The sequence below is a fragment of the Actinomycetospora sp. CA-053990 genome (assembly GCF_050948445.1).
Taxonomy (GTDB): domain Bacteria; phylum Actinomycetota; class Actinomycetes; order Mycobacteriales; family Pseudonocardiaceae; genus Actinomycetospora; species Actinomycetospora callitridis.
In genome coordinates, this window is the sequence record NZ_CP192043.1 from 1,844,139 (window position 1) to 1,901,036 (window position 56,898).

The 56,898-nt window shown below is 73.8% G+C and carries 52 protein-coding genes and 3 pseudogenes (2 of these 55 running past the window's edge); 45 read left to right on the forward strand and 10 right to left on the reverse strand.

From position 1 onward, the window contains the following. The 21 genes and pseudogenes from rho to ACQPYN_RS09560 form a co-directional block, all read left to right on the forward strand. Positions 1-52, forward strand: partial view of a transcription termination factor Rho gene (rho, locus tag ACQPYN_RS09460; protein ID WP_433036217.1) — the end only. It extends 2,270 nt beyond the left edge of the window; the window shows 52 of its 2,322 coding nt (coding positions 2,271-2,322); the start codon falls outside the window, past its left edge; its stop codon occupies positions 50-52. A gap of 102 nt (positions 53-154) precedes the next feature. Further along, positions 155-595 (forward strand): SRPBCC family protein, encoded by a 441-nt coding sequence (locus tag ACQPYN_RS09465; RefSeq protein WP_433036219.1) that lies wholly within the window; start codon positions 155-157, stop codon positions 593-595. A gap of 44 nt (positions 596-639) precedes the next feature. After that, positions 640-1,719, forward strand: coding sequence for a hypothetical protein (locus ACQPYN_RS09470; RefSeq protein WP_433036221.1), 1,080 nt, complete (start codon positions 640-642; stop codon positions 1,717-1,719). Further along, positions 1,716-3,245, forward strand: a complete 1,530-nt coding sequence (locus ACQPYN_RS09475) for a phenylacetate--CoA ligase family protein (protein WP_433036223.1) — start codon at positions 1,716-1,718, stop codon at positions 3,243-3,245. The genes ACQPYN_RS09470 and ACQPYN_RS09475 overlap by 4 nt, the downstream gene beginning before the upstream one ends. Before the next feature lie 137 nt (positions 3,246-3,382). Continuing rightward, the gene (gene rpmE / locus ACQPYN_RS09480) at positions 3,383-3,604 is read left to right on the forward strand and encodes a 50S ribosomal protein L31 (RefSeq protein WP_274189378.1); all 222 of its coding nucleotides are present in this window, start codon (positions 3,383-3,385) and stop codon (positions 3,602-3,604) included. 93 nt (positions 3,605-3,697) lie between these two features. Further along, positions 3,698-4,822 carry a peptide chain release factor 1 gene (prfA, locus tag ACQPYN_RS09485; protein WP_433036225.1) on the forward strand — a complete coding sequence of 375 codons (1,125 nt, stop codon included), beginning with the start codon at positions 3,698-3,700 and terminating at the stop codon, positions 4,820-4,822. Between the two features lie 14 nt (positions 4,823-4,836). Then, positions 4,837-5,627: pseudogene (gene prmC, locus ACQPYN_RS09490) on the forward strand (peptide chain release factor N(5)-glutamine methyltransferase); the annotation flags it as partial. A gap of 49 nt (positions 5,628-5,676) precedes the next feature. Then, complete coding sequence (locus tag ACQPYN_RS09495) at positions 5,677-6,321, forward strand: L-threonylcarbamoyladenylate synthase (protein WP_433036227.1); 645 nt, start codon at positions 5,677-5,679, stop codon at positions 6,319-6,321. A gap of 99 nt (positions 6,322-6,420) precedes the next feature. Continuing rightward, positions 6,421-7,707 (forward strand): serine hydroxymethyltransferase, encoded by a 1,287-nt coding sequence (gene glyA, locus ACQPYN_RS09500; protein WP_433036229.1) that lies wholly within the window; start codon positions 6,421-6,423, stop codon positions 7,705-7,707. Between the two features lie 54 nt (positions 7,708-7,761). Continuing rightward, the gene (locus tag ACQPYN_RS09505; protein ID WP_433036231.1) at positions 7,762-8,895 is read left to right on the forward strand and encodes a glycosyltransferase family 4 protein; all 1,134 of its coding nucleotides are present in this window, start codon (positions 7,762-7,764) and stop codon (positions 8,893-8,895) included. A gap of 39 nt (positions 8,896-8,934) precedes the next feature. Further along, positions 8,935-9,450 carry a hypothetical protein gene (locus ACQPYN_RS09510; RefSeq protein ID WP_433036233.1) on the forward strand — a complete coding sequence of 172 codons (516 nt, stop codon included), beginning with the start codon at positions 8,935-8,937 and terminating at the stop codon, positions 9,448-9,450. A 90-nt stretch (positions 9,451-9,540) separates the two neighbouring features. Further along, entirely contained in the window at positions 9,541-9,846 is a 306-nt protein-coding gene (locus ACQPYN_RS09515) for an AtpZ/AtpI family protein (protein ID WP_433036235.1), read from the forward strand. A 44-nt stretch (positions 9,847-9,890) separates the two neighbouring features. Then, positions 9,891-10,670, forward strand: a complete 780-nt coding sequence (gene atpB / locus ACQPYN_RS09520; RefSeq protein WP_433036237.1) for a F0F1 ATP synthase subunit A — start codon at positions 9,891-9,893, stop codon at positions 10,668-10,670. Between the two features lie 84 nt (positions 10,671-10,754). Then, entirely contained in the window at positions 10,755-10,961 is a 207-nt protein-coding gene (gene atpE / locus ACQPYN_RS09525; protein WP_116706531.1) for an ATP synthase F0 subunit C, read from the forward strand. Between the two features lie 40 nt (positions 10,962-11,001). Continuing rightward, positions 11,002-11,604, forward strand: a complete 603-nt coding sequence (gene atpF / locus ACQPYN_RS09530) for a F0F1 ATP synthase subunit B (protein WP_433036239.1) — start codon at positions 11,002-11,004, stop codon at positions 11,602-11,604. After that, positions 11,601-12,449 (forward strand): F0F1 ATP synthase subunit delta, encoded by an 849-nt coding sequence (locus ACQPYN_RS09535; RefSeq protein ID WP_433036241.1) that lies wholly within the window; start codon positions 11,601-11,603, stop codon positions 12,447-12,449. The genes atpF and ACQPYN_RS09535 overlap by 4 nt, the downstream gene beginning before the upstream one ends. Positions 12,450-12,510: 61 nt before the next feature. After that, positions 12,511-14,121, forward strand: a pseudogene (gene atpA / locus ACQPYN_RS09540) (F0F1 ATP synthase subunit alpha); the annotation flags it as partial. Between the two features lie 149 nt (positions 14,122-14,270). After that, on the forward strand, positions 14,271-15,326 hold the full coding sequence (locus ACQPYN_RS09545; RefSeq protein ID WP_433036243.1) for a F0F1 ATP synthase subunit gamma: 1,056 nt from the start codon (positions 14,271-14,273) through the stop codon (positions 15,324-15,326). 5 nt (positions 15,327-15,331) lie between these two features. Further along, on the forward strand, positions 15,332-16,792 hold the full coding sequence (atpD, locus tag ACQPYN_RS09550; protein ID WP_433038806.1) for a F0F1 ATP synthase subunit beta: 1,461 nt from the start codon (positions 15,332-15,334) through the stop codon (positions 16,790-16,792). After that, the gene (locus tag ACQPYN_RS09555) at positions 16,792-17,190 is read left to right on the forward strand and encodes a F0F1 ATP synthase subunit epsilon (protein ID WP_433036245.1); all 399 of its coding nucleotides are present in this window, start codon (positions 16,792-16,794) and stop codon (positions 17,188-17,190) included. The genes atpD and ACQPYN_RS09555 overlap by 1 nt, the downstream gene beginning before the upstream one ends. 19 nt (positions 17,191-17,209) lie before the next feature. Continuing rightward, positions 17,210-17,653, forward strand: coding sequence for a DUF2550 domain-containing protein (locus tag ACQPYN_RS09560; RefSeq protein WP_433036247.1), 444 nt, complete (start codon positions 17,210-17,212; stop codon positions 17,651-17,653). Positions 17,654-17,657: 4 nt separating this feature from the next. On the opposite strand, the gene ACQPYN_RS09565 is transcribed toward ACQPYN_RS09560, so the two are convergent. After that, positions 17,658-18,425, reverse strand: coding sequence for a FadR/GntR family transcriptional regulator (locus tag ACQPYN_RS09565; protein ID WP_433036249.1), 768 nt, complete (start codon positions 18,423-18,425; stop codon positions 17,658-17,660). 64 nt (positions 18,426-18,489) lie between these two features. Between ACQPYN_RS09565 and ACQPYN_RS09570 the strand changes: the two genes are divergently transcribed. From ACQPYN_RS09570 to rutA, 8 genes and pseudogenes are all read left to right on the forward strand, one after another. Next, a complete protein-coding gene (locus ACQPYN_RS09570; RefSeq protein ID WP_433036251.1) occupies positions 18,490-19,032 on the forward strand; it encodes a MaoC family dehydratase in 543 nt (180 codons plus the stop codon). Continuing rightward, complete coding sequence (locus ACQPYN_RS09575; RefSeq protein WP_433036253.1) at positions 19,029-20,258, forward strand: CaiB/BaiF CoA transferase family protein; 1,230 nt, start codon at positions 19,029-19,031, stop codon at positions 20,256-20,258. Before ACQPYN_RS09570 ends, ACQPYN_RS09575 begins: the two co-directional genes overlap by 4 nt. Further along, positions 20,258-21,421, forward strand: a complete 1,164-nt coding sequence (locus ACQPYN_RS09580; protein WP_433036255.1) for an acyl-CoA dehydrogenase family protein — start codon at positions 20,258-20,260, stop codon at positions 21,419-21,421. Before ACQPYN_RS09575 ends, ACQPYN_RS09580 begins: the two co-directional genes overlap by 1 nt. After that, positions 21,418-21,609 (forward strand): hypothetical protein, encoded by a 192-nt coding sequence (locus tag ACQPYN_RS09585; protein WP_433036257.1) that lies wholly within the window; start codon positions 21,418-21,420, stop codon positions 21,607-21,609. Before ACQPYN_RS09580 ends, ACQPYN_RS09585 begins: the two co-directional genes overlap by 4 nt. 107 nt (positions 21,610-21,716) lie before the next feature. Further along, positions 21,717-22,996: pseudogene (locus ACQPYN_RS09590) on the forward strand (amidase). Positions 22,997-23,050: 54 nt separating this feature from the next. After that, complete coding sequence (locus tag ACQPYN_RS09595) at positions 23,051-24,442, forward strand: MmgE/PrpD family protein (RefSeq protein WP_433036259.1); 1,392 nt, start codon at positions 23,051-23,053, stop codon at positions 24,440-24,442. Next, on the forward strand, positions 24,435-25,505 hold the full coding sequence (locus ACQPYN_RS09600) for an LLM class flavin-dependent oxidoreductase (protein ID WP_433036261.1): 1,071 nt from the start codon (positions 24,435-24,437) through the stop codon (positions 25,503-25,505). Before ACQPYN_RS09595 ends, ACQPYN_RS09600 begins: the two co-directional genes overlap by 8 nt. 25 nt (positions 25,506-25,530) lie before the next feature. Beyond that, positions 25,531-26,583, forward strand: coding sequence for a pyrimidine utilization protein A (gene rutA, locus ACQPYN_RS09605; RefSeq protein ID WP_433036263.1), 1,053 nt, complete (start codon positions 25,531-25,533; stop codon positions 26,581-26,583). Between the two features lie 54 nt (positions 26,584-26,637). Here rutA and ACQPYN_RS09610 read toward each other — a convergent pair whose 3' ends face one another. Then, a complete protein-coding gene (locus ACQPYN_RS09610; RefSeq protein WP_433036265.1) occupies positions 26,638-27,150 on the reverse strand; it encodes a hypothetical protein in 513 nt (170 codons plus the stop codon). Positions 27,151-27,293: 143 nt separating this feature from the next. Between ACQPYN_RS09610 and serA the strand changes: the two genes are divergently transcribed. Beyond that, the gene (gene serA, locus ACQPYN_RS09615) at positions 27,294-28,493 is read left to right on the forward strand and encodes a phosphoglycerate dehydrogenase (protein WP_433036267.1); all 1,200 of its coding nucleotides are present in this window, start codon (positions 27,294-27,296) and stop codon (positions 28,491-28,493) included. 60 nt (positions 28,494-28,553) lie between these two features. On the opposite strand, the gene ACQPYN_RS09620 is transcribed toward serA, so the two are convergent. Next, the gene (locus ACQPYN_RS09620) at positions 28,554-30,245 is read right to left on the reverse strand and encodes a heparan-alpha-glucosaminide N-acetyltransferase domain-containing protein (protein WP_433036269.1); all 1,692 of its coding nucleotides are present in this window, start codon (positions 30,243-30,245) and stop codon (positions 28,554-28,556) included. 301 nt (positions 30,246-30,546) lie between these two features. Here ACQPYN_RS09620 and ACQPYN_RS09625 point away from each other — a divergent pair, with 301 nt between their 5' ends. From ACQPYN_RS09625 to sbnB, 4 genes are all read left to right on the forward strand, one after another. Continuing rightward, positions 30,547-32,256 carry an AMP-binding protein gene (locus tag ACQPYN_RS09625; RefSeq protein ID WP_433036271.1) on the forward strand — a complete coding sequence of 570 codons (1,710 nt, stop codon included), beginning with the start codon at positions 30,547-30,549 and terminating at the stop codon, positions 32,254-32,256. A gap of 175 nt (positions 32,257-32,431) precedes the next feature. Further along, positions 32,432-35,362, forward strand: coding sequence for a Pls/PosA family non-ribosomal peptide synthetase (locus ACQPYN_RS09630; RefSeq protein WP_433036273.1), 2,931 nt, complete (start codon positions 32,432-32,434; stop codon positions 35,360-35,362). A 26-nt stretch (positions 35,363-35,388) separates the two neighbouring features. Beyond that, the gene (locus ACQPYN_RS09635) at positions 35,389-37,998 is read left to right on the forward strand and encodes a non-ribosomal peptide synthetase (RefSeq protein WP_433036275.1); all 2,610 of its coding nucleotides are present in this window, start codon (positions 35,389-35,391) and stop codon (positions 37,996-37,998) included. A 43-nt stretch (positions 37,999-38,041) separates the two neighbouring features. Beyond that, on the forward strand, positions 38,042-39,070 hold the full coding sequence (gene sbnB / locus ACQPYN_RS09640) for a 2,3-diaminopropionate biosynthesis protein SbnB (protein ID WP_433036277.1): 1,029 nt from the start codon (positions 38,042-38,044) through the stop codon (positions 39,068-39,070). On the opposite strand, the gene ACQPYN_RS09645 is transcribed toward sbnB, so the two are convergent. Continuing rightward, positions 39,067-39,672: an FHA domain-containing protein gene (locus ACQPYN_RS09645; RefSeq protein WP_433036279.1), complete on the reverse strand. Its 606-nt coding sequence runs from the start codon at positions 39,670-39,672 to the stop codon at positions 39,067-39,069. The genes sbnB and ACQPYN_RS09645 overlap by 4 nt on opposite strands. Before the next feature lie 158 nt (positions 39,673-39,830). On the opposite strand from ACQPYN_RS09645, the gene ACQPYN_RS09650 reads away from it, so the two are divergent. From ACQPYN_RS09650 to ACQPYN_RS09660, 3 genes are all read left to right on the forward strand, one after another. After that, a complete protein-coding gene (locus ACQPYN_RS09650) occupies positions 39,831-41,294 on the forward strand; it encodes a protein kinase domain-containing protein (protein WP_433036281.1) in 1,464 nt (487 codons plus the stop codon). 175 nt (positions 41,295-41,469) lie between these two features. After that, positions 41,470-42,480, forward strand: a complete 1,011-nt coding sequence (gene sbnA, locus ACQPYN_RS09655) for a 2,3-diaminopropionate biosynthesis protein SbnA (protein WP_433036283.1) — start codon at positions 41,470-41,472, stop codon at positions 42,478-42,480. A gap of 56 nt (positions 42,481-42,536) precedes the next feature. Continuing rightward, a complete protein-coding gene (locus ACQPYN_RS09660) occupies positions 42,537-43,511 on the forward strand; it encodes a TauD/TfdA family dioxygenase (RefSeq protein ID WP_433036285.1) in 975 nt (324 codons plus the stop codon). Here ACQPYN_RS09660 and ACQPYN_RS09665 read toward each other — a convergent pair. Further along, positions 43,454-44,842, reverse strand: a complete 1,389-nt coding sequence (locus ACQPYN_RS09665; RefSeq protein WP_433036287.1) for a D-arabinono-1,4-lactone oxidase — start codon at positions 44,840-44,842, stop codon at positions 43,454-43,456. The genes ACQPYN_RS09660 and ACQPYN_RS09665 overlap by 58 nt on opposite strands. Before the next feature lie 23 nt (positions 44,843-44,865). On the opposite strand from ACQPYN_RS09665, the gene ACQPYN_RS09670 reads away from it, so the two are divergent. Then, positions 44,866-46,035, forward strand: a complete 1,170-nt coding sequence (locus ACQPYN_RS09670) for an amino acid deaminase/aldolase (protein WP_433036289.1) — start codon at positions 44,866-44,868, stop codon at positions 46,033-46,035. 9 nt (positions 46,036-46,044) lie between these two features. Here ACQPYN_RS09670 and ACQPYN_RS09675 read toward each other — a convergent pair whose 3' ends face one another. Genes ACQPYN_RS09675 through ACQPYN_RS09685 form a run of 3 tightly spaced genes read right to left on the reverse strand, consistent with a single transcriptional unit; the run spans position 46,045 to position 49,013 of the window. After that, positions 46,045-46,626 (reverse strand): cob(I)yrinic acid a,c-diamide adenosyltransferase, encoded by a 582-nt coding sequence (locus ACQPYN_RS09675; protein WP_433036291.1) that lies wholly within the window; start codon positions 46,624-46,626, stop codon positions 46,045-46,047. Positions 46,627-46,630: 4 nt separating this feature from the next. Next, positions 46,631-47,995, reverse strand: a complete 1,365-nt coding sequence (locus ACQPYN_RS09680; protein WP_433036293.1) for a M14 family zinc carboxypeptidase — start codon at positions 47,993-47,995, stop codon at positions 46,631-46,633. A 19-nt stretch (positions 47,996-48,014) separates the two neighbouring features. After that, the gene (locus ACQPYN_RS09685) at positions 48,015-49,013 is read right to left on the reverse strand and encodes an iron-siderophore ABC transporter substrate-binding protein (protein ID WP_433036295.1); all 999 of its coding nucleotides are present in this window, start codon (positions 49,011-49,013) and stop codon (positions 48,015-48,017) included. Positions 49,014-49,138: 125 nt separating this feature from the next. Here ACQPYN_RS09685 and ACQPYN_RS09690 point away from each other — a divergent pair, with 125 nt between their 5' ends. From ACQPYN_RS09690 to murA, 4 genes are all read left to right on the forward strand, one after another. Further along, positions 49,139-50,185: a FecCD family ABC transporter permease gene (locus tag ACQPYN_RS09690; protein ID WP_433036297.1), complete on the forward strand. Its 1,047-nt coding sequence runs from the start codon at positions 49,139-49,141 to the stop codon at positions 50,183-50,185. Between the two features lie 79 nt (positions 50,186-50,264). Next, on the forward strand, positions 50,265-51,254 hold the full coding sequence (locus ACQPYN_RS09695; RefSeq protein WP_433036299.1) for a FecCD family ABC transporter permease: 990 nt from the start codon (positions 50,265-50,267) through the stop codon (positions 51,252-51,254). Positions 51,255-51,273: 19 nt separating this feature from the next. Continuing rightward, positions 51,274-52,125, forward strand: coding sequence for an ABC transporter ATP-binding protein (locus tag ACQPYN_RS09700; RefSeq protein WP_433036301.1), 852 nt, complete (start codon positions 51,274-51,276; stop codon positions 52,123-52,125). A gap of 12 nt (positions 52,126-52,137) precedes the next feature. Continuing rightward, positions 52,138-53,406, forward strand: a complete 1,269-nt coding sequence (gene murA, locus ACQPYN_RS09705) for a UDP-N-acetylglucosamine 1-carboxyvinyltransferase (protein WP_433036303.1) — start codon at positions 52,138-52,140, stop codon at positions 53,404-53,406. 5 nt (positions 53,407-53,411) lie between these two features. On the opposite strand, the gene ACQPYN_RS09710 is transcribed toward murA, so the two are convergent. Next, on the reverse strand, positions 53,412-53,708 hold the full coding sequence (locus tag ACQPYN_RS09710) for a hypothetical protein (protein WP_433036305.1): 297 nt from the start codon (positions 53,706-53,708) through the stop codon (positions 53,412-53,414). 132 nt (positions 53,709-53,840) lie between these two features. On the opposite strand from ACQPYN_RS09710, the gene ACQPYN_RS09715 reads away from it, so the two are divergent. Further along, the gene (locus tag ACQPYN_RS09715; RefSeq protein WP_433036307.1) at positions 53,841-55,856 is read left to right on the forward strand and encodes a protein meaA; all 2,016 of its coding nucleotides are present in this window, start codon (positions 53,841-53,843) and stop codon (positions 55,854-55,856) included. A 22-nt stretch (positions 55,857-55,878) separates the two neighbouring features. Here ACQPYN_RS09715 and ACQPYN_RS09720 read toward each other — a convergent pair whose 3' ends face one another. Beyond that, positions 55,879-56,241 carry a nuclear transport factor 2 family protein gene (locus ACQPYN_RS09720; RefSeq protein WP_433036309.1) on the reverse strand — a complete coding sequence of 121 codons (363 nt, stop codon included), beginning with the start codon at positions 56,239-56,241 and terminating at the stop codon, positions 55,879-55,881. 117 nt (positions 56,242-56,358) lie between these two features. On the opposite strand from ACQPYN_RS09720, the gene ACQPYN_RS09725 reads away from it, so the two are divergent. After that, positions 56,359-56,757, forward strand: a complete 399-nt coding sequence (locus ACQPYN_RS09725) for a PaaI family thioesterase (RefSeq protein ID WP_433036311.1) — start codon at positions 56,359-56,361, stop codon at positions 56,755-56,757. Positions 56,758-56,851: 94 nt separating this feature from the next. Beyond that, positions 56,852-56,898: the 5' portion of an alpha/beta hydrolase gene (locus tag ACQPYN_RS09730; RefSeq protein WP_433036313.1), read on the forward strand. It continues 634 nt past the right edge of the window; the window shows 47 of its 681 coding nt (coding positions 1-47); its start codon is at positions 56,852-56,854; its stop codon lies off the right edge, out of view.

The window sequence follows — 56,898 nt, forward strand, 5'->3', positions numbered from 1 at the left end:
CGAGTTCCTCATGCAGGTCGCCAAGACGACGCCCGGCAAGGACGACGAGTAGCGGGTCGACCCCGCTCGTGGAGCGAACGGCACGTCCACTTCGTCGCGTGAAGCGACAGTGCCGTTCGCTCCGTCCGGGCCCCGCCGCGCGATGATGGCCGCCATGGACACCGACCAGGTGGTGAGCGCCCGCCGCGAGATCGACGCCGGGGCCGATGTGATCTTCGAGTTCATCGCCGACCCGGCACGTCAGCCCGAGTGGGACGGCAACGACAACCTCGCCGAGGCCGCACCGGGGCAGCGCGTGCGCGCCGTCGGCGACGTCTTCACCATGCGGCTGACCAACGGTGGCCTCCGCGACAACCACGTGGTGGAGTTCGAGGAGGGCCGGGTCCTGGCGTGGCAGCCGTCGGACCAGGGATCGCCGCCGGCGGGTCACCGGTGGCGGTGGGAGCTCGAGCCCCTCGGTCCGGGCCGCACCGCGGTGACCCACACGTACGACTGGACGCACCTCACCGACGAGGGCCGCTTCGCCCGGGCGCGCGCGACGACGTCCGACCGGCTGGCAGCGTCGCTCGAACGGCTCGCGACGAGGGTTGAGTAGTTCCACCGGAGACCCGGGGTGGGGTCAGCGGCGAGGCTCCAGGCATGACAGAGCAGCCCGGCGCCGGCCTCCCCGCCCTCCCCGGTCCCTGGACGGCGATCCTCGAGGAGGCGCGCCGCTACCCCTCGCCACACAACTCCCAGCCGATCACCGTGCGGGTGCACGACGATCGCCGGGCGGAGTTCTTCTACGACCTCGACCGCGGCCTGCCCGCCGAGAACTTCGGCATCCCGTTCGCGCACGTCTGCGCCGGGGTGTTCCTCGAGTCCCTCGCGACGGTCGCGGCGGCGCACGGCTGGGCGGTCCGCGAGACCCTGCGCCTCGCCGAGATGGACTTCTCGTCCCCGCAGCGCCAGCACCTGCTCGGCGGCCTCGAGCTCACGCCCGTCCCCGTCACCGACGCGGCCTGCGAGCAGATGGCCGCGTTCCGCCGGCGCCGCACCTCGCGCCGTCCGTACGACCGCCGCCTCGTCGACCGGGCCGTTCTCGAGGAGGTCGCGGCGATCGCCGGCGACATGGGCCAGCGGTTCGGGTGCACCGACGAGCAGCGCCTGGTGGACGACCTCATCCGGATCAACCAGGAGACGCTCTTCGACGACCTGCGCGACGACGCGGTCCACGAGGAGATCCTCACCTGGATCCGCACGTCGAAGCGGCAGGCGGCCGCCACCCGTGACGGGCTCTCCGCCGAGACCATGCTGATGCCCGGCCCCCTGCTCCGGATCGCGATGCGCCACCGGTGGCTCTGGGACCTGCCCCTGGTCGGCGACCTCTTCCGCCGGGTCTACCTGTCGACGATGCGCGGGGTCCGCGAGCTGGGCTGGCTGACCGGCCCCTTCGAGACCCCGGGCGACCACGTCGAGGCCGGCCGCTGCTTCCTGCGCCTGTGGCTCGCCTTCACCCGTCACGGCGTCGACCTGCACCCCTTCGGCACCGTCATCACCAACCCGCGCTCGCACGCCGCGTTCGTCGAGCGCACCGGGATCGACGAGTCCGGCGGCCGGATGGCCTGGATGCTCTTCCGCTACGGCACCGGGAAGCCGCCGCCCCGGGCCTGGCGACGCACGCTCGACGCGATGCTGATCAACGGTGAGGACCACGTCCCGTCGGGAGCGACGTCATGAGGCTGTTCTGGTGGTGCCAGGAGATGCTCGTCGACCTCCTCGGACGGTTCCCCACGACCCACGCCCTGCTGCTCGCCCCCGGGTTCGAGCGTCTGCGCTGGTGGCTCGGACGCCGCCGCGCGGCGCGGACGGCCGCTCGCACCGCCCGCCGCGTCCCGGCGTACGGCCGGTTCCTGGCCGAGCGGGGCGTGTCGGGGCGGCCCTTCGAGGGTCTCCCGGAGATGGACAAGAGCAGCTACATCACCCGCTACCCCATCCTCGAGCGGTGCGTGGGCGGGCGGCTCCCGCGCCGCGGGGTCGTCGTCGACGAGTCCTCGGGCTCGACCGGCACCCCGACCAGCTGGGTGCGGGGCCCGGTGGAGCGGCGGGCGTCGCGCGAGGTCCTGCGCGTCGGCTTCCTGCGCCACGCCGGCAAGGACCGCCCGGTGTTCGTCATCAACGCCTTCTCCCTCGGGGCGTGGGCCACGGGGATGAACGTGACCGCCGCGCTGACCCGGGTCTCGACGATCAAGTCGTGCGGGCCGGACCGCGACAAGATCATCAACACGATGCGGGAGTTCGGCACGGGCTACACGTACGTGATCACGAGCTACCCGCCGTTCCTCAAGGGTCTGCTCGAGGACGACCGGCTCGACTGGTCGGCCTACGACGTGGTCTGCGCCTTCGGGGGCGAGGGGATCAGCGAGGGCATGCGCGACCACATCCTGCGCCGCGCGCGGAAGGTCGTCGGCGCCTACGGGGCCAGCGACCTCGAGATCAGCATCGCCGTCGAGACCGAGTTCACGATCGCGCTGCGCCGGGCCATCGCCGCCGACCCCGCGCTCGCCACGGCCCTGACCAGGCAGGACGAGTACGGCGTGCTCCCGAACATCTTCCAGTTCAACCCGTACGCCTACCTGGTCGAGGAGAACGACGAGGGCGAGCTGGTCGTCACCATCACCCGCCCCCAGAACGTCGACCCCCGGATCCGCTACAACATCCACGACCGCGGGCACGTGCTGCGGATGCGCGACGTGCTGCCGGTACTGCGCCGCTTCGGGCTCACCGACGTGCTCGACGAGCGGGTGCTCGACCTGCCCCTGCTGCTGCAGTACGGGCGCAGCGACCACTCGGTGGACTACAACGGGGCGGTCGTGCCGCCCGACGGGGTCCGCGACGCCGTGGCCGGCGACGCCGAGCTGGTGGAGGCCGTCGAGAACCACCGGGTCGTCTCGTTCGAGGACCGCGCCGGCGACCGGCGCCTGCACCTGGCCCTCCAGCTCGCCGACGGTCGCACGCTGGCCGACCCCACGGCGGCCGGGCACCGGCTGCTCGCGGCGATGCGGCGCGCCAACCGCGACCTCGACAACGCGATCCGCACGAGCTCGCCGGGCACCGAGCCCACGGTCGGCGTCTACCCCTTCCGGACCGGCGTCTTCGCGGGCGACGGGGGCCGGCTCAAGAACGAGTACGTGTGGATCCTCGACGCCCCGGGGGCCGAGGCGGCGGGCCTCGACGAGCAGGTCGTCGCCGCCCGCAGCGGATGACGCGCCGGGAACAACGCGACCCCCCAGGTGGTTGTGCAGCTCAGCGGGCGGTCCTGCGAGAATGGCCCGCACATCAGGTACCGGTTCACCCCAGCACCACCGGGGACCCGGCGACCACGACGCGAGAGGACCAGACCGTGAAGAGCGGCATCCACCCCGATTACCACGAGACCTCGGTGCTCTGCAGCTGCGGGAACTCGTTCACCACCCGCAGCACGAAGCCCGGTGGCAACATCACCGTCGAGATCTGCGCCGCGTGCCACCCGTTCTACACGGGCAAGCAGCGGATCATGGACACCGGCGGTCGTGTGGCCCGCTTCGAGGCGCGCTACGGCAAGCGCACCCCGACCAAGAAGTAGCTCCCGCGACGCCCGTCGCCCCTGCGCCACGCGCGCGGGGCGGCGGGCGTTCTGCGTGTACGGGGCAGGTCCACCGACGAGAGGAGGCGCGCGATGGCATCGCAGGCACCGGCGGACTCGATGACGTCCTCGCCCGGCGTCACGGCCCTGCTCGAGGAGCACGCGGGGCTCGAGGCGCGCCTCGCCGACCCCGACGTGCACGCCGACCAGGCGCTCGCGCGCTCCCTGGGCCGCCGCTACGCCGCGCTCGCCCCGGTGGTCGCCACCGTGGAGGAGCTGCGCGGGGCCGAGGCCGACCTCGCCGATGCCCGTGAGCTCGCCAAGGAGGATTCCGCGTTCGCCGCCGAGGTCACGGAGATCGAGGCGCGGGTCGGGACGCTGCGCGACCGCCTGTCCGAGCAGCTCGTGCCCCGCGACGCGGCGGACGCGAACGACGTGGTGGTCGAGGTGAAATCGGGGGAGGGCGGCGAGGAGTCGGCGCTGTTCGCCGGCGACCTGCTGCGCATGTACTCCCGGTACGCCGAGCGCCGGGGCTGGAAGGTCGAGGTGCTCTCGGCCACCGAGTCCGACCTCGGCGGCTACAAGGACGTCACGGTCGCCGTCACCGCGCCGGGGAGTGAACCCGAGGGCGTCTGGGCCTGGCTCAAGTACGAGGGCGGGGTGCACCGGGTGCAGCGCGTCCCGGTCACCGAGTCCCAGGGCCGCATCCACACCTCCGCGGCCGGCGTGCTCGTCTACCCCGAGGTGGACGCCGCCGCGGACGTCGAGATCGACGAGAAGGACCTGCGCGTCGACGTCTTCCGGTCGTCGGGCAAGGGCGGGCAGGGCGTCAACACCACCGACTCCGCGGTCCGGATCACCCACCTACCCACCGGTGTGGTCGTGTCCTGCCAGAACGAGCGCTCGCAGCTGCAGAACAAGGCCCGCGCGATGGACGTGCTGCGCAGCCGCCTGCAGGCGATCGCGGACGAGGCGGAGGCGGCCCAGGCGTCGGCCGACCGTCGCAGCCAGGTCCGCACCGTCGACCGCTCCGAGCGGGTGCGCACCTACAACTACCCGGAGAACCGGATCTCCGACCACCGCGTCGGCTACAAGTCGCACGACCTCGACCGGGTGCTCGACGGCGACCTCGACGCGGTGCTCGACGCCCTGCGCTCGGCCGACCGCGCGGAGCGGATGGCCCAGTCCGTGCCGTCGGCGGACGAGCCGCGCTCCTGAGCCCCGCGAGCCCCGTGGACACCGTCGCCCGGGCGGCCGCCCGGCTCGCCGAGGCCGGCGTCGCCTCCCCCGGGTGGACGCCGAGCTGCTCGTCGCCCACGTCCTGGGCGTCCCGCGCGGCCGTCTGCTGCTCGCCGACCCGCCGGACGAGGCGCAGGGCGTGGCGCTCGACGCGCTGGTCGCGCGCCGCGCCGCCCGGGAGCCCCTCCAGCACCTGCTCGGCACCGCGGTGCTCGGTCCGGTCGAGGTGGCCGTCGGCCCCGGCGTCTTCGTGCCCCGCCCCGAGACCGAGGTGCTGCTGGAGCGCGCACTCCGGATGCTCGATGCCGGCCCGCCGGTCGTCGTCGACCTCTGCACGGGCACCGGTGCGCTCGCCCTCGCGCTGGCCCGCGCCCGCCCGGACGCCGTGGTCCACGCCGTCGAGACCGCGCCCGAGGCCCTGACCTGGGCGGGGAGCAACCTCGCCGGCTCGGGCGTCACGCTGCACGACGCCGACGTGACGCGGCCCGGGGTGCTCGCGGCGCTGGACGGCACCGTCGACCTCGTGACCTGCAACCCGCCGTATGTGCCCGAGGGGCTGGCCGTGCCGCCCGAGGTGCACGCCGACCCGCACGGCGCGGTGTTCGCCGGCCCCGACGGCCTGGACGTGATCCGTCCCGTCGCCGCGCTGGCCCACCGGCTGCTGCGGCCCGGGGGAGCGGTGGCGCTCGAGCACGACGACTCCCACCCCGCGGCCGTGCGCGAGGTGCTCGCGGCCGCCGGGTTCGCCGACGTCACCACCCACGACGACCTGACCGGGCGCCCCGGGTGGCGACCGCGCTGCGCCGGATCCCGGGGCCCTAGGCTGGCGCGCCGTGAGCACGACGTACGACTGCGAGGACCCCGCGACCCGACCCACCGGGCTGGCGGCGGCGGCCGCGGCGGTGCGGGCGGGACGGCTGGTCGTCGTCCCCACCGACACCCTCTACGGGATCGGGGCGGACGCCTTCTCGGCGCGCGCGGTGGCCGACCTGCTGGCCGCCAAGCAGCGCGGACCGGACATGCCGGTCCCGGTGCTGGTGGGCAGCTGGTCGACGATCGACGGGCTGGTCGGCGCCGTGCCGCGCGTCGCGCGCGACCTCGTCGAGGCGTTCTGGCCCGGCGGGCTCTCGATCGTCCTGCCGCACGCCCCGAGCCTGGCGTGGGACCTCGGGCGCACGCGCGGCACCGTGATGCTGCGCATGCCCCTGCACCCGGTGGCCCTCGAGCTGCTGCGCGAGGTCGGTCCCATGGCCGTGAGCAGCGCGAACGTCTCCGGTCGCGAGCCGGCGACCACGGTGGCCGACGCCCGCGAGCAGCTGGGCGAGAGCGTCGAGGTCTACCTCGACGGCGGGGTGTGCGCGACGGGCGTGGCCTCGACGATCGTCGACCTCACCGGCGACGTCCCGCGCCTGCGCCGCGAGGGCGCCGTCACGGCCGACCAGGTCTCCGAGGTCATCGGCACCCCCGTCTCCTTGTGAGCTCCGCCCTCATCGGGGCGGAAAGTGCTCACGAGGGGATGTGACCCAGGTTCCAGGGGCGGGGCGCGCTCCGGTGAATGGCCGGTAACGTGAGGTGTCATGGCAGCCGACTCGCAGCACTTCTGGGGACCGGACTACGACGCCCTCCGGGCCGTCGACCCCGAGATCGCCCAGGTCGTCGACGACGAGCTCACCCGGCTGCGCGGCGGACTGCAGCTCATCGCCAGCGAGAACCTCACCAGCCCGGCCGTGCTCGCGGCGCTGGGCTCGACGCTGTCGAACAAGTACGCCGAGGGCTACCCCGGCCGCCGCTACTACGGCGGCTGCGAGGTCGTCGACCGCGCCGAGGAGATCGGCATCGAGCGCGCCAAGACGCTCTTCGGCGCCGAGCACGCCAACCTCCAGCCGCACTCCGGCGCCAACGCCAACCTCGCGGTCTACGCGGCGTTCTGCCAGCCCGGCGACAAGGTGCTGGCGATGTCGCTGCCCCACGGCGGGCACCTCACGCACGGCGCGAAGGTCAGCTTCTCGGGCAAGTGGTTCGAGCCGGTGCCCTACACCGTCCGCGAGGACGACGGCCGCATCGACTACGACCAGGTGCGCGACCTCGCGCTCGAGCACCGGCCGAAGATGATCGTCGCCGGCGCCACCGCCTACCCCCGCCTCATCGACTTCGCGAAGTTCCGCGAGATCGCCGACGAGGTGGGCGCGAAGCTCTGGGTCGACGCCGCCCACTTCATCGGCCTCGTCGCCGGCCAGGCGATCCCCAGCCCGGTGCCCTACGCCGACGTCGTCACCTTCACGACGCACAAGGTCCTCCGCGGCCCGCGCGGCGGCATGCTCGTCTCGAAGGCGGAGCACGCGAAGGCCCTGGACAAGGCCGTCTTCCCGTTCCTGCAGGGTGGGCCGCTCATGCACGCGGTCGCCGGCAAGGCCGTCGCCCTGGCCGAGGCGGCGACGCCGGACTACCAGCGCTACGCCCGCCAGGTCATCGCCAACGCCCAGGCCCTGACCTCGGGCCTCGAGTCCCAGGGCATGCGCGCGATCTCCGGCGGCACCGACACCCACCTCGCGCTGCTCGACCTGCAGCCGCTCGGGGTCACCGGCAAGGAGGCCGAGGCCCGCAGCGGTCTCGCCGGCATCACGCTGAACAAGAACGCGATCCCGTACGACCCGCAGCCGCCCATGACGGCCTCGGGCATCCGCGTCGGGTCGCCGTCGATCACCACGCAGGGCATGACGGAGTCCGAGATGGGCGACGTCGCGCGGCTGATCGCCTCCGCCGTGACGGCCGACGAGACCAGCGAGGTGGGCAAGAAGGCCCTCGCCGACGTGCGCGACGAGGTGACGGCCCTCGTGTCGCGCTTCCCCGCGTACCCCCGCTAGACGAGCGCGGGTCTACTCTCGGGCTCCGTGGGCCCGTCAGCGGATTTCGCCCCGATGGGGCTCCCGATCCGGGAGTACCTCCTGGTCGGGCTCTGCGCGGCGGTCGTCACCTACCTGCTCACGGGGCTGGTCCGTCGCCTCGCCATCCGTGCCGGGGCGATCGCGGTGCCCCGCGGGCGTGACGTTCACACGGTGCCGATCCCGCGCCTGGGCGGCATCGCGATCTACCTCGGCGTGGTGGCCGGGGTGTTCGTGGCCAGCCAGCTCCCGGTCCTGCGGCGCGCCTTCGACTACTCGACCGAGACGGTCGCGGTGCTCGTCGCCGGCGGGCTCATCGTCACCGTCGGGGCCCTCGACGACCGCTACGGCCTCGACGCGCTCACCAAGCTCGCCGGCCAGGCCACCGCCGCGGGCGTCCTCGTGCTCATGGGCGTGCAGTGGACGGCGGTGTACCTGCCCTGGGGCGGCACCGGCGGGAGCACCGGCTCGGTGCTGCTGCTCGGGCAGGACCAGGGCGTGCTCATCACCGTGTTCCTGTGCGTGCTGCTGGTCAACGCCATGAACTTCGTCGACGGCCTCGACGGCCTGGCCGCGGGCATCGGCACGATCGCGGCCACCGCCACCTGCGCGTTCGCGCTCGGGCTGCTCGGCCAGCAGAACGGCGACGTCAACGCCTACCCGCCGGCCCTCATCGCCGCGGTGCTCGCCGGGGCCTGCGCCGGCTTCCTGCCGCACAACTTCCAGCCCGCGCGGCTGTTCATGGGCGACTCCGGCTCGATGTTCATCGGGCTGACGCTCGCGGCGGCCACCACCACCGCGTCGGGACGCACCAACTACTCGACCACCGGCGCCACCGGCGCGCTCGCCCTGGTCACGCCGCTGATCGTCGTCGCGGCCGTCGTCTTCGTGCCGCTGCTGGACCTGCTGATGGCCGTGGTGCGCCGCACCCGGGCGGGCACGAGCCCGTTCGCGCCGGACAAGATGCACCTGCACCACCGGCTGCTGGAGATCGGCCACTCCCAGCGCCGGGCCGTGCTCCTGATCTACCTGTGGGCCGGGGTGCTCGCGTTCGGGGCCGTCGCCCTGGCACTGATCGACAACGCGTTCGTGGTGGTCTGGATCGTCACCGTCGGCGTGCTCGTCGCCGTGCTGGCCTCCGCCGTCCCCCGCCTGCGCCCCCGCGCCTGACTCCCCGAGACCTCCCCCGAGGAACCGATGACAGACCCGATGACCAGCCCCGAGCCGGACCCCACACCCCCCGTGACCCCGGCGTCCGGCACGCCGGACGGCACCACGGCCAACCCGGTCAACCCGCTCAACCCGTCAGCCACCCCCGCGAACACCGCCCAGGTCCTCGAGGCCAGCCGGGCGATGCTGTTCGGGGGCCTGTGGCCGGCGCTCGCCGTCGCCGTGCTCGCCGCGGTGGTCGCCGGGCTGCTCGCGGGCACCACCGGGGTGGTCGCGGCGATCGTCGGCGCCGTCGTCGTCATCGCGGTCTGCTCGCTGGGCCCGCTGGTGATGCGCTGGACCGCCGCCGCCGACCCGATGGTCGTCATGGCCGCCGCGCTCGTGTCGATGATGGGCAAGCTCGGGCTGCTGCTGGTCGTCTTCCTCGTGCTCCAGGCCCTGGGCGTCGTCGACACACGCATCGCGGCGCTCGCGCTCGGCCCGACGGCGCTGGCGTTCATCGTCGGCGAAGTGATCGCCTTCGCGCGGCTGAAGACGCCGACGATCGCGGTCTGACCGTCCCCCGGACGGCCGTCCCCTACTCGGCGGTGTGGCCTCCGACGGCCCGTAGTGGACGGGGACGAACCTGCTGATATGGTGCGCCCGATGGCGCAGGACAGCCTCCGCGGTGACGCGGGACGCACCCCCCAGAAGGGGTCCGCGGACCAGTCACCGTCGGAGGCCTGGACGGTCCTCTCCCATCTGATCACCGGCATCCTGGTGTTCGGACTGGCCGGATGGGGAATCGACACCCTGCTCTCGACGCGCTGGTTCCTGCTGGTCGGGCTCCTGCTCGGTGGGGCCGCGTCCTTCAGCTTGATCTACATCCGTTACCTTTACATCCCCCCTGAGCCCCTCCCTCGACCCGGTGAACCCGCCGGCCCGGAGGACCGGAAGGAGCAGCACGGGTGATCTCGTCGTTGACGCAGGTACCGGCGCCACCGGTCCCGCCTCCGATGCCTGCCGAGGGCTTCAAGGCCCCCGGCGTCGAGGACTTCAACATCCCTCCGATCTTCGAGGGCATCCCCGTCCTCGAGTGGATCGACAAGGTCTCGATCCAGTTCATCCTGGCCGCGGTCATCGTGTACGCCTTCTACGCACTGGCCACGAAGGACGCGAAGATCGTGCCGGGCCGGCTGCAGTTCGCCGCGGAGAAGTTCCAGGGCATCGTCCGGGACCAGATCGCGCGCGACAACATCGGTCCTGATTTCCGCAAGTACGTGCCCTACCTGGTGGCACTCTTCGCGTTCATCCTGGTGAACAACGTGTTCGGGATCTTCCCGTTCATCCAGTTCCCGTCGTTCTCCCACCCGGGCATGGCGTACGCGCTCGCCGCCATCACGTGGCTGATCTACAACTACGTCGGCATCAAGAAGCAGGGCTTCGGCGGCTACGTCCGGCTCATGACCTGGCCGCCCGGCGTGCCGGGCTGGGTCCGGATCATCCTGACCCCGATCGAGTTCCTCTCGAACTTCATCCTGCGGCCGGTCACGCTCTCCCTGCGGCTCTTCGGCAACATGCTGGCGGGCCACCTGTTGCTGCTGGTCTTCATCTTCGGCGGCGAGTACATGCTCACCGTCGCGGACGACCTCGTCCTCAACGTCCTCTCGCCGTTCGCGTTCCTCTTCGCGATCGTCATGACGTTCTTCGAGGCCTTCATCCAGGTGGTGCAGGCCTACATCTTCACGGTCCTCACCGCGTCGTACATCGGTGCGTCGCTGGCCGACGAGCACTGACTCGACACCGATCCACCGGGTCGCCGAAACCACCGGCGCCGTCCCTCCCCGATTCAGCGAACGAACACCGGAAAGGAACCCCTCATGGTTCAGGGCAGCCTCAACATGGTCGGCTACGGCCTCTCCGCCGTCGGCCCCGGTATCGGCGTCGGCATCGTCTTCGCCGCGTTCATCAACGGCGTGGCGCGTCAGCCCGAGGCCCGCGGCCAGCTGCAGACCATCGCGTTCATCGGCTTCGCCCTCTCCGAGGCGCTCGCCATCATCGGTCTGGTGCTCGCGTTCGCCATCTGATTCCCGCTGACCGGTCGCCGGAGGGGCGGGAGGTGAACACATGAGCGTCATCGAGGTGCTGGCCGAACAGCCCGCGGGCGAGCCGTCCGCGACGATCCCGCACGCTGCCGAGATCATCGTCGGTCTCATCGCCTTCGCGCTGCTGGTCTACGTGCTCTACAGGTACGCGTGGCCGGGCTTCGTGACCTCCCACGAGGACACGAAGAAGCAGATCGAGGGCGGTATGGCCCGGGCCGAGGCCATGGAGGCCGACGCCAAGGCGGAGCTCGCACGCAGCCGTGAGCGGCTCGCCGGTGTCGACGACGAGACCGCGCGCATCCGTGACGACGCACGGGCCGACGCCGAGCGCATCGGGCAGGACATGGACGCCAAGGCGGCCGACGAGGCCGAACGCATCAAGGCCCAGGGTCAGCAGTCCCTGGACGCGTCGCGCTCGCGCACGATCTCGGACCTGCGCGCCGAGACGGGCCACCGGTCGGTGGAGCTGGCACGGCGCATCGTCGAGTCCTCGCTGTCCGACGACCGGAGCCGCGGGGAGAGCGTCGACCGCTTCCTCGCCGAGCTCGAGGCCATGGGCGGGTCCACCGGTGGAACCGCAGGCGGGACCGGCAACGGTGCCCGCGGGAACGGGGGTCAGGCATGAGCGCCTCCACCGCCGGCGTCCTCGCCGACTTCCACGCCGCGAGCCGTGACGCGCTCGAGGCCACGCGCCGTCGCCTCTCCGAGGTCACGGCGCAGGCGACCGCGGGCGACCTCGACACCACCGCCGAGCAGCTCGACTCCCTGGCCGACCTCCTCGCCCGCGAGGGCGAGCTGCGGCGCACGCTCGCCGACTCGTCGCGCACCGCCGAGGACCGCGAGGGCCTCGCCGACCGGCTGATCAGCCGTCAGGTCACCTCGACCACCGGGGACATCGTGAAGACCGCGGTGTCGTCGTCGTGGTCGCGGCCCGAGGACCTCGTCACGGGTCTGCGCACCGTCGCCCGTGAGGCCCTCCTCGTGTCGGCCGAGCGTGACGGCCGGCTCGACGCCGTGGAGGACGAGCTGTTCCGGCTCGGCCGCATCGTCGGCGGGTCGCCCGACCTCGAGCGTCTGCTGGCCGACCCGGCCGCCGACCCCGAGGGCAAGCAGCGGGTCCTCGACCAGCTGCTCGCGGACCGGGCCGAGCCCGTCACCCGCAAGCTCGCCGCCCAGCTCGTGGCCCACCCGGTGGGTCGCGGCGTCGCCCAGGGCCTCGAGCGCCTGGCCGAGCTCGCGGCCGAGCGCCGCGAGCGGTCGGTGGCCACGGTGCGCTCGCCCATCGCCCTCTCGGACCAGCAGCAGCAGCGGCTGGCCGACGCCCTGACGCGCATCTACCGTCGGGACATCACCCTGCACCTCGAGGTCGACCCCGACATCGTCGGCGGTCTCGTGATCCAGGTGGGGGACGAGGTCATCGACGGAAGCGTTGCCGGGCGGCTCGACGAGCTCGGCCGGAGACTGGGCTGAACTGTCGGCTCGACTGACGTCGACCCAACGAACCCCCTAACGACTAGCGAGAGCGGAAGCCATGGCCGAGTTGACCATCTCCTCCGACGAGGTCCGTAGCGCGATCGAGGACTACGTGTCCTCGTACTCCGCGGACTCGACCCGTCAGGAGGTCGGCATCGTCGCCTCGACAGGCGACGGCATCGCATACGTCGAGGGCCTTCCCTCGACCATGACCAACGAGCTCCTCGAGTTCCCCGGAGGCGTGCTGGGCCTGGCCCAGAACCTCGAGGAGCGCGAGATCGGCGTCGTCATCCTCGGTGAGTACGAGACCATCGAGCAGGGCCAGCAGGTCACCCGCACCGGCCGCGTGCTGTCGGTGCCGGTCGGCGACAACTTCCTCGGCCGGGTGGTCAACCCCCTCGGCCAGCCCCTGGACGGGCTCGGCGACATCGAGTCCGAGGGCGAGCGGGAGATGGAGCTGCAGGCGGCCACGGTCGTCCAGCGCCAGGGGGTCACCGAGCCCCTGCAGACCGGCATCAAGGCGATCGACGCCATGACCCCGGTCGGCCGCGGCCAGCGCCAGCTGATCATCGGCGACCGCAAGACCGGCAAGACCGCGGTCTGCACCGACACGATCATCAACCAGCGCGAGGCCTGGGAGACCGGCGACCCGGAGCAGCAGGTCCGCTGCGTCTACGTCGCCGTCGGCCAGAAGGGCACCACGATCGCCGGTGTCCGCCAGGCCCTCGAGGACGCCGGCGCGATGGAGTACACCACCATCGTCGCCGCCCCGGCCTCCGACCCGGCCGGCTTCAAGTACATCGCCCCGTACGCCGGCTCGGCCATCGCCCAGCACTGGATGTTCCAGGGCAAGCACTGCCTGATCGTCTTCGACGACCTGTCGAAGCAGGCCGAGGCCTACCGCGCGATCTCGCTGCTGCTGCGCCGCCCGCCGGGCCGCGAGGCCTACCCGGGCGACGTCTTCTACCTGCACTCCCGGCTGCTCGAGCGGTGCGCGAAGCTCAACGACGAGCTGGGCGCGGGCTCGCTGACCGGCCTGCCGATCGTCGAGACCAAGGGCGGCGACATCGCGGCCTACATCCCGACGAACGTGATCTCGATCACCGACGGCCAGTGCTTCCTCGAGGCCGACCTGTTCAACCAGGGCCAGCGGCCCGCGCTGAACGTCGGGAACTCGGTGTCGCGCGTCGGCGGTGACGCCCAGATCAAGGCGATGAAGTCCGTCGCCGGCCGCCTGCGCGTGGAGCTGGCGCAGTACCGCGAGCTGGAGTCCTTCGCGGCCTTCGGCTCCGACCTCGACGCCACCTCGCAGGCGCAGCTCGACCGCGGTGCCCGCCTCATGGAGCTGCTCAAGCAGGGCCAGGGCGAGCCGTACCCGGTCGAGGAGGAGGTCGTCGGCATCTTCCTCGGCACCCGTGGTCACCTCGACTCGGTGCCGGTCGAGGACGTCAGCCGCTTCGAGACCGAGTTCCTCGAGCACGTGCGTCGCGACGGCAGCGTGCTCGCCGCGATCCGCGACACCGGCAAGCTCTCCGACGAGGACGAGGAGCGCCTGAACAAGACCGTCTCCGAGTTCAAGCAGCAGTTCGCCACGGAGTCCGGTGAGGGCGTCGAGGACGACGGCGGCACCGGCGAGCTCGCCACCGGCGACGACTCGTCCGACGAGTCGTCGGAGGGCTCCTCCGAGGGGTCGTCGGAGTCGTCGCAGAACTCGGACGGTGACTCGGACGAGAACTCGAGCGACAGCTCGAACGAGAGCTCGGACGGGTCCGAGGGCTCGGACGAGAACGCCGACTCGGGCGCGAGGAGCTAGACGGCATGGCCGCATCCCTCCGCGTCCTGCGACGGCGCATCCGGTCGACCAAGAACATCGCCCAGATCACCAAGGCGATGGAGATGGTCGCGGCTTCGCGCATCGTGAAGGCGCAGGCCCGCGTCCACGCCGCGCGGCCGTACTCCGACGAGTTCACCCACGTCCTCACGACGGCCGCGAAGGCCGGCGCCAGCGACCACCCGCTGCTGGTGCCGCGCGAGGAGCCGGGCCGCACGGGCGTCCTGGTCGTCACGAGCGACCGCGGCCTGTGCGGCGGCTACAACGCCAACGTGCTGCGCGAGGCCGAGCGGCTCATGCGCGAGCTGAACAGCGCGGGCAAGGAACCCCAGCTGTTCGTCATCGGCGGCAAGGGCACCGCCTACTTCCGCTTCCGCAAGCGGGCCGTGGCCGGGCAGTGGACGGGCTTCTCCGAGGTCCCGGACTACCCGAACGCCACCCGGGCCGCGGACACCATGACCGCCTGCTTCCTCGCCGGGAGCGCCGAGACGGTCCAGGGCGAGTCCGAGGACGAGCAGCAGGGTTCGGGCGGTGGCTCGGGTGACGGCTCCGGCGAGGGTGGCGAGGGCGGTTCCTCGCGGTCCTCCTCGTTCGTCCCGCCGCAGGAGGCCGAGGGCCTCGACGGGGTCGACGAGCTGCACGTGGTCTACACCGCGTTCAACTCCCTCGCGAGCCAGCGGGTCACCTCCTCGCAGATCGCCCCGCTGGAGCTGGAGGAGGACGACGAGTCCTCCGACGGCGAGTCCGACGGGTCCGGTTCCGGGGACTCGCAGGAGCGGCAGGCCGAGTACGAGTTCGAGCCGGAGCCCGAAGTGCTCTTCGACCGGCTCATGCCCAAATACCTCCGCGCGCGCGTGTTCGCGGCCCTGCTCGACGCCGCGGCGTCCGAGTCGGCGGCCCGGCAGCGCGCCATGAAGGCGGCGACGGACAACGCCAACGACCTGGTCGACAACCTGACCCGGGAGGCGAACCAGGCCCGCCAGGCCCAGATCACGCAGGAGATCAGCGAGATCGTTGGCGGCGCCAACGCCCTCGCCGAGTAGGGGAGCTGACGATGACCCAGTCCACCGCCCCGGCCGAGGGCACCGAGCAGAACGGCTCGCAGGGTGCCGTCGGCCGCATCACCCGCATCCTCGGCCCCGTCGTCGACGTGGAGTTCCCGCGCGGCGAGGTGCCCGAGCTCTTCAACGCGCTGACCACCGAGGTCACGCTCGGCGAGGACACCAAGACCCTGACGCTCGAGGTCGCCCAGCACCTCGGCGACAACCAGGTCCGCACGATCTCCATGCAGCCGACCGACGGTGTCGTGCGTGGCCACGACGTGCAGGACCTCGGCCGTCCCATCACGGTGCCCGTCGGCGACGTCGTCAAGGGCCACCTGTTCAACACCCTGGGCGACTGCCTCGACGACCCGGGCTACGCCTCGGACGCCGAGCGCTGGAGCATCCACCGCGATCCGCCGCCGTTCGACCAGCTCGAGGGCAAGACCTCGGTGCTGTGGACCGGCCTCAAGGTCGTCGACCTGCTCACCCCGTACGTCGAGGGCGGCAAGATCGGCCTCTTCGGCGGTGCGGGCGTCGGCAAGACGGTGCTCATCCAGGAGATGATCCAGCGCATCGCCCGCAACTTCGGTGGCACCTCGGTGTTCGCCGGCGTGGGCGAGCGCACCCGTGAGGGCAACGACCTGTGGGTCGAGCTCGGCGAGGCCGACGTCCTCAAGGACACCGCGCTCGTCTTCGGTCAGATGGACGAGCCGCCGGGCACCCGCATGCGCGTCGCCCTCTCGGCCCTGACGATGGCCGAGTACTTCCGCGACGTGCAGGAGCAGGACGTCCTCCTGTTCATCGACAACATCTTCCGGTTCACCCAGGCCGGCCAGGAGGTCTCGACCCTGCTGGGCCGCATGCCCTCGGCCGTCGGTTACCAGCCGACCCTGGCCGACGAGATGGGCGAGCTGCAGGAGCGGATCACCTCGACCCGCGGCCGCTCGATCACCTCGATGCAGGCGATCTACGTGCCCGCCGACGACTACACCGACCCGGCGCCGGCCACCACGTTCGCCCACCTCGACGCGACCACGGAGCTCTCCCGTGGCGTGTTCGCCAAGGGCATCTTCCCGGCGGTGGACCCGCTGACCTCGACCTCGACGATCCTCGACGCGCAGTACGTCGGCGAGGACCACTACCGGGTCGCGCGTGAGGTCATCCGGATCCTGCAGCGCTACAACGACCTGCAGGACATCATCGCCATCCTCGGCATCGACGAGCTCTCCGAGGAGGACCGCCTCACCGTCGCCCGCGCGCGGCGCATCGAGCGCTTCCTCGGTCAGAACATGTACGCCGCCGAGCAGTTCACCGGCGAGCCGGGCTCGTTCGTCGACGTCAAGGACACCGTCGAGGCGTTCGACAAGATCGCCAAGGGCGAGTACGACGACTACCCGGAGCAGGCCTTCGCGATGTCCGGCGGTCTCGACGACGTCGAGGCCAACGCGAAGAAGTACTCCTCCTGATGGCGACCATGGAGGTCGCCATCGTCGGCGTCGAGAAGCGGCTGTGGTCGGGGGAGGCGAGCTTCGTCTCCGCCCGCACGGTCGAGGGCGACATCGGTCTGCTGCCCGGGCACCAGCCGATGATCGCCGCGCTCGACGAGGCCGGCGTGGTGCGGATCGACCCCAGCGAGGGCGAGTCGTTCCACGCCGCGGTGTTCGGCGGGTTCCTCTCGGTCACCGCGGAGTCGGTGACCATCCTCGCCGAGCTGGCCGAGATGGCCGAGGAGATCGACGTCGCGGCGGCGCGGGACGAGCTCCAGCGCGCCGAGGGCGGCGGGGACGACTTCGACGACGCGGCAGCCGCCGCGGCCCGGGCGCGAGCGCGTCTCCGGGCCGCCGGCGAGTCCCCGGACCGCTGAGGGACGGCGAGCAGCACCCGTGGGCGTGACGATGATCGCCGAGTTGGCGGCCATCGTCGTGCTCGCGGTGCTGCTCGTCGTCGCCCTGCTGGTGCTGCGCCGCATCCGGCTCCTGCGCCGGGGCGGCGTCGACGTCGCCCTGCGCCCGGCGCGGGCCACCGAGGACCTCCGCGGGTGGCACTCGGGCCTCGGGCGCTACCGGGGCAACGAGTTCCGCTGGTACCGCATCAGCGGCCTGAGCTCCGGGGCGAACGTCGTCCTCGACCGCACCCGCCTCGAGATCACCGACCGGCGCGCCCCCATCGACGGCGAGATGCACCCCGCCGGCTCGACGGTGCTGACCTGCCGCAACGGGGCCGACGTGTGGGAGCTGGCGATCAGCGCCGACGCCCTCACCGGCTTCTCGTCGTGGCTCGAGTCCACGCCGCCGGGACGGTCGACGGGCTACCGGCAGGCGAGCTAGCGGCTCACGTCCAGAAGCCGTCGCGCTCGTAGAGGCGCCGGAGCTCGACGATGTGGTCGCGCATCGCCTCCTCGGCCTCGCCCGCGCGCCCCTGCGCGATGTGCTCGGCGATCTCGCGGTGACAGGCGTCGACCTTGTCCCACTCGCCCGGCTCGACACCGGAGCGGCGCAGGCGCGTGCGCAGCACGTCGTTCACCGGCTGGCCCATGAGGGTCAGCATCAGGTTGCCCGTGGCCATGAGCAGCGTCGTGTGGAAGTCCAGGTGCCCGACGAAGCCGCTCGGGTCGCGGTCGTCGCGCCGGGCCGCGGCCGCGGTGCGCACGGCCTCGACGGTCTCGGCGTCGGCCCGCTGGGCGGCCAGGCGCGCGGCCGCGGGCTCCAGCAGCAGGCGGGCCTCGAGCAGGTCGCTGACGTGCAGCTGGGGGGTCATCACGAGCACGCCGAGCGCGCTGCCGACGTCCTCGACGACGCGCGCGGGATCGGGCTCGCTGACGAACGTGCCGCCCTGGACGCCGCGGTGGGTCTCGACGAGGTGCTGGCTGGACAGCACCCGCAGCGCCTCGCGGGCCGTGCTGCGGCTGACCCCGAACGCCCGGCCGAGCTCGGCCTCGTTCGGCAGCCGTGTGCCCGACGGCAGGGTGCCGGCGAGGATCTGGGTGCGCAGCTCGTCGGCGACCTGGCGGTAGGCGGGACGGACGCGCTGCACCCGCAGGTGGGCCACCGGCCCCGAGCTCGTGCCCGGCGGGCCGGGAGCGGGTGGCTGCGGGGGCACGGGAGGAGCGTAGACCGTCGCCGACGCTTGTGGCAGATACGTCAGACGTTTAGCGTCCCCGGGCATGGCCGTCGTGGCGGGGTGGCAGGGCCGGTTCTTCGAGGACTTCGTGGTGGGTGACGTCTACCAGCACCCGTTGGGGCGCACGATCACCGAGACCGACAACACCTGGTTCACGTTGCTGACGATGAACACGAACCAGGCGCACTTCAACGCGCAGGTCGGCGCGGAGTCCGAGTTCGGGCGGATGCTCGTCGCGTCGCCCCTGACGATCTCGATCGTGATCGGGCAGTCGGTGTCGGACACCAGCCAGAACGCGTTCGCGAACCTCGGGATCGACGAGCTGCGCCTGACCGCGCCGGTGTTCGCGGGCGACACGCTCTACGCCGAGTCGCTCGTGCTCTCCGCGCGCGGCTCGGGCAGCCGCCCGGACGCCGGCATCGTGGGCGTGCGGACCCGCGGGCTCAACCAGGACGGCGTCGAGGTCCTGACGTTCAAGCGTGCCTTCTACGTGCACCGGCGCGACGCCCCGCGCGCAGCGCCGCCGTTCCCGCAGGCCGCGACGCCGCTGTCGCTGGAGAACGAGCCTTCGGAGAACCAGGCATGAAGCCGCTCGAGGACATCCGGATCGTCTCGCTCGAGCAGTACGGCGCCGGGCCGTTCGGGTCGATGCACCTCGCCGAGCTCGGGGCCGAGGTCATCAAGATCGAGGACCCGTCGTCGGGCGGCGACGTCGGGCGCTACGTCCCGCCGTACGCCCAGGACGGCGACTCGCTGTTCTTCGAGTCGTTCAACAAGAACAAGTCGTCGGTACTGCTCGACATCCGCTCCGACGCCGGCCGCGAGGTGTTCCACGACCTGGTCCGCAGCGCCGACGCCGTCTACTCCAACCTGCGCGGGGACGTCCCGGCGAAGCTCGGCATCCGGTACGCCGACCTGGCCGACGTCAACCCGCGGATCGTCTGCTGCTCGCTGACCGGCTTCGGCATGACCGGTCCGCGCTCCGGCGAGCCCGGCTACGACTACGTGCTGCAGGCGCTCGGCGGCTGGATGTCGCTCACCGGCGAGCCCGGCGGCGCGCCGCAGAAGGCGGGCCTGTCGCTCGTGGACTACAGCGGAGGGTTCGTCGCCGCGATCGCCCTGCTCGCCGGCATCCACGCCGCCCGCCGCGACGGCGTCGGCACCGACTGCGACCTGTCCCTCTACGACACCGCGGTGAGCCTGCTGACCTACCCCGCGACGTGGCACCTCACCGAGGGCTACACGCCGGCGCGCACGCACCACTCGGCTCACCCGTCGCTCGTGCCGTTCCAGGCGTTCGAGGCCGCCGACGGGTGGCTCGTCGTGGGGTGCGCCAAGGAGAAGTTCTGGCAGCGGCTCACGGTCGTGCTCGAGCGCCCCGACCTCGCCGAGGACCCCCGCTTCGCGACGTTCCGCGACCGGGACGTGCACCGCGACGTCCTCGTCCCGCTGCTCGAGGAGCTGTTCGCGGCGCGGCCCGTGGACGTCTGGATCGCGGCGATGGGCGCGGCGGGCATCCCGTGCGCGCCGATCCACGACGTCGGCGAGGCCCTCACCGACCCCCACACCGCCGCGCGCGGGCTCGTGGCCGAGACCGCGCACGCCCACTGGGGCACCGTGCGGTCGCTGCGCTCGCCGGTGCGCGTCGGCCCGCCCGGGGACGACACGCGCCCGGCCCGCGGCGGCCCCGCGATGGGCGAGCACACCCGGTCGGTGCTGCGCGGGATCGGCTACGACGACGAGCGCCTGGCCGCGCTGCGCGACGCGGGCGCGTTCGGCACCCACGACATCGGGTTCGGGGAGGACCGCTGATGGACTTCCGGCTGAGCGACGAACAGCGGCTCTTCCGCGACACCCTGCGCTCGTTCGTCGACCGCGAGATCGTGCCGGTCGCGCGCGACTGGGAGCACGAGGGCCGCTACCCGACCGAGATCGTCGAGGGCATGCGCGGGCTGGGGCTCTTCGGGCTCGCCGTGCCCGAGGCCTACGGCGGGCTCGAGGCGGACACGGTGTCGTTCGCGCTGACCTTCGAGGAGATCTCGCGGGGCTGGATGGGCATCGCCGGCATCCTCGGCAGCCACTCGGTGTCCTGCTGGATGATCGCCCGCCACGGCACCGAGGAGCAGAAGCAGCGCTACCTCCCCGAGCTCGCGACGGGGGAGCGGCGCACCGCGATCGCGCTCACCGAGCCGGGCGCGGGCACGGACCTGCAGAGCATCACGACGACCGCGAAGAAGGACGGCGACCACTACGTCGTCCGCGGCACCAAGATGTGGATCACGAACGCCCGCCACGCCGACCCGCTGCCGGTGCTCGTGAAGACCGATCCGGGGGCCGAGCCGGCCCACCGTGGCATGAGCATGCTGCTCGTCGACGCGGGCGCGCCCGGGCTCGAGATCACCAAGGACATGGGCAAGCTCGGCTACAAGGGCACCGAGTCGTGCGAGGTGGTGCTCGACGACGTGCGGGTGCCGGCGACACAGCTGCTGGGCGGCGTCGAGGGCCGCGGGCTCCAGCAGGCGCTCTCGTCGCTGGAGACCGGGCGCATCAACATCGCCGCCCGCTCGGTGGGCATCGCCCAGCGCGCCTACGACGAGTCGCTGTCCTACGCCCGCGAGCGCCAGGCGTTCGGGCAGGCGATTGGCGACTTCCAAGCCGTGCAGCTGCGCCTCTCGGCCATCGCGGTGCGCCTGCAGGCCGCCCGCCTGATGACCTACTGGGCGGCGTCGCGCATGGACGAGGGCGTGCGGATGGACACCGAGTCGGGCATGGCGAAGATCTTCGCGTCGGACGCGGCGCTGGAGTGCGCCACCGACGCGATGCGCATCCACGGCGGCTACGGCTACTCGACGGAGTTCGAGGTCGAGCGGCTCTACCGCGACGCCCCGCTGATGTCGATCGGCGAGGGCACGAACGACATGCTGGGCACGGTCGTCGCGAAGTCCCTGCTGGCCGGGAAGGCGACCATCCGGTGAGCGTGCCCGAGCCGGCCGAGCTGGCCGCCCTCGCGGCCCGCCTCGGCTACCGGCTCGATGACGAGGTCGTCCTCGCGCTGCGGGCGGCGGTGGTCGGTGCCGAGGACGCCGTGGCGAGGCTCCGGGCCCGCCCGCTGCCGGCCGACGATGCCGCGGACCCGGCGCACGGCGACGCCTGGTTGCGTTAGTGAGCGATCGCGACGTCGCCGGATTGCTCGAGGCGTACACCGCCGGCAATCTCGACCCGGTCGATGTGGTGGACGACGCACTCGCGCGGCTCTCGGCGGCGCACGAGGTGCTGAACTGCACCATCCGCGTCCTCGACGACCGCGCCCGCGCCGCGGCGGAGGAGTCCGCGCGCCGCTGGGCGTCCGGCACCCCGCGGCCCCTGGAGGGCGTGCCCTTCGGGGTCAAGGACGTCATCGACGTGGCGGGCGTGCCGACCACGGCCGGCTCGTGGTGCCACGGCGACGAGCCCGCGGCGACGTCGGCGACCGTCGTCCGGCGCCTCGAGGACGCCGGGGCCATCGCGGTCAGCAAGGACGCGACCACCGAGTTCGCCGTCGGCGGCCCGCACCCGCCGCGCTTCGGCGCCGTGCGCAACCCGTGGGACCGCGAGCGCTGGGCGGGCGGGTCGTCGACCGGGTCGGCCGCCGCCGTCGCCGCGCGCGCCGTCCCGTGCGCGCTCGGCACGGACGTCGGCGGGTCGGTGCGCCTGCCCTCGGCGTGGTGCGGGCTCACCGGGCTCAAGCCCACCGCGGGCGCGATCCCGCGCACCGGGGTCTTCCCGCTGTCGTGGACCACCGAGACGGTCGGCCCGATCGCCCGCAGCGCCCGCGACGCGGAGCGGCTGTTCGCGGTGCTGCGCGGACCCGACGGGGCCGACCCGCGCAGCGGGCCGCTGCCCCGTGGGAGGTCCCCGAGACCGGCGACCTCACCGGCCTGCGGATCGCCGTACCCGGGGGCGCGTTCACCGAGCTCTGCGACGCCGCGGTGCGGGCCGGGGTCGCGCACCTCGTCGACGTGCTCGTCGCGGCCGGCGCGGAGGTCGTGCCGGGCGAGGTCCCGTCGGCGGCCGAGGCCCTGCCGATCGGCTACCAGGTCGTGTTCACCGAGGCGGCGACGCTGCACCGTGTCGACGCCGACCGCTGGGACCGCTACGACCCGGTCGTGGTGCGGCGGATCAGCCAGGGGATCGTCACGCCGGCGGTCGACTACCTGCGGGCCCTGCAGTTCCGCGTCGAGCTGCAGCGCGAGCTCGACGCGGTGTTCGCCGGCGCCGACCTCCTCGTGGTGCCGACCTGCCCGTCCACCGCGCCCCGCCTGCCCGACGGCACCGTCCTCGTCGACGGCGAGGAGTTCCCGCTCTACGCCGCGCAGTCGCGCTCGACGATGCTCGGCAACCTCACCGGCGCCCCCGGGCTCGCCGTGCCGACCGGGCTCGCGCCCGACGGCTGCCCGGTCTCCGCCCAGCTCGTGGCCGCCCCGCACCGGGAGGCCACGGCGCTGTGGGCGGCGCGCGTGTTCCAGGAGCGCACGAGCCACCACCTCGCGGCGCCCCCTTCCGTCCCCTAAACGTCTGACGTATGTTGCTGTGGCCCCGGTCACCGCACCCACCTGGAGCGGCTCGTGTCGTTGGAGAGCCCCACCCGGACCGCCCTCGCCGGTCGGGTCGCGGAGTTCGCCGCCGCGCTCGACCCGTCCGACGTCCCGGACGAGGTCCTCGAGCGCGCTCGCCACCTGGTGCTCGACGCGGTCGGCCTGGCGTACGCCTCCACGGCCTACCGCTTTTCCGGCGTGGCCCGCGACGCGCTGGCGACGCTCGGCGGCGGTGACCACCCGGTGCTGGGCATGCCCGACCGGCTCTCGCCGCGCGACGCCGCGGTGCTCAACGGCGTGCTCGTGCACGGGATGGACTTCGACGACACCCACATCCCCGCCGTCACCCACGTCTCCGCCGCCGCCCTCCCGGCCGCGCTGTCCGCGGCCACGGTCGCCGGGGCGAGCACGCGCGAGATGCTGCTGGCCTACGTGCTGGGCGTCGAGGTCTCGGCGCGGGTCGGGCTCGGCGGCGCCGGCGGCTTCCACGACGTCGGCTTCCACCCGACGGCCGTCGCCGGGGCGTTCGGGGCCGCGGTCGCGGCGGGCCGGCTGACCGGGCTGGACGCCGACGGCCTCGTCGCCGCACAGGGCGTCGTCGGGTCGATGTCGGCGGGCCTGCTGGAGTTCCTCGAGGACGGGTCGTGGACCAAGCGCCTGCACCCGGGCTGGGCGGCGATGTGCGGGCTGACCGCCGCGGCGTTCGCCCGTGCGGGCTGGACGGGTCCGCCCGCCGTGTACGAGGGCCGCTTCGGGCTCTACGCCACCCACCTCGCCGGCCGCCCGAACCGTCCGGAGGCGGTGGGGGAGGACCTCGGCACCCGCTGGGAGCTGATGCGCACCGCGGTGAAGCCGTACCCGATCTGCCACTTCAACCACGCGTTCGCCGACGCGGCGCTGCTGCTGCGCGAGGAGCACGGCATCGAGCCCGCCGACGTCCGCGCGATCCGCTGCGCGATCCACCCCGTGCCGGGCAAGGTCGTCTGCCAGCCCCCGGAGAACAAGTGGGCGCCGCGCGACGAGTACGACGCCAAGTTCAGCCTGCCCTTCGCCGTGTCGGCGGCGCTGGCGCGCGGGCGGTTCACGCTCGCCGAGCTCGAGGACGAGGCCCTCGCCGACCCCGAGATCCTCGCGCTGGCGCGCACGGTCGAGGTCGTCGACGACCACGAGGGCCTGTTCCCCGACGCCTACTCCGGGCGCGTGGAGATCGAGCTCGCCGACGGCCGCGTCGTCGCGCACCGCGAGCAGGTCAACCGGGGTCACGACCAGCGCCCGCTGACCAACGCCGAGATCGTCGAGAAGTTCGAGGGGACGATCGGGCGGGTCGCCGACGCCGCGACGGCCGAGCGCGTGCGCGCGGCGGTGCTGTCGCTCGGCGACGACCGTCCGGCGTCGGAGTTCGCCGAGGCGTGCCGTGGCTGAGGATCGTTCCTCGGGGGCGCGGCGTGTGCGGGCCGGGGTCTTCCTCACCCACCAGCAGCCACCGGGCCGCGATCCCCTCGTCGCCCTGGACGAGCAGCTGAGCCTGGTGCGCTCGGCCCGCGACGCGGGGATGGACTCGGTCTTCGCCGGCCAGCACCACCTCGCGGAGTCGATGGCGCACATCCAGCCGCTGCCGTGGCTCGCGCGACTGGCCGCCGAGGCGGGCGACATGACCGTCGGCACCGGGATCCACCTTCTCGCCCTGCACAACCCCGTCGACACCGCCGAGGCCTACGCGGGCCTCGACGTCGTGTGCGGCGGACGGTCGGTGCTCGGGGTCGGGCTCGGCTACCGGCAGGTCGAGTACGACGCCTTCGGCGTCCCGCCCGAGCAGAAGGTCCGGCGGTTCACCGAGAACCTCCGGATCGTCGAGGCGCTCTGGCGCGGCGAGGCCGTGTCCGCCGACCTGCCGTGGACGCGCCTCGACGGCGTGCGCACGACGTTCCTCCCCGTCGCGCGGCAGTCCCCACCGATGAGACCGCCGATCTGGATGGCGGCCAACTCGGACGGCGCGGTACGGCGGGCGGCCCGTCTCGCCGACACCTGGATGATCAATCCGCACGCCACCCGGGCCACCGTCGCCCGGCAGCTGGAGCTGTTCCGGGCCGAGCGGGAGGCCGCCGGGCGTGGCCCGGTCGGCGAGCTCCCGCTCATCCGGGAGGTGTTCTGCGCCCCCACGCGCGAGCAGGCCCTCGAGCTGGCCATGCCGTACCTGGCGCGGAAGTACGAGGTCTACGCCGACTGGGGCCAGGACCGTGTCATGCCCGGGACGGAGTCGTTCCGGGTCGGTTACGACGACCTCTCCCGCGATCGTTTCGTGGTGGGGTCTCCGGAGGACTGCACCGCGGCACTCCTCCCGTGGCGCGACGAGCTCGGCGTCGACCACTTCGTGTTCCGCACCGACTGGGCCGGCATGCCGGTCGAGGCGGCGCGGACCTCGCTCGACCTCCTCGCCCGCGAGGTGGTCCCGGCGCTGCGCGCGCTCCCCCTCCCGGTTCCCTGACCCCCCGCAGGAAGAGAGCTCCCTCGTGGACTTCGGCGTCTTCATCCCGATCGGCAACAACGGCTGGCTCATCTCGGAGAACTCCCCGCAGTACATGCCGACCTGGGAGCTCAACAAGAACGTGGTGCAGGAGGCCGAACGCCAGGGCTTCGCGTTCGCGCTCTCGATGATCAAGCTGCGCGGCTTCGGCGGGAAGACCGAGTTCTGGGACCACAACCTCGAGTCGTTCACGCTCATGGCGGGCCTCGCGGCGGTCACCGACCGGATCAAGCTCTACGCCTCGACCGCGGTGCTGACGCTCCCGCCGGCCCTCGTCGCGCGGATGGCGTCGACGATCGACCAGATCGCCCCGGGCCGCTTCGGGGTCAACATCGTCTCGGGCTGGGCCAAGGGCGAGTACGAGCAGATGGGTCTCTGGCCCGGGGACGACTACTTCGGCTACCGCTACGACTACTCCACGGAGTACGTGAAGGTCCTGCGCGACCTGTGGGAGACCGGGCGCTGCGACCTCGACGGTCAGTACTTCCAGATGGACGACTGCGTGCTCTCGCCGCAGCCCTCGGGCAAGGTCGACATCGTCTGTGCCGGGCAGTCGGAGCGCGGGATGAGGTTCTGCGCCGAGTACGGCGACTACAACTTCATCCTCTCGCCCGGGGTGAACAACCCGGAGGTCTACCGGGAGCCCACCGAGCGCCTGGCCTCCTTCGCCAAGGAGACCGGCCGCGACGTCCGCTCGCTGCCGCTGTTCATGGCGATCATGGCCGAGACGGACGAGGAGGCCCACGCGAAGTGGCGCTCCTACAACGAGGGCGCCGACGCCGGCGCGCTCGGCTACATGGCCGATGAGGGCAACGCCGACACGACGGCCGACGGGTCGGGCACCGCGCGGACGATCAACCTCCCCGAGGGCGCGGTCAACTTCAACATGGCCACCCTCGTCGGCTCCTACGAGTCGGTCGCGCGGCAGGTCGACGAGGTCGCCAAGATGCCCGGCGTGCAGGGGATGATGTTCACCTTCGACGACTTCGAGCAGGGCGTGCACGACTTCGGCACGCGCGTGAAGCCCCTGCTCGGCTAGGACTCCGGTGGCGGATCCCGTGCCCCCCGCGGGGTCCGTCACCGGGGGTACGGCTCAGGCGCGTTCCTGGGCCGCCAGCACCGCCTCGCGGAACCGCGTGACGTCGGGGCCGCTGCCGGTCGGGACGTGGCGGGTCGTGCGCCGGGTCCCGCCCAGCGGCGTGCTCGTCACCGTCAGGGCGTCCTTCGGCGGCGCCGGCGGGCTGCCGTGCGTCCGCCGCTGCATCCCGGCCGGCGGGGTGGCGACCTCGAGCTCGTCGAGCCGGTGGAAGCTGACGCGCGCCGTGGGCCCGATCCGCTCGCCGCCGTCGTCGCCGCCCTCGCGGTAGGAGATGATCAGCAGCTCGGGCGTCAGGAGCATCTCCACCGTGTGGCGCTCGGTCTGCAGGCCCCGGCCGCCGGGGCGCGGGCCCAGCGTCTCCTCGTCGGTGCGCAGCCCGTGCGTCGTCTCGGGGAGCGGGTCGCGGTCCAGCCCCCGGAGCTCGGCCTGGGTGCGGATGAACGCCGCCATCGCGGGCGGGAGCTCCTCGACCGTGAGGGGCCGGGGCGTCAGGTTGCGGGCGGCCACGGCGTCACGGTGGTGCAGCCGGGGGCGGGGGTCAACGGCCGGACAGTGAGCCGAGCCCCGGCGGCGTCGTTCACCGGTCTGCGGGACGTGATGAACCGGGCTGCAGTATGTGACAGGCTTCACCGCTGTCCTACTCTCGGAGTGTGAAGGCACTGCTCCTGGAGAACATCCACCCCGTGGCCGCGGATGCGTTCCGTGCCCAGGGTGTCGACGTCGACGCGCGTTCGGGCGCGATGAGCGGGCCCGAGCTGGCCGATGCCCTGTCCGGGGTGTCGGTGCTCGGGATCCGGTCGAACACCACGATCACCCCCGACGTGCTCGAGGCGGGCAAGGACCTGCTGGCCGTGGGGTGTTTCTGCATCGGCACCAACCAGGTCGACCTGGGCGCGGCGGCCGAGCGCGGGGTGGCGGTGTTCAACGCCCCGTTCTCCAACACCCGCAGTGTGGTGGAGCTGGTGCTCGGGGAGATCATCGCGCTGGTGCGGCGGCTGCCGGAGAAGAACGCGCGGATGCACGAGGGTGTGTGGGACAAGTCCGCCCGCGGCAGCCACGAGTTCCGCGGCCGGACGCTGGGGATCGTGGGGTACGGCAACATCGGGACCCAGCTGTCGAACATCGCCGAGGCGGTGGGGCTGCGGGTGATCTTCTTCGACACCGCCGACCGGCTCGCGCACGGCAACGCCCGCAAGGTCGAGTCGCTGGAGGCGCTGCTGGCCGAGGCCGACATCGTGAGCCTGCACGTGGACGGGCGGCCGGGGAACGCCGGGCTGTTCGGCGCGGAGCAGTTCGCGCTGATGAAGCCGCGCTCGATCTTCATCAACGCCTCGCGCGGCATGGTGATCGACGACGAGTCGTTGCGGGAGAACCTGCTCTCCGGTCATATCGCCGGCGCGGCGATCGACGTGTTCCCGATCGAGCCCAAGGCCCAGGGCGACGTGTTCGAGTCCCCGTTGCGGGGCCTGGACAACGTGATCCTGACCCCGCACGTGGGCGGGTCGACCCAGGAGGCGCAGGAGGAGATCGGCGGCTTCGTCTCCACCAAGCTGCTGCAGTTCGTCGGTACGGGCCGGACGGCGCTGTCGGTGAACATGCCGGAGGTCGCCCTGCCCGCGGCCCCGTCGGCGTCCCGCATGGGCTACCTGCACACCAACACCCCGGGCGTGCTGGCCGGCATCAACCAGGTCCTGCTCGACAGCGGGGTGAACGTGGTGAGCCAGGCGCTCTCGACCCGCGGTGAACGCGGCTACGTGCTCACCGACACGGAGTCGGCGATCCCCGAGGACGCGCTCGCCGAGTTGCGCCGCTCCCCGCACACCGTGTGGCTGCGCACCTGGACGCCCTGACCCCGGCCGTCGGGCCGAGGTCAGGGCTGCGGTCGGGGTGAGTCCCCGTTTCGGTGAGGGTCAGTCGTCCTCGCCCGCGGTCCCGGACGAGCCCTCGTCCTGCGGGACGGTCGCGTCCTGCTCGTCGGACGGGGCCGGCTGGTCGGCGACGGGGGCGTCGGACTCCTGGCCGTCGACCTCAGCACCATCGACGGCTGCACCGTCGACCTCTGCACCGTCCACCTGCTCGCTCGTGGCCGACGACGAGGACGTCCCGGCCGCGGGGTCCCCGGCGACCGCGAAGCCGCCGGCGACGATGGCCGCGAGCACGAGCGCGGCGACGAGGCCCGCCCGCCACGGGCGGGTCGGCGCCGGCCGGCCGGCCGACCGACTCGAGGCCGGTGCGGGGGCGACGACGTCGGTGAGCGTGCTGACCCCGGCCTCGAGGGGACCGCGCCCCACGAACCGCTGCCAGAGCAGGCCGACGACCAGGGCGAACACGACCTGGAGGAGGTAGAGCGCCCAGGGCGCGGCAGCCTCTCCCGCGAGGCCCGTGACGACGACGTGGAGGGTGTAGAAGGTCAGCGTCATCGAGCCGGCCGCCGCGAGCGGGGACCGCGCCGCGTCGACGACGCGGACCCACGAGGCCGAGCCTCCCCGGGCGAGGGCCCGGTCGACGAGCAGCATGGCGCCGAGCACCGCCAGCGAGGTCCCCACGGTGCGGGCCAGGTCGAGCGGGGTCGACGAGTGCGCCGTGTCGACCGCGAGCCACCACCAGGTGGTGGCCGGGGTGACGCCGTTGGGTCCCTCGACGAGCGCGGCCTGCAGCTCCTGGGCGGGCAGGCCCGGGTCGGCGAGGATCCGGCCCAGACCGCCGGCGGTCACCAGCGCCAGGTGGGACACGGCCGCGGCCGCGGCGACGAGCGCGACACCGGAAGCCGCGAGCACGGCGGCGGTGCGCGTGGTGGCGAGCGAGCAGCGTCCCACCGCCATACCCACGCAGAGGTAGGTCAGCCAGGGCCAGATCGGATACGCGCCGGTGAGGAACAGGGTGGTGAGGAGGCCGGCGGGGTCGGTGACGAGCGCGGTGAACGACGGGTCGATCAGTTCGGCCGGCGGCATGCCGGTGCGGACGAGATGGCTCGTGATCGGGGCGACCACCGCGAGCACCGCGCCGAGCGCGAACAGGGCCCGCGTCGGCAGCAGGATCAGCGGGATGGCCAGCAGGAACAGCACCCCGTAGTAGGTCAGGATGATGTCGACGTCGCCGAGCGCCGCCTCGCCGAGCGCCAGGCCGAGGACGCCGACCGTCAGGCCCCGGACCGCCAGGCGCAGGGCGTGGGTGCCGAACGACCCGGCCGCGACGGTGACCTGCCGGCGACCGGTCAGCAGGGCGACCGACACCCCGACGAGGAGACCGAACAGCGCCGCCGAGGTCCCGCCGGCGAGGAGGCCGACGGTGGTGAGCTCGCCGTTCTCGGCCGTGGGCAGGGTGTGGACCGCGATCATCCCCAGGAGGGCCAGCCCGCGGGCCGCGTCGATACCCCGGACCCGGGACCGGGAGGCGCCGGCGTCACGGAGCACGGGCAGGCGGACGGTCGGGGCGTCGGGCGGCCCGGCGGCGGGGTGTCGCTGCTCCGGGAGGACCGTGGTCCCGCGGTGGCCGTGACCCGTCCGCGGGCCGGCAACGGGACGGCGGAGGTGCACCGTGCCCGGTGCCGCCGTCGACGGCGCCAGGCCCTCGACACGGGGCAGTGCGGCGGTCCTGGCCATCGGGGTGACTCCTCGGAGCTCGGCGAGCTTTCTGTGAGGATCAGCGTCCGCCGGTCGGACGGCACGGACCATCGCCGCGCGGTCAGCCTTCCCGCTGCTCGGGGCCACACCGTTGTCACCCTCGGGTAAGGCTCACCGAGAGTGTCCGACCCGGCGCTCGGTGCGGTCGACCCAGGGAAAGTGCTCGCCAGCATTACTTCATTCGAGTGATGACGGTGTGCGACGACACTCCTGTACGTGACGATGCCGGGGTCTGGTGCGCGCCTGCGCAGAGAGTCACGGGACGAACGTGGGGGTCGCGATGGTCGCCGGCGCAACGCACGGCGTCGCCTCGGCGCACCCCGTGGCGCCGGCGACGCGGCGTCGGTGGACCGGGTCGCGACGTCGTCCCGGTCCCGGGCCGGGCCCCGGCGGCGGCACGCCGCCCGCGCCTACCGACGAGCGGATCGACCGGCTGTTCGAGCGGACCTGCGACGAGCTCCGCCGCCACGGCCGGGCGACGAGCAACGCCGTGGAGACCGCCGACGGCCCGATGTCCTACGTGGCGCTCGAGACCGCCGCCGTGCGGCTGGCGCGCTACCTGCGACGGCGCCGGATCGCCGCGGGTGACCGGGTGGCGGTCCTGCTCGATCGTCCCGAGGACGCCCTCGTCGCCCAGCTCGCGGTCGCGCGGATCGCTGCCGTCTGGGTCCCGCTCGACGCCCGGCTCCCCGACGTGGCGCTCGCGGCCGTGCTCGAGGCGGCCGGGGCCGGCCTCGTGCTCACCACGACCGACGCGGCGGCACGGCTCGACCGGTCGGATGTCGACGCCATCTATCTCGACCGCGTCCGCGCCCGGGTCGAGAAGGAGGACGCGCAGCGCCTGACCGCGGCCGAGCGCGGCTCGGTCGCCGACAAGCCCGCCTACGTCGTGGTCCACGCCGCCGACCGCTCGGGCGGAGCCCACGGCGGCCTGCGCGCCACGGCCGTCGGGCACGAGGCGGCGGCCGCCTTCCTGCGCGGCGCCGCCGGGCTCCTCCAGATCGGGGCCCAGGACCGCGTCCACCACGACCCCGGCGCGGGCTCCGACCTCGCGATCCTCGAGACGTGGCTCGCCTGGTCGTGCGGGGCCACCGTCGTCACGGCACAGGCGGGGCCGCGGTTGCGCGGCGCCGAGCTCGGGCGCCACCTGCGCGACCAGCGCGTCACGGTCCTGCGCGCGAGCGCCGAGGACCTCGACGGCGTGGAGGAGACGCTGCCCGACCTGCGCCTGCTCCTGCTGTCCGGCACCGACCGCCCCCAGGCGCTCCCCGCCCGGTGGCACCGGACCGGCCGCCGGATCGTCGGCCTGCACGGTGCCCCCGAGACCACCGTCGCCTCCCTGGGCACCGAGCTCCGTCCCGACCGTCCGGCCACCCTCGGGCGCCCGCTGCCCGGTTACGGCGTCGTCATCGCCGACCCCGCCGACCCGCGGCGCGTCCTGCCCGCGGGCGGGATCGGCGAGATCGCCATCACCGGCCCCGGCGTGGCGCGCGGCTACGTCGGGCGCCGGGACCTGACCGCGGAGGCGTTCGTCCCTGCGCCCGGCCCCTCCACTCCCGGGCAGGCTCCGGGACTCATGTTCCGCACCGGCGACCTCGGCCGGATCACGCCCGCGGGCGACGTCGAGCGCATCGCGCGGCTGGACGGCGCCGGCGGGCGGGGAGCGGATCCCGCCGTCCGGGGTGCGACCGCCGCCCCGCCCGGCGCCCCGTCGGTCCAACCGCACGACCGTGATGACCCTGCCGGCCCCGTCCGTCGACGAGGCCGAGCCGGCGGAGGACGCCGCGGCGGTCGACGCCCCGGCTGGCGACGCCCCGGCTGGCGATGCCCCGGCCGCCGAGTCCCCGGGGACGGCCGACGACGTCGCGCCCGAGGGGACGGCGCCGCATCCCGCACCTGCTGCACCGGACGCGGGCGACGTGAGCCAGGGGACGAGGCCGCACCCGCGTCCCACGGCCGCTCCCGAACCCACCTCGGCACCTGCCTCTGAACCTGCCTCCGCACCTGCCTCCGGGCCGCCGAACGCTGTCGACGCGCCGACGACCGCGGTCCGGGCGACGCCGCCCCCGGCAGCCCCGCAGGCGTTCCGGCCCCAGGCCCCGCCCGGACCCCGTCCCCCGACTCCCAGGCCCACCACTCCCGGCCCCCCGACCCCCGGACAGGGGATGCCGGGCACCGGCGGGCGGACCGCGCCCCCGCGGTGGGGGCCGCCCATCCGACAGGGCGGGCCCGTCCCACCGGGCGCCCCCGCCCGCCCCGGTGCGCCCGGCCGACAGGGTCCGAGCGGACCGGGTCCGGCCGGACCGGGCGTCCGACCGCCGGCCACCGGCCGTCCCGGCGGCTCGCCGACCCCGGGACCCCTCGCCGCGCTCGCGCCCTCCGCTCCGGCCAAGGGTCCGACCGGGGCTCCCGGCGCCACCGAGGCGCTCCTGCGGGAGATCCTCGTCGAGATCCTGGGGCGCCCCGACGTGCCGAGGGACGGCAACTTCTTCGACGACCTGGGTGCCGACTCCCTGCTGATGGCGCGCTTCTGCGCGCGGATCCGCAAGCACCCCGACCTGCCGTCGGCGGCGATGCAGGACATCTACCAGCACCCGACGCTCGCGAAGCTCTCCGTGGCCCTCGCGCCCACCCCGAAGAAGTCCGACGCCTCCGGCGCGGCGCGCACGACCTCCGGGCTCGGCGCGGTGCTCGCGGAGATCCTCGAGCGCCCCGACGTGCCGCCCCATGCGAACTTCTTCGAGGAGCTCGGCGCGGACTCGCTGCTGATGGCCCGCTTCTGCGCCCGCACGCGCAAGCGCGACGACCTCCCGTCGGTGGGGATGCCCGACGTCTACCGGAACCCGACCATCGCGAGCCTGACCGCGGCGCTCGACGGCGGCGCGGACCCCGACCGGGTCCGCTCCGGGCCTGCGGGCCCCCCGGCGACCGAGAGCGAGGAGCCCACCGGCCCGCGCGCGACCACGGCCGCGTTCGTCCTGTGCGGCGCGGCGCAGTTGACCTTGGTGCTGGCCTATAGCTACATCGCCGCGCTCATCCTCACGTGGGGCTTCCAGGCGGTGACGGCGGCGACCGGGCTCGTGGCGGGGTACGTCGCGGCTCTCCTCGCCGGGGTCATTGGGTTCGTGACGCTGTCCGTGGTGCCGATCGCCGCGAAGTGGGCGCTCATCGGTCGCTGGCAGCCCGGCTCGATCCGCGTGTGGAGCCCCGCCTACCTGCGGTTCTGGGTGGTCAAGACGTTGGTGCGCGCCAGCCCGATGGTGCTGTTCGCCGGGACGCCCGCGTTCACGCTCTACCTCCGCGCGCTGGGGGCGAAGGTCGGCCGCGACGTCGTCTATCTCAGCAGCCAGGTGCCGGTGTGCACCGACCTGTTCAGCATCGGCGACGGCAGCCTCGTCCGGAAGGAGAGCGTCGTCGCGTGCTACCGCGCGCACGACGGCCGGATCGAGATCGGCGGGGTCAGCATCGGCGCGGGCGCCTTCGTCGGCGAGGCGACGGTGCTGGACGTCCGGACCGCCGTCGGCGACGGGGCGTCGCTCGCCCACAGCTCGTCGTTGCACGCCGGGCAGGCGATCCCCGCGGGGGAGGTCTGGCACGGCTCGCCGGGGCGACGCGCCGACGGCCCGCTGCCCGCGGTGCCGCCCGCCCCCGGCAGCCGCTCGCGCCGGGCGCTGTACTCGACGGTGCTGGGCGTGTTCGTCCTCGCCGTGGCCTCGCCCGCCGCCCTCGTGATCGCCGGCGCGCTGTACTCCCTCGTGCCGCAGTTCGCCGCGCTGCTCGCGCCCGCCCCCGGAGTGCTCGCCACCGTGGGGTTCCACGTCGACCTGCTCGCGCTCAGCGCCCTGCTCTACTTCGGTGCGCTGGTGCTGGGGCTGATCGTGAGCACGACGGTGCCGCGGCTCTTCGCGCTCGGGGTCCGCCCCGACGTCGTCTACCCCCTCTACGGCATCCGCTACTGGCTGCACCGCTCGATCGGGGCCCTGACGAACGTCAAGGCCTTCGTCGAGCTGTTCGGGGACAGCTCCGCGATCGCCCACTACCTCGCGTTCATCGGCTACCGGCTCCGTCCGATCGAGCAGACCGGCTCGAACTTCGGGATGGCGGTCGCGCACGAGAACCCCTTCCTCACCAGCGTGGGGCGCGGCACCGTCGTCGCCGACGGCCTGTCGGTGATGAACGCCGAGTACTCCGCGACGTCGTTCCGCGTCTCGCGCACGGCGATCGGGGCGAACAACTTCCTCGGCAACAAGATCGCCTACCCGCCCCAGGGGCGCACCGGCGACGACTGCCTGCTCGCGACGAAGGTGGCGGTCCCGCTGCACGGGCCCGTCCGGCAGGGGGTCGGCCTGCTCGGCTCCCCGAGCTTCGAGATCCCGCGGACGGTCGCGCGCGACAGCGCCCTCGACGTCGCCGACCCTCAGGAGCTGGCCGCGTTGCTGCGCCGCAAGAACCGGCACAACGGCGTCTCGATGGCGCTGCACCTGCTCGTGCGGTGGTTCTTCCTCTACCTGACGCTCGTGAGCATCGCGGTGGTCGCCTCCCTCCCGATCGAGGCGGGGCCCGGCGAGGTCGTCCTCGCCGAGCTGGTCGGCCTCGTCGTCCTGGTCGGCTGGTTCGTGCTGGTGGAGCGCGTCTTCTCGCCCCTGAAGTCGCTCGCACCGCAGGGCTGCTCGATCTACGACCCCGCGTTCCTGCGCCACGAGCGCTACTGGAAGGTCCCCGCGCCCGACTGGGTGCAGCTGTTCAACGGCACGCCGTTCAAGCCCCTGGTGTGGCGCCTGCTCGGCGTCCACGTCGGCGCGCGGGTGTTCGACGACGGCGTCAACCTCACCGAGAAGGCCTTCACGACGATCGGCGACGACGCCACCCTCGGCGAGGGCTGCGTCGTCCAGTGCCACTCGCAGGAGGACGGCGGGTTCAAGTCCGACCACGTGGTGATCGGGAACCGCGTCACGCTCGGCGTCTCCTCCTTCGTGCACTACGGCACGACGATCGGCGACGACGCGATCCTCGCGCCCGACACCTTCCTGATGAAGGGCGAGGAGGTGCCGCCCGCGGAGTCGTGGGGCGGCAACCCCGCCCGCGGCAGCGACTGACCCGAACCCCGAGGACGGACGGACCCATGACCCAGGCCACGACCACGTGCGCAGTCACCGACGACACCCGCTGGCGTGCCGTCCTGGCGAGCGGCGCCACCGCCGTGCCGCGGTGGAGCCGCACCCCGGGGACGTCCGACGGCGGACCCGTCGCGACCACCGTCGCCGTCCCTGGCGAGCTGGCCGCCGCGGTGTCCGCGCAGGCCGAGGCCCTCGGCGTCGGTCCCGAGGCCCTGCTGCTCGCGGCGCACGCCCGGGTCCTCGCGGCGCTCACCGCCGAGCCCGAGGTGCTCGCCGGGGTCGCGGTCACCGAGCGGACGCTGCCGTGCCGCCTCGACACGGGCCTCGCGTCGTGGCGGGCCCTGGTGGCGGACGCCGCCGCGGCGGTGGCGTCGCTGACGGCCGCGGACCACCCCGACGAGGCGGCCGCCCTGGCCCGCGCGCGACGCGACCTGGCGGGGCTCTGGCCCGAGACCGTCCTCGGGCTCGGGGCCGGGGACGCCGCCTCCCTCGCGGAGGACACCGTGTTCCGTGTCGACCGTCCCGCCGGGGACGTGCTGCGGGTCGTCCACCGCCCGGGCGACCTGGACGCCGCGGCCGCCGTGCGGATCGCGGGCTACCACCTCACCGCCCTCGGGCAGCTGTGCGCCGACCCGGACGCGGCGCCCGACGCGGCGGGGCTCGTCGGTCCCGAGGAGCTGGCGTTCCAGGTCGATGGCCTCGCGGGCCCGGAGCGCGAGCGTCCCGACCTCCCCGCCCACGAGATCATCCGGGCGCGGGCCGCCGCGGACCCCGACCGCGTGGCCGTGGTGCACGGCGACCGCTCGTGGACCTACCGCGAGCTCGACGAGGTCACCGACCGCATCGCGCGCGCCCTGCTGGCCCGCGGCCTGCCCCCCGAGGGCATCGTCGCGGTGGTCGCCGAGCGGACGCTCGACTGGGCGGCGAGCGTGCTCGGCATCCTCAAGGCGGGCGCCGCGTACCTGCCCCTCGAGCCCCACTTCCCGCCCGACCGCATCGCCACCGTGCTGACGCGGGCCCAGGCGCGGCTGGTGCTCGGCGAGCGGGGCAGCACGACGACGCTCGACGAGGCCCTGGCGAGCCTCGGCGCGGCGGCCCCCGAGCGCCTGCTCGTCGACGACGCCGTCGCGGAGGAGCACGGTGACGCGGTCCCGCGGGTCGAGATCGCCGGCGACCGGCTCGCCTACCTGTACTTCACCTCCGGCTCCACGGGCGAGCCGAAGGGCGCCATGTGCGAGCACGCGGGGATGGTCAACCACCTCTACGCGAAGATCGAGGACCTCGGGATCACCGAGGGCACGGTGGTCACCGAGACCGCCCCTCAGTGCTTCGACATCTCGCTCTGGCAGCTCGTGGCGCCGTGGCTGGTGGGCGGCACCACGGTCCTCGTCGAGCAGGAGACGATCCTCGACGTCCCGTCCTTCGTCGACCTCCTGGCCCGCCGCCGGGTCGAGGTCGCGCAGCTCGTGCCGTCGTACCTCGACGTCGTCGTCTCCTACCTCGAGCAGCAGGACGTCCCGGCGGCCGAGGTGCTGCCCGCGCTGAGGCGCATCGCGGTCACCGGCGAGGCCGTCAAGAAGGAGCTGGTGGCGCGCTGGTTCTCGGTGCGTCCCGACGTCGCGGTGGTCAACGCCTACGGGCTGACCGAGACCTGTGACGACACCAACCACGAGATCCTCACCGAGGTGCCCGCCGGCGAGCGCGTGCCGCTCGGGCCCGCCGTCCCCAACGTCCGCGTCTACGTCGTCGACGAGGCGCTGAACCCGGTCCCGCTGGGTGCGCCGGGGGAGATCGTGTTCTCCGGGGTGTGCGTCGGCCGCGGCTACGTCAACGACCCCGACCGCACCGCGAAGGCCTTCGTGGCCGACCCGCTGCGCCCGGGCGAGCGGCTCTACCGCAGCGGCGACCACGGGCGCTGGCTGCCCGACGGGAAGCTCGACTTCCTCGGGCGCCGGGACCACCAGGTGAAGATCTCCGGCTTCCGCATCGAGATCGGCGAGGTGGAGAACACCCTGCTGCGCGCGCCCGGGGTGCGCGACGCCTCGGTGGTGGTCGCCGAGCGGCCGGGGCGCGGCAAGCAGCTGGTCGGCTTCTACGGCGCCGCCGCGCCGGTGGAGACCGAGGTGCTGCGCGCGACGCTCGGTGCGGCGCTGCCCGCCTACATGGTGCCGCCGGTGCTGCACCACCAGGAGACCCTGCCGCTCACCCCGAACGGCAAGATCGACCGCAAGGCGCTGACGGCGCTCGCGCTCGCCCTCGACGAGCCCGACGCCCCCGCCGCCGACGCCGACGCGACCCCCCTGACGCCGACCGAGGCGCGGGTGGCCGCGGTCTGGGCGCCGCTGCTGGGCGTCGACGCGTCGGCGATCGGCCGTGACACCCACTTCTTCGACCGCGGCGGCTCCTCGCTGCTCGCGGTGAAGATGGCCGTCGGGCTGAAGAAGGCCGTGAGCCTGCCGGACATCGTGCGGAACCCCGTGCTCGCCGACCTCGCCGCGCTCATCGACAGCACGACCGCGGACGTCCCCGTGCCCGTGCCCGCGCCCGCCCCCGTGGCCGAGGACGAGGCGCCGACCGTGCGCCTGCAGCCCTCCGGCCTCACCCCCTCGTCCTGACCCCCGAGAAGACCCCGAGAAGACGACTGCGAAGGAGCCACTCATGTCGGTGACGGTGCCGCCGTTCGCGGTGATCCCGGGTGCACAGGTGGGGGAGGCGCTGCAGGGACGGGAACCCGAGGTCGTCGCCCTCATGGAGGAGACCTACCGGCTCCACGACGCCGGCCGGACCCACAACCCGCCGTCGTACTTCCTCACGTTCGAGGACCGTCCCACCTCGCGGATCATCGCGCTCCCGGCGTCGGTCGGCGGCGACGTGAACGTCGACGGGATCAAGTGGGTCTCGAGCTTCCCGGAGAACGTGGCGGCGGGGGTGCCCCGCGCGTCGGCCGTGCTGATCCTCAACGACCACGACACGGGCTATCCCTTCGCCTGCCTGGAGGCGTCGATCATCAACGCGAGCCGCACCTCGGCCTCGGCGGCGCTGGCCGCCGACCGGCTGACCCGCGGCCGGGAGCGGCCCCGCCGCGTCGGCTTCTTCGGCGTCGGGCTCATCGCCCGCTACCTCCACAAGTACCTCGCGGCCACCGGGTGGACGTTCGACGAGACCGGCGTGTTCGACCTGAAGACCGAGAGCGCCGAGGGCTTCCGCGGCTACCTCGAGACGCAGGACGGCACGGGCACGATCACCGTCCACGACGACGCCGAGTCGCTGATCCGGGGCAGCGACCTGGTCGTCTTCGCCACGGTGGCCGGCACGCCCCACGTGCACGACCCGGCGTGGTTCGACCACCACCCGCTCGTGCTCCACGTCTCGCTGCGCGACCTCGCGCCCGAGGTCGTGCAGGCGTCGACGAACATCGTCGACGACGTCGACCACTGCCTGCGCGCCAACACCTCGGTGCACCTGGTGGAGCAGGAGACCGGGAACCGCGACCACATCGACGGCACGCTGGGCGACGTCCTCGAGGGGCGGATCACGCTCCCGACCGACCGGACCGTGGTGTTCTCGCCGTTCGGCCTCGGCATCCTCGACCTCGCGCTGGGCAAGGACGTCTACGACCACGTCCGGGAGACCGGCGGCCTGCACGTGGTCGACGACTTCTTCCACGAGCTCAAGCGGTACGGCTAGGTGAGCTCGCCGGGGGTGACCGCCCCCCGCTGCAGCGCCGCGTTGGCGAGCTCGACGCGGCGGCGCGTGCTCGCCGGGTCCAGGTCGAACTTGTCGTAGAGACGCAGCAGGTGCTGCTTGACCGCGGCCTCGGAGACGACGAGCTCGGTGGCGACGGCGCGCGCCGTCGCGGGCTCGGTGAACACGGCACCGGAGAACAGCGGCCGGCAGAGCGCGACGAGCACGTCGCGCTCGCGGCGGGTGAGCTCCGGGGGCCGGTGCGGTGCGGTCGTGGGCGCCGAGCGGCCCGCCGGACCACGGAACACCAGCCGCGTCGACCCGACCTGGATCGCGTCGCCGTGACGCAGGGCGCGCTCGGCGATGAGGCGCTCGCCCGCCACGACGGTCCCGTTCGTGCTGCCGAGGTCGCGGATCGCCCAGCCCGCCCCGTAGGACTGCAGTACGGCGTGCAGGGAGGACACCTGGCCGTCGTGGTCGAGCACGACCCCGTTGCCCTCGTCCCGCCCGATGGTCATCGTCGGTCCGTCGAGCAGGACCACCTCGACGCCGCCGGGCCGCCACACCTCGAGGAAGCTCGGCGCGCGCACCCCGTCGCTGGTCACCCTCGCCTCCTCCGCACGCGTCCGTAACACCGCCGCGATCCCCGACGACAGTCACCGACCGTCACATTCGAGTGAGAGTACGCCAGACGGTCTATCACGTTCGAGGGCGTGTGCGACATAGTGTCATCAGGGTCGATCGACGGGAGGGGGTGACCCGTGTGACCGAGCGTTTCGGGCCGTACGAGCTACTCCGCGTGGTCGGTCGGGGCGGGATGGGTGAGGTCTTCGAGGCCCACGACACCGAGCACGACCGGGTCGTCGCCCTCAAGCGCCTCGCGGCCGAGGCCGCCGGCGACGACGAGTACCAGCGGCGCTTCCGCCGCGAGGCCCGGCTGGTCGCCCGCCTGCGCAGCCCGCACGTCATCCCGATCCACTCCTACGGCGAGATCGACGGCCAGCTGTTCCTCGACATGCGTCTCGTCGGGGGCGCCGATCTCGAACAGGTCCTGCAGACCGAGGGCCGGCTCCCGCCCGCGCGGGCGGTGGCGATCGTGGAGCAGGTCGCGTCCGCGCTGGACGCCGCCCACCACGCGGGCCTGATCCACCGCGACGTGAAGCCGTCGAACGTCCTCATCGACGACGGGGTCGGCGCCCACGACTTCGTCTACCTCGTCGACTTCGGGATCACCCGCTCGGTGGGGGGCGACGAGAGCGCGCCGCTCACCGGCACCCGCGTCCTCATCGGGAGCCTCGACTACATGGCCCCCGAGCGGTTCTCGGGCGAGGGCGGGCACGGGATCGACGTCTACGCGCTGGCGTGCCTCCTGTTCGAGTGCCTCACCGGGAGCAGGCCCTACCCGATCGACGAGCCCGTCGAGCTCATGACCGCGCACCTCACCTGGACCCCGCCCACGCCGTCGCGCTCGGTGTCCGGCCTGGACCCGGCGTTCGACGCCCTGATCGCCTCGGGCCTGGCCAAGGACCCCGCGAAGCGGCCCGCGAGCGCGGGCGAGCTCGCCGCCGCGGCCCGGGCGGCGCTCGACGCCGGCGCCGGCCGGGCGGTGCCGTCGACCCCCACCACGGCGCAGTGGCGCCGGAGCGAGGCCCGGGGAGAGGACGAGCCCGCGACGCCCGCCGTGCCCCGTCGGGGCGGCACCCAGCAGTCGGCCGCCTCCGCGCCGATCGAGGTGCCCACCACGGTCGTGCCCGCCACGGGCGCGGGCCACGCGGTCCCGGCCGACGCCACGACGGTCCTGCGGCCGGCCGCACGGGCGACGGGCGCCGCCCACGCCCCACCCCGCGGTCCCGGCGGCCCGCCCCGGACCGCGATGCGCCCGGGCTGGACCCCGGGGCAGCAGCCCCCGGCGGGGAGCGGGGCCCGGCGTCCGACGGGCGCGGCACCGCACGCGGGCCGGCCGGCCGGGGCCCACGCGCCGCCGACGCGGACGCCCGCCCCCGCGGATCCGACGTCCGACCTGCGGGTCCACCAGCCCCGCGCCGTCTCGGTGGCCGGTCCGGCCCCCGAACCGGCGCCGATCACCGACCCGGCCCCGTCGGCCTCGCCCGACCGGCGACGCCTCCTGCGCAAGACGCTGTGGATCGTCCTGTCCGTCCTCCTCGTGGCGCTGGTCGTCGCGGGCGCCGTGTACGTCGCGGTGCTCCTGACACCCGCCGCCGGCTGATCGGAGGTCCCGCCATGGACGACGTCCCGACACCACGCCGACCCTTGCTCCTCGGTGACAGAACCCTGACCCCGAGCAGCGGGAAGGGTGGCCGCGCGGCGATGTCGACGCGGCCCGGCCCGGCCCATCCTTGGAGTCACACCGGAACGACGACAGCGAAACCGAGGAGGTCGCCATGACCATCATCTCCGCGCCCCAGCAGTACAACACCGACGACCTCTTCGTGGACCTCAACGCGATCGTCGAGCGCCACCTCTTCCTCAAGGTCGAGGGCATGAACTTCGCGGGCTCCGTGAAGCTGAAGGCCGCGGCCTCGATGATCGGGGCGGCCCAGGCCGAGGGCAGGCTCAACCCCTGGTCGATCGTCGTCGAGTCGTCGTCGGGCAACCTCGGCGTCGCCCTCGCGATGGTCTGCGCGAACTACGGCTACCGCTTCATCTGCGTCACCGACGACCGCTGCAACATGCAGACGCGCAAGCTCATCGAGGCGTTCGGCGGCGAGGTCCACGTCGTCGACGTGCCCCACCCCGAGACCGGCCTGCTCGGCGCCCGCCTCGAGCACCTGGACTCGATCTGCGCGGAGAACCCCGACGCCGTCTGGCTCAACCAGTACGAGAACCCGGCCAACGCGGGCGCCCACTACGCCCAGACCGGCCCCGCGATCGCCCGGACGTTCCCGCACGTCAACGTCGTGTTCGTCGGCGCCGGCACCTGCGGGACGCTGATGGGCACCGCCCGCTGGTTCAAGCAGCACCGCCCCGACGTCAAGATCGTCGCGATCGACGTCGAGGGCTCGGTGAGCTTCGGCGGCCCGGCCGCGTCCCGCCGCATCCCGGGTCTGGGCATGGGCATGACCCCGCCGGCGCTCGACCGCTCGATGATCGACGACGTCGTCATCGTGCCCGAGACCGAGACCCTGCGGATGTGCCAGCGCCTCGCGATGCGCGGGTTCCTGTTCGGCGGCTCCACCGGCACCGTCGTCGCGGGTGCCGCCGACTGGATGGGCCGCAACGGGTGGCCCGGCATGACCGCCGTGACCCTCGCGCCCGACTCCGGCGAGCGCTACCTCGAGACCGTCTACGCCCCGCTCTGGCGCGAGGAGCACTACGGCGCCCGCGCCCGTCTGACGGGCCGTCACGTCCTGCCCGACAACCTGCCCACCGCCCCGCCTGCGTCCACCGCCTGACCAGTCGATCCCGCCCAGCCCCCACCGGAAAGCCCGATCCCGACCGGGAGTCACCCATGTCGTCCACGATGCAGCAGCCCGCCGCCGGTAACCTCGACCTCCGTCCCGGCCGTCCCCCGATCCTGTGGACGAACCCCGGTCCCGACCCCGTCGGCTGGGCGGCGCACTTCCGCAACGACGTGCGCCAGATCGTGGCCCGTCACGGCTCGGTGATGATCCGGGGCCTCGGGGTCCGCGACCACGCGCAGACGGCCGCCGTGTTCGGCCGGCTCGCGGCGGTCGGCCTGCTGGCCGAGCGTGAGCCCTTCGCGCCCCGCACCGCGCTCGGGAACGGGCTGTACTCGTCCACCCAGTGGCCGGCGACCCAGCAGATGTGCCTGCACAACGAGCTGAGCTACCTGCCCGACCCGCCCGCCTTCATGTTCTTCGCCTGCCTGACCCCGCCCGCCGCCGGCGGGGCCACCCCGGTCGGCGACGCCTCGGCCGTGCTCCAGGCGCTGCCCCAGCCCCTGGTGGCGCGACTCGACCACGAGGGCTGGCTGCTGGTCCGCAACTACAACGACGAGATCGGCGCGTCGTGGGCCGAGGCCTTCGGCACCAGCGACCGTGGTGCTGTCGAGCACTACTGCCGCAGCCAGGGCATCGAGTTCACCTGGAACGGCGACGGCCTGAGCACCCGCCAGCGCCGCCGCGCCGTGGTGCGCCACCCCGTCGACGGACGCCCCTGCTGGTTCAACCAGGTCGCGTTCCTCAACGAGTGGACGCTGGACCCCGACATCCGCGAGTACCTCGTCGAGTCCTACGGCCCCGACGGCCTCCCGTTCACCACGCGCTTCGGCAACGGCGAGCCGATCGGCGAGGACGTGGTCAACCTGATCAACAACGCCTACACCGCCCACACCGTGAGCGAGCCGTGGCAGGCGGGCGACGTCATGGTCGTCGACAACATCCGCACCGCCCACGGCCGCGAGCCCTACCAGGGCGACCGCGAGGTGGTCGTCGGGATGGCGGACGCGATCCGCCTGGGGTGAGTCGGGCCCTCGCGGGGCGGAGAGGCCCAGATCGGGCCCAGGATCCGGTCGAGGTGGTCGTTGGCGAACAGGCCGGCGGGGTCGACGTCGCGGCGTACGCGTCGGAAGTCGTCGAACCGCGGGTAGAGCTGCGCCAGGTCCGTGGCGTCGAGGTGGTGCTCCTTGCCCCAGTGGGGGCGCCCGCCCGCCGCGGCGGCGACGTCGCCGAACGCGGCGAAGTACGCCCGGTACGGCGCGCCGACGTACTGGTGGATCGCGACGTAGGCGGTGTCGCGGCCGTGGGCGGTCGAGAGCCAGACGTCGTCGGCGGCGGCGACCCGCACCTCGACGGGGAAGAGCACGGGGTGCTCCAGGTGGGACACGAGGGTGCGGAGTTCGGCGAGCACCTCGCCGAGGCGCGCCCGGGGCAGCGCCCACTCCGACTCCACGAACCGGACGCGGCGGGTCGTCGTGAACACCCGGTCGGAGCGGTCGCCGTACTCGCGGGCCGAGAGCACCGCGCCGGCGACGCGGCCGAGCGGGACGGCGGTGCGGGGCAGCGCGCGCCCGACCCGGCACAGGGCCCCGAAGGCGGCGTTCTCGACGAGGTCGTACTCCACGAAGCGCCGCAGCGGGTGCAGGGGCGGCGGCGCCTCGGCGGCCGGCACGCGGTGGTTGCGCTTCACCAGGGCGTGGTCGCCGTACGGGAACCAGTAGAACTCGACGTGGTCGGCCCCGGTGAGCAGGCCGTCGAGGTCGCCGAGCACCTCGTCCAGCGGCTCCGGGCGCTCGCTCGCCCGCAGGGTGAAGGCGGGCACGGCCTGCAGGGTCACGTGGGTGACGACGCCCAGCGCGCCGAGCCCGACCCGGGCGGCGGCGAACAGCTCGGGGCGCTCGGCGGCGTCGGCGTGCACGGGTGTGCCGTCGGCGAGCACGAGGTCGAGCGCCGTGATCTGCGTGGCCAGCCCGCCGAGCCGGGCGCCGGTGCCGTGCGTGCCGGTGGCGACGGCCCCGGCGACGGTCTGGGCGTCGATGTCCCCGAGGTTCGCCAGCGCCAGGCCGTGCGCGTCGAGCGCGCCGTTGAGGGCGCGCAGCGTGGTGCCGGCGCGGACCCGGACGCGGCGGGTCGTGGTGTCCAGCGACTCGAGGCCCGTCCAGTGCCGCAGGTCGATCGCGTGGTCGTCGGTGGCGGCGAGCGCGGTGAACGAGTGGCCGCTGCCGCGAGGGCGCAGGTGCGAGCCCCGGGCGGCGTGCACCGCGGCGACGACGTCGTCGACGGACCGGGGGAGGTGCACGTGGGACGGGGTGGCGACCACCGTCCCCGCCCAGTTCCGCCACGTACCGCGAGCCACCCCGGCACCGTAGCGTCGCCGGGGTGATCGACCGCTGGGATCGCGCCACCGCCGACCTCGACCCGCCGTTCGCGATCGTCGATCTCGACGCCTTCGACGCCAACCTCGACGACCTCGTCGCGCGGGCGGCGGGGCTCCCGATCCGGCTCGCCACCAAGTCCGTGCGGTGCCGCGCCCTCATCGAGCGCGCGGTCGACCGGCCGGGCGTCACGGGGCTCATGTGTTACTCGCTGCGCGAGGCGCTCTGGCACGTCGGGAACGGCACCGGCGACGACGTGCTCGTCGGCTACCCGACGGTGGACCGCGCCGCGCTGCGCGACCTCACCGGCGACGAGGACGCCCGGGCCGAGGTGACGCTCATGGTCGACTCCGTCGAGCACCTCGACCTGGTCGACGCCGCCGTGGGGGCCCGGCACCGGGAGCTGCGGGTGTGCCTCGACCTCGATGCCGCCTGGCGCCCCGTGCGCGGCGTGCACGTCGGCGCGCGTCGCTCACCCGTCCGCAGCCCCGAGGAGGCCGGGGCGCTCGCCCGGGCCGTCACGGAACGCCCCGGCTTCCGGCTCGTCGGCCTCATGGCCTACGAGGGCCAGATCGCGGGGGTACCGGACGCCACCGGCTCGCGGGCCCGCGACACGGCGGTGCGGTGGATGCAGCGACGGTCCGCCGCCGAGCTCGCGGAGCGCCGGGGGGCGGTGGTGCGCGCCGTGCGCGAGGTGGCCGACCTGGAGTTCGTCAACGGCGGCGGCAGCGGCAGCGTCGAGACCACCCGCGCCGACCCGTCGATCACGGAGATCGCGGCGGGCTCGGCGCTGATCGGCTCCACGCTCTTCGACGGCTACACGCGCATGCACCCGCGGCCCGCGCTCGCCTACGCGCTGTCCGTGGTGCGCCGTCCCGACGACCGGACGGCCACGCTGGCCGGCGGTGGCTGGGTGGCCTCCGGGCCGGCGGCCGCGTCGCGGCTCCCGTCCCCGGTCCGCACCGACCTCGCGCTGACCGGCACCGAGGGCGCCGGGGAGGTGCAGACGCCGGTGCGGGGCCGGGCCGTCCCGGCCCTCGGTGACCGCGTGTGGATGCGCCCCGCCAAGGCCGGCGAGCTCGCCGAGCACCTCACCGCGTACCACCTCGTCGTGGGCGACCGCGTCGCGCGCACCGTGCCGACCTACCGCGGCGAGGGGAAGGCGTTCGGGTGAGGGGGCCGGCTAGCGCTGCTCCTCCGGGCCACCCGGCACCCAGAGGACGTCGCCGCCCGGGTTGGCCACGCGCCCGAGGATGAACAGCAGGTCCGAGAGCCGGTTGAGGTAGTGCGCGGGCAGGGTGCTCGTGCGGTCGGGATCGGCCGCGATCACGGCCCACGTGCTGCGCTCGGCGCGACGGGTGACCACGCGCGCGATGTTCAGGTAGGCGGCCGCCGGGGTGCCGCCGGGCAGGATGAACGAGTCGAGCTTGGGCAGGTCGGAGTTGAACTGGTCGCACCAGCCCTCGAGGCGCTCGATCTGGCGCTCGGTGACGCGCAGCGGCGGGTACTCCGGGTTCTCGATCACCGGGGTGGCGAGGTCGGCGCCCACGTCGAAGAGGTCGTTCTGGATCTGGCGCAGCGGGGCGACGATCGCCTCCGGCGGCGACCCGACGGAGAGCGCGACGCCGATCGCGGCGTTCGCCTCCTCGGAGTCGGCGTAGGCCGAGAGCCTCGGGTCGGTCTTCGGCACGCGCGAGAAGTCCGACAGGCCCGTCGTCCCGTCGTCGCCGGTGCGCGTGTAGATCCGGGTCAGGTGTACGGCCACGACGTCAGTCTAGGGACGCGGCGAGGTGTGCGGCGGCGCCGAGCACCGACGCGGCCTGGACGGCGACGAGGTCGCGCAGCGGGACGCGGGTGGCCGGCGCGCGCCCGGCGGCCTCCGCCGCCCACACCGCGAAGCGCTCGGCGAGGTCGGCACGGGCCGCGCGCACCGCGGGCCGGACGTTGCCGAGCGCCTGCTCGGCGTCGAGCGCGCGCAGGAGCATGCCGCCGTAGCGCAGCCGCGCCATGTCCACGACCTCGTCCAGCGAGGCGTGCTCGGCGACGGTCGCGGGCCGGTCGGGGTCCTGCGCGGCCCGGCGCGCCAGGTCGGTCGCGCTGCCCGCGAGGAACGGGGCGAAGAAGCGGGTGGCGCGCACGAACGGCGACTCGTGCACGAGGCCGGCGAGGTCGGTGAGGGCGCCGGTGAGGGTGGTCGCGAGGTCGTCGAGGGCCTCGGCGGCGCCGCGCAGCAGCGTCGCCCGGTGGTCGCCGCTCGCCGCGTCGTCGCCGAGGCGGTCGTCGCGCCAGTAGGGCACCTCGGTGACCAGCGTCAACGTGCCGTGGCGGGCGGCGTAGGCGCCGGTGGAGTTGCCGCCCGCGAGGTTCTCGTGCTCCCCGGTGACCTCGAGGTGGTCGTAGGCGTCGCGGATGTCGAGCGAGCGGTAGATGCCCTCGGCGAGCAGCGGGATCCACGGGGCCTCGGGCTCGCCGCGGTGCAGGCGGAGGCCGACCTCGGCGGGGACGGCCTGGAGCACCGGGTGCAGGTCGGGCTCGGGGCGGCTCAGGTAGTGGTAGACGCCGCCGACCTCGGCGTTGTGCAGTGACGCCATGAGCACCGGGCGGTGCTCGTCGACGAGCCGCATGAGCGCGAGCGTCTCGGGCAGCACCGCGTCGAACCACGCGTCCTTGTGGGCGAGCGGGAAGCTCCACTCGATCTGCTCGGTGCCCGCCTGCCGGTAGAGGTGGCGGGCGTAGTGCTCGCGGGTGAAGGGCCCGGTGAGCCAGCCCTCGTTGAGCCGCAGGCCGTCCGGGTCGATGCACGGGACCACGTGCCACGTGAGCCCGAGCCGGGCGCGCAGCCCGTCGTCCTCCGCGAGCCGCCGCGCCAGGTGCAGCGCGGTGAGCCCGCCCACCGGCTCGTTCGGGTGCGGCAGGCCGATGACCAGCGCGGACGGCCCCGGCCCGCCGACGGTCAGGGCCGTCAGCGGCTCGCCCTGGCCCGACGTGCCGATCCGGCGGCGGGTGACGACGCCGGGGTGCTCGGCGGCGAGCCTCGCCGACTCCGTCGCCAGCTCGTCGGCCCCGGCCAGCGCGTCGCGGGGCGGGACGGCGGCCATCTCCGCGACGAGCCAGCCGGGCAGGGGAGCGGTCACGGCCCGGAGGGTGCCAGCGTCAGCGGCTCAGCGCCCCCGCGAACTCAGGCACGGCACGGTCGAGGGCCGCCGCGGTGCCGGGCACCGAGCCCGAGGAGAACGCGTCGCTCGTGGTCTTGTCGTCGAGGATGACGAGGTGCCCGGCCTGCGCCGCCGGGGTCCGCGAGAGCACCGGGTCGGTGCGGATCGCGTCGGCGCTCGCGTTGATCGGGAAGACGACGGTGAGGTCGGAGGAGAGCAGGCCGACCTGCTCGCCGGAGAGCGGCACGTAGAACGACCCGTTCGCGCTGCTCGCGAGCGCCTCGATCTGCGGCGGGGTCGTGAACCCGAGCTCGTTCATGACGTCGACGCGCGCGTCGCCGGGGACGTAGGCGCCCCACTGGCCGCCGAAGAAGGCTCCGACGCCGGCGGGCCGGCCCGCGAACCCGGGGTTCGCGGCGGTGGTGGCGCGGAACTTCTCCTCGAGCCCGGCGATCTGGCGGGCGCCCTCGTCGGGCTTGCCCAGCGCCGCCGACACCATCGTCATCTGCTGGCGCCAGGTCGTCCCGTAGGAGGCGGCGAGCCCGGGCGGCGGGGAGACGGTGGGCGCGATCTGGTTGAGCGTGTCGAAGCGCTGCCGGTCGCCCGAGGAGCGCGTGTCGAGGATGAGGTCGGGCCGCAGGGCGGCGACGGCCTCGTAGTCGAGCTGCGTGGTGCCGAGGATCGTCGGCGGCGTCGTGTACGGCGGCGACCAGGGGCCGACGCCCGTGCCACCGAAGGCGAGCCAGTCCGACGCGCCGACCGGCTGGACCCCGAGGGTCAGCGCGGTCTCGGCGTCCGACCAGCCCAGCGCCACGATCCGCTGCGGCGCCTCCTCGACGGTGACCGGCCCGAACATCGTGTCGATCGTGGCGGGGTAGGCGCTGCCGACCGCCGAGCCGGCGGGGGCGCCGCCGGAACCACCCGAGCCGCCGCCACCGCACGCGGCGACGGCGAGCAGGGCGAGGGCGCAGGCCGCGAGGGCGAGGCGGCGGACCACGGGGACTCCTGACGTCGGACGGGACACTTCGGACATGCGAAGGCTAGGCAACCCTAACGGGTAGGGTGCGCGCGTCGTCGGGGGTTCGCGGTCGGTCGGAGGCGTGCAGCGAGGTGGTCGCGGAGGTGACGTCGCCCGGCGAGACCCGCACCGGCGCGCGCCCGGGGTCCGCGGCGCGCGTCCTCGGGCTCGTGGGGCTCGTCGCCCTGGCCGTCGTCGTGCTGCTGATCAGCATCGGCATCGGCTCGCGCGACATCGGCCTCGCCCAGTCCTGGTCGCTGCTCTGGGGTGGCGACGGCGGTGACGCGACCGGTACCGAGGCCGCGATCGTCCGCGACCTGCGCCTGCCCCGCGGCCTGCTCGCCCTCGCCGTCGGCGCGGCGCTGGGCCTCTCGGGCGCGGTGATGCAGGGGCTGTCGCGCAACCCGCTCGCCGACCCCGGCCTGCTCGGGGTCAATGCCGGCGCCGCGACCGCGGTGGTCATCGCCGTCGGCGCGTTCGGGATCGGCACGGTCACCGGCTACGTGTGGTTCGCCCTGGTCGGCGCCGCCGTGGCGATGGCGGGGGTGCACGTGCTCGGGGCCACCGGGCGCTCGTCGGGCACCCCCGACCGGCTCGTGCTCGCCGGCGCGGCGGTCACCGCCGTGCTCATCGCCCTCGTCAACGCCGCGCTCGTGCTCTCGCCGCGCACGTTCGACTCGTTCCGCTTCTGGAACCTCGGCTCGCTGTCCGGCCGGGGCCTCGACGTGCTCCTCGCGGTGGCCCCGTTCATCGCCGTCGGCGTGGTCGCGGCGTTCGCCATGGCCCGCGCCCTCGACACGCTCGTGCTCGGCGACCGTGCCGGCACCGCCCTCGGGCTCGACGTCGGGCGCACCCGCGTCTCCGCGGGCGTCGCGGCGACGGTGCTCGCCGGCGCGGCCACCGCGGCCGTCGGGCCGATCGCCTTCCTCGGGCTGGCCGTGCCGCACGCGGTGCGGTTCCTGGTCGGGCCCGCGCACCGCTGGGTGCTGCCCTACACCGCTGTCCTCGGCGCCATCGTGCTGCTCGTCGCCGACGTCGTGGGCCGGGTGCTCGCGCCGCCCGGGGAGATCCAGGTGGGCGTCACGACGGCGGTGCTCGGCGTGCCCGTCTTCGTGGCGCTGTGCCGCCGGCGCCGGCTGGTGAGCGTGTGAGCGCGCCACCCTGCCGCGTCCGGCCCCGCCCGTCACCGGCCGCCTCGTCCGCCTCGCCGGCGGCCGTGTCTCGCTCCGCGTGGGCCCGCGGTCGGTCGCCGTCGGCGCCGTCTCGGTGCTCGTCGTCGTCGTGGGCGCCGTGCTCTCGCTGACCACCGGCGAGGCCCCGCTGACGGTGTCCGAGGTGGGCGAGACGCTGGTGGGCCAGGGCAGCCGCTCCACCGAGTTCGTCGTGCTGACGCTGCGCCTGCCGCGCCTGCTGCTGGCGATCGGGGTGGGCGCGGCGCTGGCGGTCAGCGGCGCGGTGCTGCAGAGCCTCTCGCGCAACGTGCTCGGCAGCCCGGACGTCCTCGGGTTCACCACCGGGGCCGCGACGGGCGCGCTCGTCGCCATCGTCGTGCTCGGGGCCAGCACGCTCGGGACGTCGGTGGGCGCCCTGATCGGCGGCGTCGTCACCGCGCTCGTCGTCGTCGGGCTCGCCGCCGGGCGGGGGACGCAGGGCCTGCGCCTGGTGCTCATCGGCATCGGCGTCGGCGCGATGCTGCTGGCGGTGAACAGCTGGCTGATCACCCGCGCCGCCCTGCAGACCGCGGTGGACGCCCAGGCCTGGCTGCTCGGTGACCTGTCGAACCGCGGGTGGACCCAGATGGTGGCGCTCGCCGTCGCGCTGGTGCTCCTGCTGCCGATCGTGCTGGTCGGCGCGCGCCGCCTGGCCCTGCTCGAGCTCGGTGACCGCCCGGCGGGCGGCCTCGGTGTCGACGTCACCCGCACCCGCACCGTCGCGCTGCTCGCCGCGGTCGGGCTCGCCGCCGCCGCGACCGCCGCGGCCGGGCCGATCCCGTTCCTCGCGCTCGCCGCACCCCAGATCGCCCGGCAGCTCAGCCGGTCGGCGACGCCGGTCCTCGTCCCGTCGGCGCTGCTCGGGGCGGCGATGCTCGTGGTCAGCGACCTCGCCGTGACCCGCCTCTTCGCGCCCGTCCCGCTGCCCGTGGGCGTCGCCACCGGTCTGCTCGGCGGCCTCTACCTCGTCGCCCTGCTGGTCCGCATGTGGCGGGGGAGCACGACGTGACCGCATTCCAGGGAGCCTCATGACCCGCCTTCTCGCCCAGGACGTGACGCTGGGCTACGAGGGACGCACCGTCGCCACCGACCTCTCGGTCGCGATCCCGGACGACTCGTTCACGGTGATCGTCGGGCCGAACGCGTGCGGCAAGTCGACGCTGCTCGCGGCCCTGGCGCGCGTCCTCGCGCCGCAGAAGGGCGCGGTGGTGCTCGACGGGCACGCGATCTCGAGCTACCGGTCCAAGGAGGTCGCGCGCCGCCTCGGCCTGCTGCCGCAGACGGCCAGCGCGCCCGGGGGCATCACCGTCGGCGACCTCGTCGCCCGCGGGCGTTATCCGCACCAGCAGCTGCTCAAGCAGTGGTCGGACGACGACGAGAAGGCCGTCGTCGAGGCGATGACGCTCACGAACGTCGCCGACCTCGCGGACCGCGCCGTCGACGAGCTCTCCGGCGGGCAGCGCCAGCGCGTCTGGCTCGCGATGGCGCTGGCCCAGGAGACGCCGATCCTGCTGCTCGACGAGCCGACGACCTACCTCGACATCTCCCACCAGGTCGACGTGCTGGAGCTCTGCGCCCGCCTGCACGACGAGTCGGGGCGCACCCTCGTCGCCGTGCTCCACGACCTCAACCAGGCCGCGCGCTACGCCACCCACCTCATCGCGCTGCGCCCGGGCGGAGTAGTGGCCGCGAGCGGGCCGCCGGCCGAGGTCCTGACCGAGGAGCTCGTCACCGACGTCTACGGCCTCGCCTGCCGCGTGGTGCCCGACCCGGAGACCGGCACCCCGATGGTCGTCCCGCGCCGCCCGCTGCGCGGCCCCGCGTCGGAGACGGGGGCCCGCAGCGGCGCCGCCGACGGGGCCCTCCGGGCCGACGGGTAGCGTCCTGCCGCGATGAACGAGCACTTCGTGGTGCGCGGCTCGGGCCCGCTGTCCGGGGCCGTCGACGTCGTCGGCGCCAAGAACAGCGTGCTCAAGCTCATGGCGGCGGCCTTGCTGGCCGAGGGCCGGACGATCCTGACGAACTGCCCCGAGATCCTCGACGTGCCGCTGATGGCCGACGTCCTGCGCAGCCTCGGCTGCACGGTCGACGTCGACGGCGCCACGGTGACGATCGACGTGCCGGCCGACCTGACCTCCGAGGCCGACTACCGCTCGGTCTCGCGGCTGCGGGCCTCGGTGTGCGTGCTCGGGCCGCTCGTCGCCCGCTGCCGCCGTGCCGTGGTGCCCCTGCCGGGTGGCGACGCCATCGGCTCGCGGCCCCTCGACATGCACCAGGCGGGCCTGCGCCTGCTCGGGGCGTCCAGCGAGATCTCCCACGGATGCGTGGTCGCGGACGCCGAGACGCTGCGCGGCGCCCAGATCTGGCTCGACTTCCCCAGCGTCGGGGCCACCGAGAACATCCTCATGGCCGCGGTCTTCGCCGACGGCACGACGGTGATCGACAACGCGGCGCGCGAGCCCGAGATCGTCGACCTCGTGACGATGCTCCAGCAGATGGGCGCCAAGATCGAGGGCGGCGGCACGTCGACGCTCACCGTCCACGGCGGCGGGGCGCTCACGCCCACGAACCACCGGGTGATCGGCGACCGCATCGTGGGCGCCACCTGGGGCTTCGCCGCGGCCATGGCCGGCGGCGACGTCACCGTGCGCGGCGTCGACCCGCACCACCTCGACCTCGTGCTCGACCGCCTCGCGCAGGCGGGCGCCGAGGTCAGTGCGCAGGACGAGGGCTTCCGGGTCGTCATGGAGAGCCGCCCGCGCTCGGTGGACTGGGTGACGCTGCCCTACCCGGGCTTCGCCACCGACCTCCAGCCCATGGCGATCGCGCTCTCCGCCATCTCCGAGGGCACCTCGATGATCACCGAGAACGTGTTCGAGGGCCGGTTCCGGTTCGTCGAGGAGATGGTGCGGCTCGGCGCCGACGCCCGCACCGACGGCCACCACGCCGTCGTGCGTGGCGTCCGGCGGCTGTCGTCGGCGCCGGTCTGGGCGTCCGACATCCGCGCCGGCGCCGGGCTCGTGCTCGCCGGGCTGTGCGCCGACGGCGAGACCGAGGTCTGGGACGTCGCCCACATCGACCGCGGCTACCCGCTGTTCGTCGAGAACCTCGCCGCCCTCGGCGGCGGCATCCACCGGGTGGTGGCGCCGCCGGTGCGGTGAGCCTCTCAGAGGGCGTGCAGCACCAGGCGGGCGTCGTTCGCGTCGCGGGGGAAGGCCAGCAGGGCCCAGCCGTCCTCGCGGTGGCTGACCGTCACCCGCACCTTCTCGCGGGCCAGCTTGCCGACGAGCACGTCGGCGCTCTCGCGGGTGGGCACCACGGCGACGGTCTCGAGCAGGCCGAGGTCGCCGTTCTCGTCGGGCAGCGCGCCCTGCGGGCCGCGGCCGAACGTCCAGCGCAGCAGCCCGGCGATGAAGATCATGAGCGAGATCGCCATCAGGATCTCGCCGATCGAGCCGATCATGTGTGTCTCCTCCGGACCCGACCATCCTGACCGATCCTGTGGCTGACGGCATCCCGTGGGCCGCCCCGCGGGCCGGACCCGTCGGTAACATCAGCGGGTCATCCGCCAGGTGACGCGATGCGGAGGTCTCACGTGCCCTACCCCAGCGACGACGCCCGCGACCGGCCCTGGGTCATGCGCACCTACGCCGGCCACTCGTCGGCACGCGCGTCGAACGAGCTCTACCGGCGCAACCTGGAGAAGGGGCAGACCGGCCTGTCGGTCGCGTTCGACCTGCCCACGCAGACCGGGTACGACCCCGACGCCGAGCTCGCCAAGGGCGAGGTCGGCAAGGTGGGCGTGCCCGTGTCGCACATCGGGGACATGCGGGCGCTGTTCGACCGGATCCCGCTCGACGAGGCCAACACCTCGATGACGATCAACGCGACGGCGATGTGGATGCTCGCGCTCTACGTCACGGTCGCCGACGAGCAGGGTGCCGACCGCGCGAAGCTCGCGGGCACCACGCAGAACGACATCGTCAAGGAGTACCTCTCGCGCGGGACCTACGCGTTCCCGCCCGGGCCGAGCGTCCGGCTGATCACCGACATGATCGCCTGGACCTACACGAACGTCCCCAAGTGGAACCCGATCAACATCTGCAGCTACCACCTGCAGGAGGCCGGGGCGACGCCGACGCAGGAGGTCGCCTACACGCTGTCGACCGCGATCGCGGTGCTCGACGCCGTGCGCGACTCGGGCCAGGTGCCCGAGGACGACTTCGGCCAGGTCGTCGGGCGCATCTCGTTCTTCGTCAACGCGGGCCTGCACTTCATCGAGGAGATCGCGAAGCTGCGGGCGTTCTCGCAGCTCTGGGACGAGCTGTGCCGCGAGCGCTACGGCGTCGAGGACGCCAAGATGCGGCGCTTCCGCTACGGCGTGCAGGTCAACTCGCTGGGGCTCACCGAGGCCCAGCCGGAGAACAACGTCCAGCGCATCGTGCTGGAGATGCTCGCGGTGACGCTGTCGAAGGACGCCCGGGCCCGCGCGGTGCAGCTGCCGGCGTGGAACGAGGCGCTGGGCCTGCCGCGGCCGTGGGACCAGCAGTGGGCGCTGCGGATGCAGCAGGTGCTGGCCTACGAGACCGACCTGCTCGACCACGACGACATCTTCGCGGGCTCGCACGTCATGGAGGCCAAGACGGCCGCCATCGTCGAGGGGGCGCGCGCCGAGATGGCCAAGGTCGCCGAGATGGGCGGCGCCGTGCCCGCCGTCGACTCCGGCTACATGAAGTCGCAGCTCGTCTCGTCGCTGGCGCAGCGGCGGATGCGCCTGGAGTCCGGCGAGGACACCGTCGTCGGCGTCAACAAGTTCACCTCCACCGAGCCCAGCCCGCTGCAGGCCGAGGGCGCCGAGGCGATCTTCACCGTCGACAGGTCGGTGGAGGACGAGGCCGCGAAGGCCGTGCAGGAGTGGCGCTCGGGCCGCGACCAGGTGGACGCCGACGCCGCGCTCGACCGCCTGCGCGAGGCCGCCACCACCGACGAGAACCTCATGGAGGCGACGCTCGCGTGCGCCCGCGCCGGGGTCACCACCGGCGAGTGGGCCGGGGCGCTGCGCGACGTCTTCGGCTCCTACCGGGCACCGACCGGGGTGTCCGCGGCGTCCTCGGGCGCCGGCGAGGCGCCCGAGGACCTGGCCGCGGTGCGCGCCCGGGTCAAGGCGACCGCCGAGGAGATGGGCACGGCGTCGCTGCGCATGCTCGTCGGCAAGCCGGGCCTCGACGGGCACTCCAACGGCGCCGAGCAGATCGCCGTGCGCGCCCGCGACGCCGGCTTCGAGGTGATCTACCAGGGCATCCGCCTCACGCCCGCCGAGATCGTCGCGGCGGCCGTGCAGGAGGGCGTGCACGTCGTGGGCCTGTCGGTGCTGTCGGGCTCGCACCTCGAGGTCGTCCCCGCCGTGCTCGACGGGCTGGCCCGCGCGGGCGCCGAGGACATCCCGGTGGTCGTCGGCGGCATCATCCCGCCGAAGGACGCCGAGCAGCTCCAGCGCCTCGGCGTGCACCGCGTCGTGACGCCGAAGTCCTACTCGCTCACCGGGATCATGGGCGAGTTCGTCGACGTGATCCGCGAGGCGCACGGGCTGGACGCGCCGGCGGCCGTGTGAGCCGGCGCGTCCACGCCCGCGGTCACCCCGGCACGCGGTCCAGGAAGCCGTGGACGCGCTCGAGCCGCCCGTCGTCGGCCACCTCGGCGACGTCGAACCCGATCACCACGGGCTCGGCGCCCTCCGGGCCGAGGTGCCAGGTGAAGCGGACGACGTCGTGGTGGGCGTCGAGCACCTCGCCGGGGGAGAACGTCAGGCCGGCGAACTGCTCCTGGGCGCCCGCGATCAGGGCGTCGACGCCCTCGTGGCCCCGGACGTCGGCCATCGGGTCGACGTAGCGGGCGTCGGGCGTGAACGCCGCGGCGATCGCCTCGCGGCGCGCGGCGGGGTCGGTCGCGTTCCAGGCGGCGAGGTAGCGCTGGACGAGGGTCGTGGTGTCGGTCATGGGGTCCTCCTCGGTGTGTCGTGCTGACGAGGAGAACCCTGACCGCGGCGCGGTAGGCGGGTCGATGACCTCGTGGGTCATGGACGATCAGCGCCCGGCCCCGCGAGGCTCTCCGCCATGAGCGACGACCTGATCGCGTCCATGCCCTTCGCCGCCGGGCTCGGGATCCAGCTGGAGACCGCCGGTGCCGACGAGACCGTCGCCGTCCTGCCCTGGTCCGACGCGCACACCACCGTCGGCGGCCTGCTCCACGGCGGCGCGCTGATGACCCTGGCCGACACCGCGGGCGCGGTCTGCGCCTTCCTCGGGCTGCCGGCGGGGGCGCGGACGGCGACGACCCAGTCGGGCACGCACCTGCTGCGCGCGGTGTCGGGCTCCTCGGGTGGCGAGGTCCGGGCGACGGCCCGTCCCGTGCACTCCGGGCGCACCCAGATCGTCGTGCAGACCGACGTCACCGACGACCGTGGGCGCCTCGTCGCCCGGACGACCCAGACCCAGGCCGTGCTGCCGGCCTGACCTCGGCCTTCCGGGGACCGGAATCGGTGCCCTGCGCGTGGTGTGGTCCAGGCCACCATCCGCGACGACCGATCCCGGCGATCTCGGAGGTCCGATGCCGCGCCCCACCCTGCTCCTCGTCCACGGCGCCTGGCACGGCTC

What these genes read in the sequence shown, in the direction of transcription:
- ACQPYN_RS09465 (WP_433036219.1), top strand. Translation starts at nt 155, where the DNA reads ATGGACACCGACCAGGTGGTGAGCGCCCGCCGCGAGATCGACGCCGGG.
- ACQPYN_RS09470 (WP_433036221.1), top strand. Translation starts at nt 640, where the DNA reads ATGACAGAGCAGCCCGGCGCCGGCCTCCCCGCCCTCCCCGGTCCCTGG.
- ACQPYN_RS09475 (WP_433036223.1), top strand. Translation starts at nt 1,716, where the DNA reads ATGAGGCTGTTCTGGTGGTGCCAGGAGATGCTCGTCGACCTCCTCGGA.
- prfA (WP_433036225.1), top strand. Translation starts at nt 3,698, where the DNA reads ATGGCATCGCAGGCACCGGCGGACTCGATGACGTCCTCGCCCGGCGTC.
- glyA (WP_433036229.1), top strand. Translation starts at nt 6,421, where the DNA reads ATGGCAGCCGACTCGCAGCACTTCTGGGGACCGGACTACGACGCCCTC.
- ACQPYN_RS09505 (WP_433036231.1), top strand. Translation starts at nt 7,762, where the DNA reads ATGGGGCTCCCGATCCGGGAGTACCTCCTGGTCGGGCTCTGCGCGGCG.
- ACQPYN_RS09510 (WP_433036233.1), top strand. Translation starts at nt 8,935, where the DNA reads ATGACCAGCCCCGAGCCGGACCCCACACCCCCCGTGACCCCGGCGTCC.
- ACQPYN_RS09515 (WP_433036235.1), top strand. Translation starts at nt 9,541, where the DNA reads ATGGCGCAGGACAGCCTCCGCGGTGACGCGGGACGCACCCCCCAGAAG.
- atpB (WP_433036237.1), top strand. Translation starts at nt 9,891, where the DNA reads ATGCCTGCCGAGGGCTTCAAGGCCCCCGGCGTCGAGGACTTCAACATC.
- atpE (WP_116706531.1), top strand. Translation starts at nt 10,755, where the DNA reads ATGGTTCAGGGCAGCCTCAACATGGTCGGCTACGGCCTCTCCGCCGTC.
- atpF (WP_433036239.1), top strand. Translation starts at nt 11,002, where the DNA reads ATGAGCGTCATCGAGGTGCTGGCCGAACAGCCCGCGGGCGAGCCGTCC.
- ACQPYN_RS09535 (WP_433036241.1), top strand. Translation starts at nt 11,601, where the DNA reads ATGAGCGCCTCCACCGCCGGCGTCCTCGCCGACTTCCACGCCGCGAGC.
- ACQPYN_RS09545 (WP_433036243.1), top strand. Translation starts at nt 14,271, where the DNA reads ATGGCCGCATCCCTCCGCGTCCTGCGACGGCGCATCCGGTCGACCAAG.
- ACQPYN_RS09555 (WP_433036245.1), top strand. Translation starts at nt 16,792, where the DNA reads ATGGCGACCATGGAGGTCGCCATCGTCGGCGTCGAGAAGCGGCTGTGG.
- ACQPYN_RS09570 (WP_433036251.1), top strand. Translation starts at nt 18,490, where the DNA reads ATGGCCGTCGTGGCGGGGTGGCAGGGCCGGTTCTTCGAGGACTTCGTG.
- ACQPYN_RS09575 (WP_433036253.1), top strand. Translation starts at nt 19,029, where the DNA reads ATGAAGCCGCTCGAGGACATCCGGATCGTCTCGCTCGAGCAGTACGGC.
- ACQPYN_RS09580 (WP_433036255.1), top strand. Translation starts at nt 20,258, where the DNA reads ATGGACTTCCGGCTGAGCGACGAACAGCGGCTCTTCCGCGACACCCTG.
- ACQPYN_RS09620 (WP_433036269.1), bottom strand. Translation starts at nt 30,245, where the DNA reads ATGGCCAGGACCGCCGCACTGCCCCGTGTCGAGGGCCTGGCGCCGTCG.
- ACQPYN_RS09625 (WP_433036271.1), top strand. Translation starts at nt 30,547, where the DNA reads ATGGTCGCCGGCGCAACGCACGGCGTCGCCTCGGCGCACCCCGTGGCG.
- ACQPYN_RS09630 (WP_433036273.1), top strand. Translation starts at nt 32,432, where the DNA reads ATGCCGGGCACCGGCGGGCGGACCGCGCCCCCGCGGTGGGGGCCGCCC.
- ACQPYN_RS09635 (WP_433036275.1), top strand. Translation starts at nt 35,389, where the DNA reads ATGACCCAGGCCACGACCACGTGCGCAGTCACCGACGACACCCGCTGG.
- sbnB (WP_433036277.1), top strand. Translation starts at nt 38,042, where the DNA reads ATGTCGGTGACGGTGCCGCCGTTCGCGGTGATCCCGGGTGCACAGGTG.
- sbnA (WP_433036283.1), top strand. Translation starts at nt 41,470, where the DNA reads ATGACCATCATCTCCGCGCCCCAGCAGTACAACACCGACGACCTCTTC.
- ACQPYN_RS09660 (WP_433036285.1), top strand. Translation starts at nt 42,537, where the DNA reads ATGTCGTCCACGATGCAGCAGCCCGCCGCCGGTAACCTCGACCTCCGT.
- ACQPYN_RS09700 (WP_433036301.1), top strand. Translation starts at nt 51,274, where the DNA reads ATGACCCGCCTTCTCGCCCAGGACGTGACGCTGGGCTACGAGGGACGC.
- murA (WP_433036303.1), top strand. Translation starts at nt 52,138, where the DNA reads ATGAACGAGCACTTCGTGGTGCGCGGCTCGGGCCCGCTGTCCGGGGCC.
- ACQPYN_RS09710 (WP_433036305.1), bottom strand. Translation starts at nt 53,708, where the DNA reads ATGATCGGCTCGATCGGCGAGATCCTGATGGCGATCTCGCTCATGATC.
- ACQPYN_RS09720 (WP_433036309.1), bottom strand. Translation starts at nt 56,241, where the DNA reads ATGACCGACACCACGACCCTCGTCCAGCGCTACCTCGCCGCCTGGAAC.
- ACQPYN_RS09725 (WP_433036311.1), top strand. Translation starts at nt 56,359, where the DNA reads ATGAGCGACGACCTGATCGCGTCCATGCCCTTCGCCGCCGGGCTCGGG.